Origin of the sequence: Methylophaga sp. (assembly GCF_048266885.1) — a bacterium.
In the GTDB taxonomy this organism is placed as follows: domain Bacteria; phylum Pseudomonadota; class Gammaproteobacteria; order Nitrosococcales; family Methylophagaceae; genus Methylophaga.
This window is the reverse complement of record NZ_JBLWYR010000015.1, coordinates 1-57,671: the sequence shown is the minus strand read 5'-3', so window position 1 is coordinate 57,671 and position 57,671 is coordinate 1. Positions and strand designations below refer to the sequence as shown.

The following is a 57,671-nucleotide window of genomic DNA, read 5'->3' as shown; positions in this document are numbered from 1 at the left end:
ATGTTGCCAAGCTTGGACGTTTAATCATCAAACGTCGTAAATCTTGTAAAGCAAACAAACTAGGAGTGGTAATCGCCTGATCCAGGTAAGCCCAGCCGATATTAGTATTATTTAATTGCTCGACGGCATCAGGAACCGACAATTGAACATTCACACCCGCTGCTTCTAAAACTTGGGCATGTGTGACACCAAATTTCGGCGCCATTTCATACACACCTTGTGATAATGCTGGTAACCCGCAAGATGCCATGACTGCTGGCAAAAATGCAGCAATCGGACAATGACGACTAAAACCGTTAAAAGGATCAGAAAGCAGTATCACATTTTCAACATCGAGAATTTGCTGTCCTGTCTTTTCCTGCATAGCCAAGAGTAGCCCTAGATTTTCTTCATCCGTTTCACGTTTCATTCGAAGTGCAATCAACATGACCGCCACTCGCACTGGATCAACCTCACCTGAGAGGATTTCCTGCATCGCTTCACGGCTTTCCTCAAGGCTGAGATCTTTACTCAGATGGGGGCCTGTGGCGACTTTTTTGATGGCATCCGCAACTGCACTCATTTAATTAATCCACTGTATTAGGGTCGCTTCATCGACCACATCAATCCCGAGAGATTGGGCTTTATTCAATTTGGAACCGGCATCTCTGCCAACCACCACATAATCAGTTTTGGCTGAAACGCTGCCAGCCACTTTGGCACCTAACGCCAATAATTTTTCTTTGGCTTCACTGCGTGACAAGTTTTCTAAGGTGCCAGTCAGCACGATGGTTTTGCCAGCCAATTCCGAATTGGCATACACCGGTTTTTCTTCCGGCCAGTTCACCCCGGCTTCTAACAGCCGCTGAATCACATCCAGATTGTGAGTTTGTTGGAAGAAGGTATAAATATGATGGGCAACCACTGGCCCAACATCTTCAATTTCGATTAATTCGTCTTCTTTGGCTTTGGTTAACTTGTCTAATTCGACAAAGTGCAATGCCAATGATCTCGCGGTGGCTTCACCGACTTCTCTAATACCTAATGCATATAAAAATCGCGCGAAGCGGGTATTTTTGGCCTGCTCTAATGCATTGACCAGATTTTCGGCAGATTTGTCACCCATACGTTCCAAAGCCGAAAACTGTTCTTTGTTCAGATAAAACAAATCAGCTGGATCTTTAATCAGTTCAGCATCAACCAGTTGTTCAACCAGCTTATCGCCAAGGCCATCAATGTCCAATGCTTTACGTGAAGCAAAATGTTTAATGGCTTCCTTGCGTTGTGCACCGCAGAATAAACCTCCGCTGCAACGGGCAACGGCTTCACCTTCAACCCGTTCGACTTCTGCCCCACAAACCGGGCAATGAGTGGGCATCACAAACTCAGCAGCATTCGTCAGCCGTTTGTCTTTCACCACTTGAACAACTTCCGGGATCACATCCCCTGCCCGGCGAATAATCACCGTATCACCAATGCGAACATCCTTGCGGCGAACTTCGTCCTCATTATGTAACGTGGCATTACTGACTGTGACACCGCCAACAAACACTGGTTGTAAACGTGCTACCGGAGTTAATGCACCGGTGCGACCCACCTGAATTTCAATATCCAGAACTTGGGTGGTTTCTTCTTGCGCAGGAAATTTATAGGCGATGGCCCAACGCGGTGCTCGTGAAACAAATCCCAAACGTTCCTGCAATCGACTGTCATCAACTTTGAATACCACGCCATCGATATCGTAAGGCAAACTGGCACGCCGTTCGCCAAGTTGATGCAGATAGTCCAAACATTCATCCACACCCTGCAGCTGTTTGGTATCGGGGCAAACTGCCCCACCCCATTGTTTAATAATCTGCATGGCTTCAGTGTGACTGGCCGGACGATCCATGCCCTGAATTTCGCCTAGTCCATAGCAGAACAATGACAAAGGACGGCTGGCTGTAACAGAAGAATCCAATTGCCTTAATGATCCTGCTGCTGCATTGCGTGGATTTACGAACAATTTTTCATTGTTGGCCAAACGTTGTTGATTGAGCTTTTCGAAACCTGCCTTAGGCATATAGATTTCACCTCGAATTTCAACAACTTGTGGAACGTTTTTACCTTGAAGTTTCAATGGGATATTGCGAATAGTGCGAACATTTTCAGTGACATCTTCACCTACTGCACCATCCCCACGAGTGGCCGCTTGCACCAGTAAACCATTTTCATATCGAATACTGATCGCCAAACCATCAAGCTTGGGTTCAGCGGCATAGGTAATCACAATATCGGTATTTAAACGATCCAAAACCCGTTGATTAAACGCAGTCAATTCGGCTTCATCAAACACATTATCCAGCGATAACATCGGCATCGCATGGGTAACTTGAGTGAATTTATCTAACGGTGCAGCGCCAACACGTTGTGTAGGAGAATCAGGGGTAACTAATTCAGGATAATTGGTTTCTAGCTGTTTTAATTCGGCAAACAAACGGTCATATTCCGCGTCGGTTATTTCCGGATCATCTGCGCTGTAATAGAGAAAGTTGTTACGGTTAATTAAGTTTCGAAGCTGCGCTGCTCGATCGCTGATTTCAGTTGAAATCGTCATCAGATTTATTGCCTGTCTGCAAAGATAAATTTAATTCAAAAATCCGGTTGCGTGTGGCTTCCAAATGTTTATCCGTAATCGGCTCACGCTTTTCATCGCAAAGAATACCGCCCAGATAGGCCGTGAGTTGCTGAGCGGTATCAAGCATAGAATCAAATACCGTTAAGCCATTAACTGGCCCAGGAAGACGAGCAAACATCAATAGTCCCGGTGTTTTCATTGAGATTAATTGGTCTGGCAATAAAGTGCCAGGATCCAAAATATTGGCGACACTGAATAGTGTCTGACGGCGATTATTGACGGTATAGCGATGATAAATCTGCATATCGCCAAAGTGCATTTCTTGTTGATCCAATGCTGATTTGATAGCACGGCCGGTAAACATTTGTGATTCAGGGGCCATGATGGTTAATGCCACTACCATTTCCCAATCTGGGGATTCGTCTACTTCGGCATCATCAAAATCTTCGTCAATTTCTATTTCGTCAAAATCATCATCAATGACTTTTTCATTTGAATCTAAGCGAACATTTACGCCATCTGATAAATCCACAGTATCTTGCGCAAATACCGAATCAAATCGCGCATGAAAATCGCTATTGTCAGCTTCATCAAACCGATCCAGTTCGCGCTCAAATTCTTGTGCACGCTGCTGTTGCCGCGAATGGGTATACCAGCCGCCGATCACCAGCGCCACTAAAACAACTACAGACAGGAGAATGATTTCAAACACTTAATTAAATCTACCAACTCAGGGATAATAACGGTTTTGTTCACACTTAGAGATTACCTATGTCTACGCTACCAAGCAAACAACTGGAAACCTTCGATAACGCTGTACCGGAGCGGGATTATACCATCCACATCGAAACACCTGAATTTACTTGCCTGTGCCCTAAAACCGGTCAGCCGGATTTTGCCACGATTAAGATTGATTATGTACCCGATCTGAAATGCGTTGAACTGAAATCTCTGAAATTGTACTTCTGGTCATACCGTGAAGAAGGCGGTTTTCATGAAAAACTGACCAACCAGATCCTGACCGATTTGGTCGCTGCAACTGAACCACGGTTTATGCGTGTCACTGGTATTTTTAATGTACGTGGCGGTGTTTATACCAATGTTGTTGCTGAATACCGTAAAGAAGGTTGGGTTGCTCCAACACCAGTTCATCTTCCATAAAAATGCGCGATAGCGCATGGATTGGCATTGATTTCGGCACCTCTGGGTGCCGGATGTGCGCCATAGATCAAAACGACAATATTATTGCCCAATCTCGACAGACTTTCCCCCCCGCACCTCAACCCTATCCAAGTCCCCAACAACAGTCGCAGTATCTGTTAGATACTTTACACAAACTGCTGAAACAAATTCCCGACGTAACAATTGAATCCATCAGCATTGATGCGACTTCAGGCTCAGTTATGTTATGTGACCCACAGGGAAATCCACTCAGTGATATGTTGATTTACAACGACCAGCGTGCAGCACAGACCAGTGCAGAAATCGCAAACGTTGTACCAGCTTATTCTGCAGCACAAGGCGCCAGCAGCGGCTTGGCAAAATTACTTTATTTACAAAACACGCTGGCTTTGCCAGAACACTATTATCTGACGCATCAAGTTGATTGGTTGTCGATTCAACTCGGCGCAAAACCCGGTATCAGCGACTACAACAATGCACTGAAATCGGGTTTTGATGTTGTGAAAAACCAATGGCCTGACTGGATAGCATCACTGATTCCAAAGCATGTTTTACCCGCTGTAGTTGCCCCGGGCGCCGTGATAGGTCAACTCTCAGAATCCGTCATGCAAATGATAGGTCTCACACAATCATTACCACCGCTTATCAAAGCCGGCACCACCGATAGTCTCGCCGCTTTTATCGCAACAGGGGCAAATAAGATTGGTGATGCTGTGACCTCACTGGGTTCAACGTTGGTTTTAAAGCTAATCTGTGAGAATCCGGTATTTGATGCTGATAGAGGCATTTACAGTCATAAGCTGGGAAACCGCTGGCTTTGTGGTGGAGCTTCTAATTCTGGTGGAGTAGTTTTAAGACATTTTTTTACTGATGAACAATTAATGGCGTTAAGCAAGAAAATTGATTTACACCAATCACCAGCGGTCTATTATCCACTGCTTAAACCCGGCGAACGTTTTCCTATTGCCGATCCAAATTACCCGCCACGATTGCAACCACGTCCAGCAGAAGATGAGCTTTTTTTACATGGCTTACTGGCAGGCATCGCAAAGATTGAAAAATCTGGATACGATTGTTTGCAACAATTAAGTGAGACAAAATTATGTTCTGTTCGCAGCGTTGGTGGCGGTTCAAAAAATGCTGTGTGGACACAGCTTCGTCAATCTCTGCTACACGCTGAATTTAAATCTACCGAACAAACAGAAGCTGCCTATGGTAGCGCTTTGCTAGCGAGAGATGGTCTTACATTATTTCAATAAGGCAATGATTTATGGGTGATTTTATACAAGGTTCGCGTTATTTATTAAGCGGTTTCAAACTCATTAATCAACCAGGGGTACGACGTTTTGCTTTTATACCGATCCTGATAAATACCTTGCTGTTTGCGGGCGCTATCTGGTTTGGCATCAGCCAATTTGATTATTGGATGATCCAGTTAACACCGACATGGTTACCAGAATGGTTGTCCAACGCCTTGATGTGGATCCTTTGGCCATTATTTGCCATTTTGATTGTGTTGATCGTTTTTTTCACCTTTTCCATACTCGCTAATATTGTTGCTGCCCCGTTTAATGGATTACTGGCTGAAGCGGTTGAGAAACGCCTTTCCAATCAACCACCACCCGAACAAACCTTTTGGCAATTAATTGCTGATACGCCAAGGATGATTTTTAATGAATTACGCAAATTAGCTTATTTGCTGAAATGGATGATTCCACTATTTATCTTATCGTGGATACCGGGATTGAATCTTATCGCCCCCGTGTTATGGCTATTTTTTTCTAGCTGGACTCTGGCGCTTGATTATCATGATTACCCGCTGGGAAACCACCTAATGGGTTTTGAACAACAACGTGAACTGCTGAAAACTAAACGTTCGCTGGCTTTAGGCTTTGGCATGACAACCCTGGGGGCAACAATGATCCCCATTTTGAACTTTCTGATTATCCCGGTGGCTGTTGCTGGCGCAACTGCTTTATATGTTGGGCGTCTGCAAAGCCTTACTCAAATACAATCAACTACAAGTTAGCTATCAGCCCACATACGTAACAAGTTGTGATAAATACCAGCCAAACTGATCACCTGTGGATCTTTACCACCCAATTGTTGAGTTAAGGTTTGTATAGATTGATCCAATTGATACAACATCGCCCGCTGTGCATCGTCTCGCACCATGCTTTGCATCCAGAAAAAAGAAGATATTCGTGCACCACGGGTAACCGGTGTCACATGATGCAGACTGCTTGAAGGATACAAAACCATCGATCCGGCGGAGAGTTTCACCTGCTGTGTGCCGTAGGTATCTTCAATAGTTAATACACCGCCATCATATTCTTCAGGCTCTGAAAAGAATAAAGTTGCCGACAAGTCGCTACGAATTCGAAAGTTAGTACCTCTCAATACCCGAATGGCATTGTCCACATGCGTTTGGAATTCTTGCCCTCCTGCATATCGATTAAACAAAGGTGGAAAAACTTTTAACGGTAAAGCCGCCGACATGAATAATGGATTGGCACCCAATGTATCTTGAATGAAATCACCGATTTGCCTTGCAACAGGGCTATCTTCTGGTAATTGCATATTATTTTTTGCAAGTGCTGACTGATGCCCAGAGGTGACATTACCATCCACCCATTCAGCTTTATCCAGGAGTTTTCGACATTCTTTGACCTGAGCTTTGGTTAACACATCAGCAATGCTTAATAACATCCAGACAACCTTTTTAATCTTTAAAACAAAATAGTCTCTGTGGATTCGAAACCCACAGAGACTATAACCAAATTACGCTGGTAGCAAAATGCTACCGAGTTTTTTAGTAATTGAAGTTTAATGTCAAAAACGCTGAGCGGCCAGGAGCCATAACGGCATAATGACGGAAATAAGTCGTACTAAAATAACGTTCATCTGTCAGATTCTGCACGTTCAACTGTAAGTCGAGATTTTTATTAATGTCATATTTTGCCATCGCATCCCAGCGTACATAAGATGGAATGTGGCCAGTATTGCCTGGGTTTGAATACACTTTATCCATAAAGAATGCTCCACCTCCCAGTGTTAAATCATCCAGCACACGATAGGTTGACCAGATGCTGGCACTTTGTCTGGCTACACCAGGCAATTGCTTGCCTTTGGTTCCGGCAGCCCCGAATTGGTTAAGATCATCATCTGTCCCTTCTTTGGTTTGCTTTGCATCCAGATAGGTGTAACCACCAAAGACATTCCAACGCTCCGTAATCTGCCCAGCAAAACTAAATTCAAATCCATTTACCTCGGCCTCACCAGCATTAGAGATAGTATTTCCTGTTGTCACACGAGCATTGGTTTTACGAGTATGGAAAAGGGCGGCTGTTAATTCTAGATTTTCCAATACATTCCATTTAGTACCAATTTCAAAAGTTTTACTACGTTCAGGATCTAAATCCTCAGTTTCAGAGGTTAATTGACCACCGGCATACTCAAAATCACCCAACGATAAGCCAACGGGAGAAGAGGAAGTTGCATAAGCAGCATAAACGTTTAAGTCAGGTTGAATTTTGTAGACCAGTCCAAGCTGATAATTGAAAAAGTCCTTGTCGTTTTCCAGACTTTCAGTGGTTACACCCGTTGTGGAGTTACGACGATCGTATTCAGTTTGATAATCATCATAACGAACACCCGCATTTAACAACCATTTTTCACTTAACTCCATGGTGTCAAAGACATAAACAGATCGGTTAACAGTTTCGGCTTCGGTACCAGCAAAGTTATCGCGAAGAACTGGATTAAAGGCGGCATCATTATCAGGATCATCAATTGGAGTCACATTACCTCCAACCAAACCACCACCATTAAAACCGCGGTTACGGTTTTCTTCACGGCTGATTTCAAAGCCGGTATTTAAAGAATGTTTAATAAAACCTGTTTCGAAAGCCAAGGAAAGATCGGTTAAATTTGTAATCGTTTCAGTTCTATTACCTCGATCACGCGAATTTGCTCGACTGACAACACCATCAGCAAATTGAGCACTGCTAATATTTGGACGGGTAACAAAATACTCATTGGTTGTCAGACCATAACGCGTGGTGTTGCTCAGCGTGATGCGTTCATTGAAATCATGGCTAATAGTCAAAGTCGCAATATCAGACTCAGTTTCCATAAAGTCACGGCCGTTAACACCATACCATTTGTCTTCATTACCAACAGGTGAGCCTTGCGGGAGGCCATCAGCATCTTGGATATACGGCAAACCCCAGTCAGGTGTATCGTCAGTTTCTAAGTGGTACCAACTTACCGTTGCACTGGTTGGTGAATTCAAACCCAGTGTAAGAGATGGCATCATACCCCAACGTTTAACATCTACTTCATCACGTCCAGCAACATCTGCATCATGCACCATACCGACCATGCGGAAGGCAGCGTTATCACCTAGCATCGTATTGCCATCGATAGTTGCCCGACGGTAACTATCGGTACCCACACCAACTGAGCCAGAAAGAAAATCTCCTTCTCTCGCCTGCTTCGTCACTAAATTGATGCTGCCACCTGCAGATCCACGGCCATCAAACGCACCACTTGGCCCTTTAAGGATTTCCATTTGCTCAATCGCAAAAATTTCACGGGTTTGTGAACCAATATCACGAACACCATCAACATAAATAGAGGCAAAAGCATCAAAACCACGAATAAACGGACGATCACCAATCGCAATACCACCTTCACCACCACCCAAGGTAATACCGGGGGACATGCGCAAAGCTTCAGAGAATGTTTGTGAACCACTATCCTGAATAACTTGTTCAGAGATGACTGTGACAGATTTAGGCATATCAATTAAATCAGCAGTGAATTTACGATTAGCTGATTTATCAATTTTGTAAGCACCCTCTTCCTGAGCTTGAACCTCTAGGCTTGGCAAATTGACTGATTCTTCAGCATAGGCAGCTGTTCCAAATGCCAAGGTTATCGCTGATACGATAGGTGAAAGTTTAAAGTTTCGCGATTTGCGAACGCCATCTGCCATGCTGATTTCCTCTGTATAAATTAGGAGACGTTAAGAAATGTAAAGGCGAATGTTAATGGTTCTTATTAGCGAGTCAAGAACTTTCATACGTCTAAAAGGAAAATCTCACCGCGATGCTGGGAAGAAATATGGACTCTTTATTAAAAACTGTTGAAAGAATGGAGAGTTAACAACAAATGTCGATTTTGTTGCTATTTAACAACAAGCTCATCCAATAGGGTTTCAATCTCATAATCACAAGACCCGCACCCAGAAATTGCGCCGGTTTTCCGAGAGATAGTGTCCGTATCAATCACACCCTGCTCTACTAAACTCATGATCTTACCGCGCGTGGTTCCACTGCAATCACAGATCACTTCATTAGCTCTATCCTGAATGGTATTGTTTTTTTCCACGATCCTTACCTGGTCTTAATAAATTTCGAGAAGAAATTTCAGCTTTGGTTTAGCATATTAAATAGCGTCAGATATGATTAACTCAAGTTATTGAGGCTGTTGGCTCAATCTGTAATTTTAGTTATCGATATCCCGCGTACTGTTCGACAGAACCTTCCCGAATATTATCCTACTTTTAATACCGCAATAAGGATTTAACCGCATGTTGAGTAATCATTCTCTACATCAAAAAATCGAGTCACCAAGCTCTTTAAAAACTATTTTGGGTTTGTTTACCGCTGTTTTTTTTACGTTATTTATACAATCAGGTTTCGCAGAAACCAATGAAGACAAGCCTTCTGAAGGAACTGAGTTTTCCCGTGAAACAGTTATCGAACTTGCTCGTCAGCTTGCAGATCAGCCTTTCAAAGAACCCGCTAATGCACCAGAAGAATTAAAAAAACTGGATTATTCCACTTATCGTCAAATCAACTTTCAGGAAAACGCAGCCATTTGGGGTGGAACGCCCACAAAGTTTTCTGTGCAATTATTTGCGCCAGGATTTTTGTACAAGGATTTAATCGATATTGATGTCGTTGAAAGTGGAAGATCATTTCCGCTGGAATTATCAGAAACCTCTTTTAAAGTTCCTAATGAAGCGATTGGTCAAAAATTAGTTGAAGTTGGTAAATATGCTGGCCTTCGTCTGCACTACCCATTAAACAATAATGATTACCAGGATGAATTCATTGTTTTCCAGGGCGCCAGTTACTTTCGTTTAGTCTCTAAAGGTCAGATTTATGGGATTTCTGCTCGTGGTTTAGCAATTGATGTGGCGCAGCCTAAAGGCGAAGAATTTCCTATTTTTAAACGGTTCTGGATTGAACGTCCTTCATCAAGCCAAGATGCCATCGTAGTTCATGCATTACTAGACAGTAAAAGCGTATCGGGAGCTTACCGTTTTGGTATCCACCCTGACGCACCAAGTAAAATTGATGTTGAAGCGGTGTTGTTTCCCCGAACAGATATTAAACATGTTGGCTTAGCTCCATTGACCTCTATGTTTTTATACGGAGGCATGGATCGTCCGGATAAATTGGATTACCGCCCTGCTGTGCATGATTCCGAAGGTTTACAGATGCGTAATGGTAAAGGCGAGCGACTATGGCGCCCTTTAAACAACCCGCAGACACTTCAAATTAGTGCGTTTATGGATGAAAACCCCAAAGGATTTGGTTTGATTCAAAGGCATCGAGATTTTGATTATTATCAGGATCTAGAAGCGAACTATCACCAACGCCCTTCTGCCTGGGTTCAACCAGTAGGTGATTGGGGGAAAGGCCAGGTTGAACTGGTTGAGATTCCTTCCGATTCCGAGGAAAATGACAATATTGTGGCGTATTGGAAACCTGCTGAAGGCTTAAAAAAAGGCGAACCTTATGAATACGCATATAAGTTAACCTCCCCTGATGATGTTCCAGATAATGAGACCAGTCCTCGTATCGTTCGCAGTATTTCTGGCCTTAAATTATTTGATGGAAATAAAGAAATAGTCCTTGATTACAACAACATAGATAGTAAAGATATTGAACACATTAACGTGGTAGCTCACATCAGCCAAGGCAAGATTATAGAACGTCGAATTCAAGCAAATCCGAATATTAATGGTGCTCGGGTGACCATCACGTTTGATCCTGAAGATGCAGATGTCGCTGAAATACGCGTACAGTTAAACAAAGATGATAAATATGCGGCGCCAACTTGGCTTTACAGATGGCTAAACAGGGATTGGAATAATTCTCTATGAGTGTAAATCTACGGATTGATAAAACTGACAAAAATACCGCCTTTGAACGCGCTCTGCCGGCTGAAGCCCCACTGTCAATGCCCCGCCATGGTGTATATGAACAAGGCTTGTCGATGCGACACAATCAACGGACCTTTTTTTACATATTAAGAACACTGGTATCGAGACTGTTCGTTTTGATAGTAATGTTGGGACTATCCTATTACGGTATTACTGAAATCTATGGTGTATTAAGTACCACTAATAATGTCACATACTTACAGTGGTTATTTTTAATACTGTTTAGTATTAACTTTCTATGGGTATCTTTTGCTTTTGCTCAAGCTTTATTGGGATTTTTATTACATCTCAAACCACGGTTAATAAAACAGCCTGAACAAGAAGCTGAATTTACCACCGCCATTTTACTGCCCATATATAACGAAGATCCGCTTCGTATCAAAGCCGCACTTAAGCTTATGCGTGAAGACCTGCTGGCCAAAGCGCCCGGTAAGTACGCATTTTTTATCCTCAGTGACACCAATAAAGCAGATGCCTGGGTTGCTGAAGAACAAGCGTTTTTGGATTTAGTTAATAAAGACGAAAAAGGTTGCCCGGTATATTACCGTCGTCGCCAAAATAATCACGAACGCAAAGCAGGTAATATCGGCGATTGGGTGAAACGTTGGGGCGCATCTTATGAAGCGATGATAGTGCTGGATGCAGACAGTATTATGAGCGCCGAATGCATGTTGACCTTATCTCGTCGTTTGGCGGCTTCACCAGGCGTAGGATTAATCCAAACCCTTCCGACCATTGTGCGAGCTAACACACTTTATGGCCGCTTACAGCAATTTGCGAATCACTGTTTTGGTCCTATTTATGCGGAAGGATTGTCTGCTTGGCATGGCTTGTCATCTAATTTTTGGGGACATAACGCGATTATCCGTACCCGTGCGTTTGCTGAATCTTCTCATTTACCGATTTTGCCTGGCAAACCGCCGTTTGGTGGGCATGTATTAAGCCATGACTTTATTGAAGCTGCACTCTTACGGCGTGCTGGTTGGGGCGTCAGATTTGATACCGATATTCAGGCTACCTTTGAAGAGTCACCCCCCTCATTAATTGATGTCATGATTCGTGATCGGCGTTGGTGCCAGGGTAATCTGCAACACACCCCATTTATGTTTGCTCAGGGTTTTGTACTGCCTACCCGCTTACATATATTTTCGGGACTCATGTCTTATTTGAGCGCGGTATTCTGGCTGTCTTTAATCGTAGTAGGCTTGGCCATTGCGGTACAAGCACGGTATGTGCGACCTGAGTATTTTGCGAATCCGTCGTTATTTCCAACCTGGCCTGTATTTGACTCGGAGCGTGCCCTCACGTTGTTTTTTGTCTCCATGGCTATCGTCATTGCGCCGAAGATATTTGGCTGGTTTGCAGCCTTGATTAATATTCCTCGCTGTATGAAGTTTGGCGGGCCAATTCTGCTTACCCTAAGCACATTTATGGAAATGATAATGTCAGCCTTATACGCACCGATATTGATGGTGCATCAATTTGGTGTAGTCGTTAATATATTTCGTGGTAAAGACAGTGGTTGGATGCCTCAATCGCGTGACGATGGAGCATTGAGCTGGTCAGCCGTCGCAAGGGCTCATGTCGGTCATACGGTATTTGGGATTATTCTTGCCATCATATCGCTACTGCTCAGTAAAGAAATGTTTTACTGGTTATTACCGATTACTGGAGGATTGATGTTATCAATCCCCTTATCCTGGTTAAGTGGTGGCGCTCGTCGCACTAAACTTATTAAATGGTTAGGTCTACTGCGTGCTCCAGAGGAAAAGTTTCCCGCGCCGATTCTAGTCGCTTTAGAAGAGCAACTTTCCCACATAGAACCTCAACACGAACAGCATGCTTTTGTGAGATTGCTTCATGATCCTCAGCTCTGTGAGTGGCACATAGCTCAATTACCAGACAACACGGGAAATCCTCCAGAATTTCATCCCCCTCGCATTCTGGCTGAATGGAAAGTCAAGCATGCAAACAGCTTTCAGCAGCTTGAATCCTGGCTTGAACCATCAGAATCACTGGCTTTTTTAAGTCAGCGTGATTGTTTGCAACAATTGAAGAGTTTGGAGAAGCATTTCCGCTAAACAAGTAGTTTAGGCCTTGCTATCACATCAACATACTGAGCTTTACGGTTAGGTAAAGTGACGTTCTATTGGGCAGTTTCTATAAGTGTTCATTGTCTATTAATGTTGAAATCTAAATTGTTATCACCATCTGTTTAAGAGGCAGTCGACCTTTTTGGCTGCCTTTTCATCTCTTCTCAAATGAGAATATCAAAGGAGAAATTCTATGATGCGAGTGAAAGATGTGATGACTAAACACCCTTTTTACCTTGATGCAGGTGTGAGTATTCAAGAGGTTTGTCAAACCATGCGGGATAAAGATGTAGGGTTTGTGCCATTGAGCAAAGATAATCGAATTGTCGGTGTGATAACCGACAGAGATATTGCTCTGAGAGTGGTTGCTGAGGCTAAAGATCCGCATCAAAAAGCCCGAAACATTTCCACTGAACGTGTTTTATATACTTATGAAGATAAGCCTGTAGAGGAAGTCATTCAAAATATGGCTGATCAACAGGTTCAACGGTTTTTAGTGTTAAATAATGCTAAAAACGAAGAACTGGTAGGCGTTATTTCCTTAGGCGACATTGCCAATCACTGTACAGACGAAGCCCTGTCGAAAAAAGTGATTCAAGCGGCAAAACAGTATCATTAATTCTTAGCTGAAAAGACAACTCGTAATCATTAGGTTCGACTCAAATTCTGCGAGTTATTTGAGTCGAACCTAACGGGGAGTTAGTCACAAACTGCATCTTGTTTCTGCACGATAAGATAGAGATGTAATTCTGGGTATTGATCATACTCAAGATGTCGGCACACCGCTCCGGCCTTATCAATTAGCCTCAGGGTTTCAGGGATACCCAACACACTGTAGTACATTGGTGGTCCCATAGCAGCATCGTTTTTTTCAGAAGCCGTATCCATAGCACCAGTGGTAAAAATCAGTACACCACCCGGAGTTAAAGCATCAATCAACTTGTTCAAAACTGGTTGCTGCTGATTTAACGGCAAATGCCAAATGCTATCCCAAGCTGAAATAAAATCGTATTGCTGAGGAAACTGCCATTCACAAATATCGGCATGATAAAAGGTGTGGTTTGGATGTCGTTTGCGAGCAAATTTCAGCATCTTTTCTGATAAATCCAGCCCTTGCACATCAAAACCGTAACTGATCAACAAATCGATAATGCGTCCACTGGCTCCACAGCCAATGTCTAATGCTTTAGCTTTATTTTTTACAAAAGCAATTGCCCGTTCGTGCTGTTTGATGCCATTTTCTCGATTAAATTTATCGCTGTTCCAAACTTCAGCAATTTGATCATAACTATCTGCAACTTGATGGGGTTTCATCTGTGGTATATCGCCCTATAATTTATTCAACGCAATATGAATTCGTTCAACGGCCTCAATTAGGCGTTTTTCATCGGTGGTATAAGCAAACCGCACATGTTGAATGGCACGATGTAAACCAAAATCGTTGCCTGGCGTAATCGCGACTCCGGCCTCACTCAGCAAATATTTAGATAGCGCCATACCGTCGGGGATTCTGTCATTCAATAATTTGCTACAGTCTGCATAAATGTAAAACGCACCTTGTGGTTTGACTGGAATGGAAAAGCCTAATGCTTGCAATTCTGGTAACAAGATATCCCGGCGTTTTTCAAAAGCTACTCGTCGTTGTTCAAGAATAGCTAGGTTCTCAGAATCAAATGCCGCCAAGGCAGCGTGTTGTGCTGTAGTGGGTGCTGCCAGAAAAAGATTCTGCGCCAAACGATCCATTACAGGTTCAAGATTTTCTGGTACTACTAACCAACCCAAGCGCCAACCGGTCATGCCAAAGAATTTAGAAAAACTATTGATGACGATCGCTTCATCATCGACTTCCAGGATAGAAGGCAAATGCACACCATCGTAATTCAGTCCATGATAAATCTCATCAACAACTAGTCGTCCTTGTTTTGCTTTAACGGCCTCTGAGAGGGCTTTTAAGCCGTCTTTATCAATAATGGTTCCGGTAGGGTTAGACGGTGTGGCAACCAGGGCCATTTGGGTATCCTGATTCCAGTATTTTTCAATATGTTCAGGTGATAATTGATAGGCCGTTTCGGCAGCCACAGGAACTGAAACGGCAGAAGCTTCAACAAAACGGGCGAAATGCCGATTACAGGGATATCCTGGATCAGTCATTAACAAATGTTTGCCTGCTTCTAACAATGCCCCCATAACTAATAATAAGGCGCCTGATGCTCCGGGCGTAATGACAATTCGTCGCGGTGAAATCGTAATGCCGTATTGTTGTTGATACCAATCAGCAATTTTTTCCCGTAACGGCATCAAGCCTAGTGATGGTGTATAAAACGTATCGCCATTTTGTAAAGAAGCAATTGCTGCATCAATAACCGGCTGAGGGGTTTTAAAATCGGGTTCACCGATTTCCAGATGAATAATATCCCTGCCCTCAGCCTGCAGGACTTTCCCCTGCGACAAAATATCCATCACCTGAAACGGTTTTATATCCAACGCGCGTTGTGCAATGTTAAATGGCTTGTGCATGGAGATCCTGAATTGACTGAGCAGTGATATAACTCGAGTTGATAGGTGAGCCAGCAATGACTTTACAGGGTGAGTCTGGTTCACCCAGTTGATCAACAACACATATTGCCTGCAGGAAATCTTCATCCGCTGTGTAAGCATTGACCGTTACCAAGGTATTTACTCCAGCACTATGAGCAGATAACAATCCATTAGCGGAGTCTTCAATCGCCAGGCACTCATCAGCTGTTAACTGCAATTGGTCTAGGCAGTAATTATAAATATCTGGCGCAGGTTTTTTGGTGGGCACTACATCTCCTGCCGCGATGGCGTCGAACCAGGCCAGAGCTTCTTCACCTAAAGTAGTTTTAATTAATGCCATGACATTTTCTGGTGTAGTCGTGGTAGCGATAGCCAATCTTATACCGGCAGATCGTAATTCTGCTATTAGCCTTTTTACTCCGGGGCGTAACTGAATCACTTGATTCTCTAGCAGCTCAACATAATGTCGGGTTTTATCGGCGTGTAATTTGGCGATCATTTCACCGTAATCGCCAGCAAAACCACACTGAAGATGGAAGTTTTCCAAGTAATACTGGATGCGTTCTTTGCCTCCGGTTACAGCCAATAATTTTCCGTAAAGTTGATCATCCCAATGCCAGTCCAGACCGGCTTCGGCGAATGCGCGATTGAATGCGATACGGTGCCCATCACGCTCGGTTTCGGCAAGGGTTCCATCCACGTCAAATATAACGGCTTTTAAATGTTTCATGTGTCTCTTAATCTTTAAAAATGAGTTAAAATAGGTCAATTATTTTGCACATGCCGGAAGCTTCTGGTATAGATGCGCCCTTGTTTTTAGAAAGTATGAGGTTTGCCAACAATGGACCCGAACCAAGATGATGTAAGTTTCACCCCGTATCAACCGGGTAGTGATGAAGAATACATGAGCAAAGATATGGTAAAGCATTTTCGGGGGATTCTCGAAAAATGGCGCTCGCAACTTATGGAAGAAGTTGACCGCACTGTTCACCATATGCAGGATGAAGCAGCAAACTTCCCAGATCCTAATGACCGTGCAACCCAGGAAGAAGAATTTACTCTGGAGCTACGCACCCGGGATCGTGAACGTAAACTGATCAAAAAAATCGAAGAATCACTGATTGATATGGACAAAGGTGATTACGGTTACTGTGAGTCATGTGGCGTTGACATCGGCATCCGCCGTTTGGAAGCACGTCCAACAGCAACACTTTGTATCGATTGCAAAACTCTGGATGAAATCCGCGAAAAGAACCGCGCCTGATTTCACCTAAGACTCACCTCATACTTGATTGAAAGGTAGGTCCTAAAAGCCCTGTGTTACACAGGGCTTTTTTTATCGTTCGTATATATACAGCAAGTCCACACCACTATTTGTTCCCGATTCAGCCTGTAGCGTCCAGATCTTCGTTAATGTGTAACGTAACTGGACTGTACTCACCGGCTCAAAGATACCAATGCCATATCCCAGATAAAGTTTGGGAGATAGATATTTGCCAATTTGTACTGCCGCATTATCTGGACTTTCCCCAGTAAACTCGACAGAATCAAGACCAAAGGTGCTGGCAATCTTTTCACTGACCGCATTGCCATTCGAAATACCCAGATTAGTCGCTGCTGACGCCAGCATCGCTGCATCAGTCGCACTGGCTTGTCCTAATGGCCGTCCCAATACAATATAAGACAGAATGTCTTCCTGACTCATTGATGGCACCGAAAACAAGGTTGCTTGCGGATTGTTAGCCGGTCCGGTGATATGAATGCCCGCCTGATAATCCGTGCCTTTGCGAATAGCTTTTATATCTAAATCAGGATTGTCGATCGCTGTACCCACAAAACGTACTTTGCCATTATCAATTTTTAATTCACGACCATAAGCTGCATACATGCCGTCATGGACAGTGATTTCACCATCACCCAATAACAACTCCCCGGCTTCACCATAAATTCGCAAATTACCTGCTAGACGGCCATTAAATCCCAATGCACGAATCAGTACTTTTTCACCCAATTCCACAGTTACATCGACATCTGTAGCCAAACGCATTTTCTCATCTGACGTTTCTTCGCCAATCACCACGACATCCTGACTGGCTGAAACAGTGGTATTGAAATCCATTGGTGCCAGATCGGCAGTGGGTATTTTTACCTTTCCACTTATTTTGGCTGTTTCAGGGGTGACTCTTAATGTTAAATCCGGTGAAGCAATCACATAAGCTTCAGGCAAATTCATCAGTTCTAATTTATCACCCTTAATCGTGGCATCCAGCAGCCAATCAGCATCGGTCATTGTAAAATCACCGGCTACTTCCAACTGACCCTCCGCTGACTGGGCCTGAAGTAGCATTTTTAAACCGGATAACGGATCACCATTAACATCGGCATTAATCGCCGTCAGGGTGATGCCCATATCTACCAAAAATATCTGTCCATCACGCAAACTGATTGCAGTCGTTAATTCGGGTTGATTAGCTGTTCCCTGCATATCGACATGCAGTTCCAAGTGACCAGCTAACTCATCAAACGCCAACGTTTCCAACTTTAATGCCGCAAGATCCTCAACCGAGGTCTGCAATTGTAATGTGAGCGGTGTATCCATCGGCGCGGCCATTAATGTTTTGGCAGCAGCAGTCTGCAATCTCGCTTCTATTGGCTGCACGCCGGCTACATCAGGTGCAATGGTAATAGCTACCATGCTCTCTTCAGCACTGAGCTGATAACGTAAATCAACCTTGTCAAAGGCGATAGGTTGTTGCTGGCTGAGACCTTCTGACTGGAGTTTTAGACTTGCTTCGTTAAGCGATAAATTACCTGTGCCGGTGATATCGCCCTCAGTTTCCATCGCCAGTTGTAATTTTCCGGAGATATACCCCGTCAATTTGGCGTATTCCTCAATCCATGGTTTGACGATTTCTACTGAGAGTTGATTAATATCTACTAGCACTTGTGCGCCATCTGCCGAGTTTTCGCCTTGTAAACAAAATCGTGCTTGCTCTGCAGATTGCCAACAATGTTGTGACATTATCTGTTTATCCGCAGATAACTGAATGTCACCCGCCTCATTTAGCAGCCAGTTGCCAGCTACGTCATTTTCAATGGTCATGGACTGTAACTGCCCAAACCACTGATTGTCTTTGTTTAGGCTGCCTTGTAAAAGGCTTGAGAAAGTCACGATTTCAGACTGTATCTCGAGTCCAAGCTGATGCTGTTCACGCTTACCCGTTAGGCTCAAATCAACTGAATCTATGACCTGTTCCGCCACTACAATCGCTGTCGACTGCACATTGAGTTTGCTTTGTTGATTATCGGTAAGGTCAATTCGAGCATCAGCATTAATCGATCCAATACTCAGCTCATCAGCCCACTGAATAGCTGAACCGTCTAGATTTGCATTAAGTTTTAATTTTGCCAACTCGCCATATAATTGACCTTGCCCGTTAAGGGTTCCTGCAAGTTCTGGATGGAAATCCTGTAAGTTTGGTGAAGATAATGTCCACTTTAAATCCAGTTGTTTCTCAACTTTACCCTGCAAGGATAATTGCGAATCACCTAATTTAAGCTGCAAATCTTCAATGTTCACATCGGTATTAAGTGCTTGCAGGTTACTGTCCAGAGAGAAATTGCGTTCGCGTAACATGCCATTTAAATGTAACGCCTGCACACTGGCCTGATACACCCCCTCGCCTTTATCTTCAAATTTTACTTGCGCCTGACCACTTACCAGGCCTGGCCAATCAGTTGCAAATACGGCCGGGTCAAGCTGTCTCAATGTCAGCTTTCCATCGACACGTAAATTCTCTTTCCAATTAATACGACCGCTAAACCCGGCGCCACCATCAGCAATCTTGGTGTCTGCCCGGATATCAGTTATACCCGCTTCTGGACTAGTGGCTAACAGATTAAGAATGAGGGGTATTTCATCGACAATAAAGTCAGAATCTACTTTTAAATCAAAAAGATCCTTTTCACCCTTAAGGTTAAATATCCCTGTGTAACTTTCAACATCCACACCGCTTAAACTGGCGGGGATTTGCAGGTTTTTCCATTCGCCATCCAACTGATAATTTAACAATGGATCCCAGGCAACATCGCCATTGACGGCCAAATCAACTAAGGCAGACTTTACTTCCAGTGAATTAATCGTCGCTTGTTGCAAATCTCCACGCAAATAGCTGTCAATAGTCCAGGTTTGCTCTAAAGCTTCCAGAGAGCTGCTCAATATCAAACGATAATCCTGCAGACTTCCATCTAAAGTCAGCTCACCTGAAGCGGCATCCACTAACAACGCTGAATCTTCTTGCCAAGGCCATTGCAGCTGAGACCAACTGCCTTCAATGGCAAAGTCACTTGCCATGGGATCTTCAGCAACTTTAATATCGCCATGTAGTTCTGCAAAACTGTTCTGACTGATTGCAGCCATCAGATCAACACGCCAGTTTTTTAAATCACTGGAATTCAAGCTCACACTGGCGGATAGCGGTGGATGCACGGTTTCAAATTCTTGTAACTCAAAATCCAGTTCCAGCTTGGCACTTTCCAGCGAGCCTTTTGCATCTAAATTAATTGCTGTGATGTCACCGACATCCTTTTTAAGAATGCGGGCTAATGGGAGTGTTTCACTTTCTATATTTAGACGCCAATCTAGGTCTTCAAGAAGATTTCGCACCATCAAGGTTTGTTCTGAAGCAAAAGGTTCGCCCAACTGCTGCCGTACTGTCATTTGCTTGAGATCACCCGTAATGGTGCCCGTAGCAGAAATTAACCCCCATTCAGGATCATTTAATTTGGCACCATAATTTAAATTGGTTGCGTAGGGCTCACTTAAATCGACATTACCTAACAATGTGAAGGCGAATACGTCTCGGTTTAAACGCAAAGAAGAGACAATTAATCGGTCATAATTTAGCCTCAACGAAGTATCAAAACGATCGAATAAAGGGACTTCAATGCCTTGATTATTAATGAGATTTGCTTGTGTAATTCGTAGTGACCTGAGGTGTATAGCTATTGGTAAACTAAATTGAGGAAGCGTAAATGCTGCATCTTCTTCGGGCACATCAACCGTTTTTGTCTGATTGATTTGCACCTTATCGATATGAATTTGATTGATAATAAAACGGCTGGAGAGCAGTGACCACAATTGCCAACGAGCATCAATGCTGTCTATGTATATTGCATCAGCATCTTCGGGTTCATAAGCCACACCCTGTAGATAAATGCCATCGTATAGTCGTCCCCTAGCGTCGTTAATAGTAAGGCCGGGGAGTGTTTTCTGGGTAAAATTAAGTGCAGTGTTAAAGCCCGACTGAGTCATTAACAACCAATATAATGCTGCCGGTATGATCAGCAGCAGTGCAATTGCGATTATCCATAATACGCGCTTTATCACAAATCAGGCCCTATCACGATATGCAAACCAATAGGTTTGTCTTCATCTGAAATACCGCTGGCGACATCAACCCGAATTAAGCCAACCGGAGAACGCCAACGAATCCCTATGCCAACACTATACTCTAATGGATCCGACCAACTGTTTAATGCATTACCAAAATCAGTAAAAATTGCTCCACCCCAATTTTGAACAAACATATGTTCATACTCAATACTACCGACAGCTAAGTAGCGGCCACCAATAACCTCATCTAAATCGTTTTCTGGTCCCAATGATTCATAGTCAAAACCACGAATACTATTATCACCGCCGGCAAAAAAACGTAATGAACTGGGTAACTTGGAAAAATCGCTGACTTCGGTCGCACCGACACTCGCGCGGGTGATGATTCGACTCGACTCGCCAAAAGCTTGAATATATTTGCCCCGCAAAACTATTTGGGTAAAGCTGATATCAGAAAGGATACCCTCAGCTGCCCCACTCAGCTCCATACTTACTCTTCCGCCATGACGGGTATAAAGCGTGTCATCAGCCCAAGTTCTGGCATAGGCAATGCCGGGAATCAATAACGAAGTTGAAGCGGAATCATCTGAGACATCGAAACTTTCGTTTAAAAACTTGATACTGCCCGTTTCTTCCCATCCCCAACGCATTCGATTGTAATAGCTTCCCACAGCAATCGAACTGCTCTCACTGGTATCGGTATCTTCTTGTAAGTATTGGGTATTAAAGCCAACTGCATCAATATTTTCGCTCCAAAAGGGCATCTTATAATCTGCACCTATACGATTGGAGATTTGCGATAAACGGCTTTCCACCGAAATTGTATGCCCTCGATCATTCACATAGCGGTTTTGCCACCCCAAACTCATTCTGGCACCGGTATCTGTGCCATAACCCAAACCTGCGCTGTAGCGGTGCTTCAAATTTTCATCTAAAGCAACATTTATGGGTACGCGATCATTTTCGCGATCAGAGGTCATGGCTTGAGCTGACACGGAGGCAAAATAGCCACTTTCTTGTAAATTACTTCGTAATGTCAGTAACTTATTTGCATTAAAAGGTTCGCCTGCTTCGATGGGTGACATCGCATCAAGTAATTGCTCATTTACTACCGTGTCAGGAAAGCTAACTTCGCCAAATCGGTAGCGCTGCTTCGCATCGTAAACTAAGCAAATATCAGCCACATTGGCGTCAATATCGACACTTACTTGGTTACAGGTAAATGCACCGTCAAAATAACCGCGTTCGGCAGCGACTCTGAGAAAAGACTTTTTGGCATTTTCATATGTTTGATGGTCAAAATGTTCGCCCTTTTTAAGTGGCAATTTGGAGACCATCTTAGTGAAGACCGAATCAGTTTTTGCATCGCCTTCTACGGCAATATTGGTTTTTCGAATAGTTACCGGGTCACCCAACTCGATTTTATAGCGGGCTTGCCAGTTGTTCTCGTCAGTTTCAATTAACTCGGCGGTAATATCAGGAGAATAATAACCATACACAGTGAGCATATGCTTCAACTCATCAATCGCTTGATTATGCAGGCGCGTTACACTGCGTGAATCCAGTCGTGGACTTTGTTTTTGCCTATTTATACTCAAACCATTCAGCAAGGTTTCACTTAAATCTTTCTCTAAACCGGTTATCTCTATATCGATATTTTTTTCCGTGTCGGCCCAAACTGTATAAGTTGGGAATAAACACAAAAATACGAGAAATATCCTGCTGTAAAAGTAGTTTTGGCATAACGGCATAGAGGAATTGTCATTACTAAAAAAGAGATGGCCAACAGAAATGAATTCATTTCTGTTGGCACAATTATGACAGCATCAGACTCTCGGCGTTCTTAACTTAGATTATTAATTTGTTTGATCCGGCTGATTTTCTTTGCGGAAAGCGCTGGGTGAACAGCCAAAAAAATGGCTGAAACGACGACTAAAATGACTTAAGTCATTGAAACCATATCCATAGCAGGCTTCGGTAATACTCTGCCCACTTCTGATGGCTTCAGCTGCGGATTTAAGCCGAAGCTGTTGATGAAACTCCCCTGGTGTACACCCTAGCTGTTTCTTAAATTCAACATACAAACGGCTACGGCTCATACAAGCTTGACGGGATAATTGATCCACATCTAATGGTTCGCTGAGATTTTGTTCCAGGGTATGAATTACAGCAGTAATTCCGCTGGTATCGGGTGCGCGTTTGCAATAACTCAATAATACTTCACGACCTTGTTCGCGTAGCAACCGAATCACCAGTTCAGATACACCCAAATCTACCATCAGCTCTTTATCGGGATCATTGTGTATGTAAAATGAAACCATCTTTTCCAGCAATTGCTGGGTATCGCGGGTGTGGTGTTTATGAATGATTCGAGGCTGATATTCCCAACTATGATCCGGTACATCAATTTTCACCAAGTCTTGCATTCGATTCGATATGGCTTGAATCCGTTCTCTGGAAATTTCGATAGTCAGACAGGTAGTTGGCTGCTGCTCATTGGCATCTGGGAAATCAATTTCAACATGTTCACCCGGTGGCATCACATACGATTCATGTGGCACAAATAATTCGCCAGATGCATTGTTATGGTCATGCATCACTTTACGGCCGCTTACCATCCCGCAATACAATAAATGATCTGCATTCAGCGCCACACCAGTTGAGTTTCGATAAGTATCGTAAATACTCAATTCGGTTTCCGGTCCGTTAAACGTCACTTTATTTTCAATTAGTAACTGACGATTTTCTCGGCGACCAGTGGATGGGAGTATATTCAGGCTCATAATATAACCTTAATGAACAATAGTTGATTTTGTGTCTGTTCTCGACATGAAGTCAAGAAAATGAAAATAATATTGGTGAAAATTATCCGGGAAGCAGATATGAAATTTTCATACATCAACATAGCAACCATTACGAACGATGTGTTAACTTTTTTGTCACTTCTGGACTGTGAGTCAAATTATTGGGATTATCAGTCAAGTAATTTATCCACTGATGGATTTATGCTGAGCATTTAAACCATAACAACATACAAAAGAGAGAGATTTATGATTTACGCAAAACCAGGTACACCAGAGTCGGTTATCTCATTCAAAGCACGTTATGAAAACTTTATTGGTGGTGAATGGGTTGCTCCCGTCAAAGGCGAATACTTTAATAACATTACCCCCGTGACAGGCGAAGTCATTTGTGAAATTCCGCGTTCAGGTGAAGCTGACATTGAATTAGCGCTAGATGCGGCCCACAAAGCACGCGAAGCATGGGGTAAAACATCAGTCCAAGATCGCAGCAATATCATGTTGAAAATTGCCGATCGTATTGAAGCTAATCTTGAAATGCTTGCTGTAGCTGAAACCTGGGATAACGGTAAAGCTGTACGTGAAACATTGAATGCTGATATCCCGCTGGCTGCCGATCATTTTCGATACTTCGCAGGTTGCCTACGTGCTCAAGAAGGCACCATGGGTGAAATTGATGAAAATACAGTGGCCTATCACTTCCACGAGCCGCTCGGCGTTGTCGGTCAAATCATCCCTTGGAACTTCCCGTTACTGATGGCAGCATGGAAACTTGCTCCGGCACTCGCCGCAGGCAACTGCGTGGTGATGAAACCAGCAGAACAAACTCCTGTATCCATCTTGATTCTTGCTGAACTCATTGCCGATCTACTTCCTGCGGGCACATTAAACATCGTTAATGGCTTTGGTCGTGAAGCCGGTCAAGCATTAGGTACTAGCAAACGCATTGCCAAAATTGCATTTACTGGCTCGACTCCGGTTGGCTCATTGATCATGAAGTACGCAGCCGAAAACATCATTCCTTCAACAGTTGAACTTGGTGGTAAATCACCTAACGTTTTCTTTGAAGACATCATGCAGCAAGAGCAGGATTACATTAATAAATGTGCTGAAGGCATGGTGCTGGCCTTCTTTAATCAAGGTGAAGTGTGTACCTGCCCTTCCCGCGCCGTTATTCAAGAAAGCATCTATGACGAGTTCATTGCTGTCGTAATGGAACGCGCCAAAATGATTAAACGTGGCAATCCTCTGGATACCGAAACTCAGGTTGGTGCTCAGGCTTCACAGGAACAGTTCGACAAAATCCTCAGCTACGTGGAAATTGGTAAACAAGAAGGTGCTCAATTATTAATGGGCGGTGGTATTGCCCAGCTTGGTGACGAATTCAATAAAGGTTTCTATATCGAACCGACATTGATGAAAGGTAATAACAAAATGCGTATCTTCCAAGAAGAAATTTTTGGACCAGTGGTGTCGGTAACCACCTTCAAAGATGAAGCCGAAGCGCTGGAAATCGCCAATGATACTGAATTTGGTCTGGGTGCTGGTTTATGGACCCGTGACATGAACCTTGCCTATCGTATGGGCCGTGCTATTCAGGCCGGCCGGGTTTGGACCAACTGTTACCATAGTTATCCTGCTCATGCGGCTTTTGGTGGGTATAAAAAATCCGGTGTTGGCCGTGAAACGCATAAAATTGCCCTGGAACACTACCAACAAACTAAAAACTTGTTGGTTAGCTACAGCACCAGCCCACTCGGTTTTTTCTAAAGCACAGCATTAATTAAACTAGCTCTCCCCTAAGCACAGCTTTCGGGAGAGTTTTTTTTATTGGCTGTTGACTACATTTAACGTTGGCAGCGGGCTATACTCAAAAAAAAGAGAATTAAGGTAAGGTATTTATGGCTCAGAATAATATTGAATCAACCCTACATGAAAATCGGCACTTCCCCCCATGTGAAGATTTTTACAAAACCTCTGCGCTGACTCCTCAAAAACTTGATGCACTTTACGCTAAGGCGGCTGAAGATCATGAAGCTTTTTGGGGCGATTTAGCCAAACAAGAACTCGACTGGATTAAACCCTTCAGCAAAACGCTGGATGATAGTAATGCCCCGTTTTATAAATGGTTTGCCGATGGTCAAATAAACGTTTCTTATAACTGCCTGGATAGACAATTAAAGAAAAACGCTGAAAAGACTGCCATCATTTTTGAAGGTGAACCTGGTGACGTACAACATATTACCTACCGTATGTTGCACCAAAAAGTCTGTGTATTTGCTAATGCATTAAAAAACCAAGGTATCCAAAAAGGCGATCGGGTCATCATTTATATGCCGATGATCACAGAAGCGGTTGTGGCCATGCAAGCATGTGCCCGCATTGGCGCCATTCATTCGGTGGTGTTTGGTGGCTTCTCTGCTGAAGCATTAAAAGATCGTGTTGAAGATACACAAGCCAAACTGGTAATTACTGCTGATGGTGGTCACCGAGGTGGCAAAATTATTGGACTTAAAAACACGGCAGATCAGGCGTTAAGCAAAGGCTGTGAAAGCGTCGAAACAGTTATTGTGTTTAAACGCTGTGGCAATGACATCAACATGCAGGATGGGCGTGATATTTGGTGGCACGATGCTGAACAAGATCAATCAGCTGAATGCGCTCCAGAACCGATGAATGCCTGCGATCCACTATTTTTGCTCTACACCTCTGGTTCGACGGGTAAACCTAAAGGTATTCAACATTCATCAGCAGGTTACCTACTTAATGCCATAACCACCATGCGTTGGGTGTTTGATATTCAGGAAAAAGATGTGTTCTGGTGTACTGCCGATGTGGGCTGGATTACCGGGCATACCTATGTGGCTTATGGTCCGCTAGCAGTTGGCGCAACGATGATTATTTATGAAGGTGTGCCCACTGTTCCTGATGCTGGACGTTTTTGGGATATCTGTGCTCGTCATCATGTGACTATTTTCTACACCGCTCCAACGGCTATTCGAGCGTTAATGAAAGTCGGAGATGAAATTCCGCAACGCTATGATTTATCGAGTCTTCGATTATTAGGAACCGTCGGTGAACCGATTAATCCTGAAGCCTGGATGTGGTATCACCGCGTTATTGGGCAGGAACGTTGCCCGATAGTCGACACCTGGTGGCAAACTGAAACTGGTGCCCATATGATTGCGCCCGTTCCCGCTGTCACTGTCACAAAGCCAGGTTCCTGTACGCGTGCCCTGCCCGGCATTGATGCAGCGGTGGTGAACGAACAAGGTGAAGCGATCGGCGAAAATCAAGGTGGCTTTTTGGTTATTCGCAAACCTTGGCCCGCTATGATTCAAACCATTTGGGGTGATGACCAACGCTATAAAGATACGTATTGGCCGTATTTCGATGGCAAGTATTATCTGGCTGGTGACAGTGCCCGTCAGGATGAAGAAGGTTACTTCTGGATCATGGGTCGCATTGATGATGTGCTCAATGTTTCCGGACATCGACTGGGTACCATGGAAATTGAATCAGCTTTAGTCGCACATGAAGCGGTAGCTGAAGCCGCTGTTGTCGGTAAACCACACGATGTTAAGGGCGAATCCGTATTTGCCTATGTCGTTTTAAAAGGCAACCGTCCAGAAGGCGGCGTTGATGAAGAAATGACCAACGTATTACGTGCCTGGGTGGCTGAGCAGATTGGGCCAATAGCCAAGCCTGATGAAATTCGTTATTCCGATAATCTGCCTAAAACACGTAGCGGTAAAATCATGCGTCGTTTACTACGTACCATTGCTAAAGGCGAAGAAATCACTCAAGACACGTCGACGTTAGAAAACGAAGGCATTTTATTGCAATTACAAGGTAAGGCTTAATGGCGAAAGCCGAAATCGAAAGTCAGGAAAATCAACGACTGGACAAATGGCTTTGGGCTGCGCGGTTTTATAAAACCCGCAGCCTGGCTGTTGAAGCCATTAATGGCGGCAAAGTCCATGCAAATGGACAGCGAGCAAAACCCAGCCGCACTATTCGCCCCGGTGATCAATTAGCTATATCGCTGCCACCGTATGAATACGTTATTGATGTATTAGGCCTGCAAAAACAACGTCGGCCTGCCAGTGAAGCGCAATTGCTCTATCAGGAAACACCTGAAAGTCGCGAAAAACGCGAATTATTACGTGAACAAATCAAAAACGAGCCATTAGGATTTCGTGATCAAAAAGGTCGGCCAAGTAAGCGTGATCGGCGGCATATTATTAAATTTACCCGTGGCGACTAATGGATAAACCTTCCCTACTTAATGCTGCAGATAATCAGCTTCCATCACTTCGTTATGCAGTCGAATTGCAAAAAACGGCTGCCAGTGTGGGATTTGACTGGCCGCATATTGATGGGGTAATTGCCAAAATTCACGAAGAACTGGATGAAGTGGCTGCAGAACTTGATGATGCGGATTCAAGCAAATTACAAGAAGAGATTGGTGATTTGTTATTTGCCATTACCAATCTTGCCAGACACTTAGACGTCGATCCTGAACAAGCCATTCAGCAATGCAATCAAAAATTTCGCCGCCGCTTTCAGTACATTGAAACGCAAATATTCAAGCAGGATAAATCATTACAAACGGCCTCCTTAGAGGAGCTTGATGCATTGTGGGATGAAGCAAAATTGAGTGAGAAAAAGAATTAGATTACGAATTTAAGTTTTTGTTATTAAACATCTAAAAATAAACGATATGCCATCATTGATGATTCCGTAAACCCGTGTTGCTCATAGAATCGATGCGCGGATTCATTATCGTTATCTGTCAGTAACGTAATACGTTTGCAGCCTTTTTGTTTGGCAAAATCAATCGCATGTTTCAATAACGCTGAGCCGACACCTAGCCCACGATGTTGTGGTGCGATAACCATATCCTCCAGAATCGCCACCCTACTTCCTAATGCCGTTGATACGGTATAAAGCAAATTCACCATACCGATAATCTGCCCAGATTGTTTTGCCACTAGAATATCGCCGATGCCATCACCATCAATTATTGCCCCCAACCCCAGCGCTTGTAATTCGCTGTCCGGTTTAAATTCAGTTTCCTGACTGAATAATGTATCGAGCAATAAACATAATTGTGGAATATCCGTGCTAACAGCTGTCTGAATTTCCATGGATTACCCTGCAGAACTTAATGCGTTTTCTGTTTGAAACTGCTCCTGGCCGGTATAAACCAGAAAGTGTTTACCTTTCGCTCTGGCAACCATGCCAATACCAATACTCTGGGCGATGCTGAGTCCCATCTCGGTCACACCACTTCGGGATAACAGCAGCGGAACTTGCATCTGAGCAACTTTGATGACCATCTCGGAGGTCAGACGGCCGGTGGTGTAAAACACTTTGTCATTGCCTTTAATATCGTTAAGCCACATCCAGCCGGAAATCGCATCAACAGCATTATGCCGGCCAACATCTTCAACGAAAAACAACACATCATTCTGCTGACACAATGCACAGCCATGCACCGCACCAGCTTGTTTATACATTTCGTTATATTCATTTAATGCATGCAATACGTCATAAATAGACTGGGCACTAAACGCAGGACACTGCAGTTTCATTTCAGACAGTGAATCCATCACATGACCAAACATGGTGCCCTGACCGCAGCCACTTGTGGCAATACGTCTGGACATAAGCGAATCGAGATTGTTTTTCTGCTGGTGGGTAGTGACGGCTACAGCATCTACATCCCAATCCACCTGAATAGATTTGATATGAATCAGCTCATCAACCAGTCCCTGATTTCGCAAATAACCAAGTGTCAATAACTCTGGTTGCCCACCAAGCGTCATCAAAGTGACAATCTCACGATTATCCAGATAAATAGTCAGTGGCCGTTCGCCGGTTAATGACACTTCACGGGCTTCGCCAAACTCATCTAATACGGTGGTGGTATGCAGGCAATTAATGCCTTGATTGGTCATTTCTGGCTGATAATTAGCCACCAGTGACACTCATATGACGGAAGATAATCGGTTGTTCTTTGATATTAAAGTCATGGCCTTTCGGTTTGATATCCATCGACTTGATAATGGCCTGTTTGAGTTGTTCGATATCGCCTGGATGACGGCGAATAATATCGCGCAAATCCATCGAGTGTTCCTGCCCCAGACATAACAGTAAACGCCCTTCTGTTGTCACTCTGACCCGGTTACAACTTTCACAGAAATTATGACTATGTGGTGAGATAAAACCGATTTTGCTTTTGCTACCAGCCACTTGGTAATAACGCGATGGTCCACCAGTATTGGCAATACTGCTTTGCAAATCAAAATGCTTTTGCAATGTGGCCAGTACTTCATCACTACTACAATAGCTTTCATTACGACTATGCGTCACTTGGCCTAATGGCATCTCTTCGATATAAGAAATATCCAGCTGGTTATCAATGGCAAATTGCGCCAGATCGACAATCTCATCATCGTTACGGCCTTTCATAATCACCGCATTCAATTTGATGCGTTTAAAGCCAGCTTGTTTAGCAGCATCTATACCGGCTAATACTTGAGTTAATTCGCCAGTGCGGGTTAATTCACGGAAACGATCAGCATTCAACGAGTCCAGACTGATATTAATGCGATCCATACCCGCTGCAGCGAGCTTCTCAGCGTATTTGGGTAACTGGGAGCCGTTGGTGGTTAAGTTCAGTTCTTTAAGCGACGTAGTGTGCTTCAACGCGCCAATTTGCTCTATCAACCAATCAACGTTGCGACGTACTAACGGTTCACCACCGGTGATACGGACTTTTTCCACGCCTAATTCACAAAAGGCTCTCACTAGAAAAGCAATCTCTTCCAACGTCAGCAACCGTTCACGCGGCATGAACGTCATTTCTTCATCCATGCAATACACACAACGAAAATCACAACGATCCGTAATCGATATGCGCACATAGTTCACACGTCGTCCGAAGTTATCAATCAATTGTGTTTGGTTATCTGTCATGTTGTTTATTATGCGCTAGCTTCGCTCTTTATGAGAAATATCACAGGATTTATTTGCGGTGGAAAAACCAAACAAGGCATAACCACCACAACGACCGCTTAAACCGTTAATCAGTAGTCCCAACCCCAGCAAGGCCCACCAACTTTGGAAATACAATGCAATCGCTATTATAAACAGACCGATTATGATGCGTAACGTTCTATCAATATTGCCTAGATTCTTTTTCATTGCATTGCTCCAGATACAAACAAGCCCCTTTGCAGGGGCTTGAATGAATCAATATGTCTTGCTTGTTAAATCAATCGTCGCCAGAGAAAGCGCCAATCAAATGCAACAGGCTAGTAAACAGATTGTAGATACTGACATACAAGGTCACAGTCGCCATGATGTAGTTTGTTTCGCCGCCGTGAATGATGTTGCTGGTTTCATACAAAATCAGACCAGACATCAACAACACAAACATCGCAGAAACAGCCAGTGACAGACCAGGCATGTTAAAGAAGAACGCTGCCAGACCAGCCAGGAAAGCGACCAAGATACCGACAAACAGGAAGCCACCCATAAAGCTGAAATCTTTTTCAGATTTAATCGCGTAAGCAGATAAGGCTAAAAAGACAATCCCGGTTGCGCCCAGAGCCTGCATAACAATCTGCGGGCCATTAGGTAATCCCAGGTAAGCATTAACGATTGGCCCCAGTGTCAAACCCATAAAACCTGTCAGCGCAAATACAGAGGCGATACCCCATACGCTGTTGCGCAATTTAGCAGTGAGGAACAACAAACCAAAGTAACCAATTAACGTAATAATGATGCCTGGATGAGGCAGGTTAAGAACCATTGACACCCCTGCGGTAACAGCACTGAAACCAAGTGTCATAGCCAGCAGTACATAAGTGTTACGCAATAACTTGTTGGTCTGCAGCGCAGACTCGCGCGAACGTACAACTGTTGATTGTGTATCGTAGTTCATCAGTTTATTTCTCCATTACTCAGTAAAGTATTGATGTTAGGTAACTCACCCAATGGACATCATCCTACCGGATAAGTTCTAAATGGCAATAGCTATATAAATTTTGCATTCACTGTTGTCAGATCATGTCATTCCTAGTAATATGCCGCGTCTTGGAGGGATGGCAGAGCGGTTGAATGCACCGGTCTTGAAAACCGGCGTGGGTTTATAGCCTACCCAGGGTTCGAATCCCTGTCCCTCCGCCAAAACAAACTAACGGACTTCGGTCCGTTTTTTTGTATCTGGGGTTTGGTAATTGCGATTTTAGCTGTTCTGTATTTAGAAATTATTTCAGGCTATATCGTCGTATGATGTAGTATTTAATACTGTTGATTCTGCTCAGGCACCGCACGCGTATCCCGGTAAATCTTTTCAGTCATACAGGCATATCATTCTTGATTTAGACGCATCTCCGTCTACCTTTATGTTTCTTCGGATCGTTGGGCGGCTTTAAGTGCGTTGGAACCAAATTGTATGGACTCGTTTGGGGGCCCGCCGCATTCCGCAGAGTCCTGTCGAAGAGTCTCCGAGTTTCCGACGTCCAGTCCAACCTAGTATTTATTAGTATTTCGGGTGATGTTTGCTTTCACCTAGGCTGGTAGCAACACATACCAACCGCTTCATATGAACGCTTCTAGCATAATTGAAATGGCATTCCATACATCTGGCGGTAACAAAGTTGCAGCTGCAAAAGGAGCTGATGGCGCAAACAAGGCGGCGAACTACGCGCCATAATTTTTGCTTCCAATTGTTATTCAGGCACTGCGTTAAAATTCCCTCACCAACCACCACGATATCCATTTGTAGCACACGAGGAAATAAAGAAAATAATTGGAATTAGCCAAGAAAATCTAATAAAGCTTTTTGATAACATTTTTTCCATGGAATATTCATGGCGCTCCACAAAGAGGCCGGGCTTGCATATATTTGCTGGAACAATCCCCGGTGTAACTATAACCGCTGCTTATCATGCAGCGTTGAACTTCGAACTCAAGTCGGGTGCGGAAAGTATCATTACTTTCGTCTGGAAATTGCTTTTTTCGATCCAATCCAAAAGTACCGTCAGACAGTCCACCACAATTTTCCCAATCCTTTAACCGGCTCTCCTCCGTCATTCCCGGTTTCTCCCAATAGGCGATGTAGGGTTTGATGGATTTTAGGTAATCGTCACGACCAGTCGTGAGTCCCGGCCCAGCCTGGAACATAAGTTCACAACCTGTAAGTAGAATGCATATCGAGCTTAGTTTGAGCCAGTGTGTAAAATTGCGACTCATTTTGCTGCTCCCAACATAATCGAAATAGCTTTCAATACCTCGGGCGGTAACAATGTTGCAGCTGCAAATGGAGCCGAGGTAACAAGGGCGACACTTAATACTTATATTGCTGCCTTAATTAGGACTAGCAGCAGATCAAAGTTTTGGTTTAAGGGTACTGACATCGCTCGTCGCAATATTCTAAATAGACATACCCCCTATCTCGCATACATTCAGCCCATTCTTTGGTGAGTCGCCCCATCGCTTTTATGTCATTAGGATCCTCAGGTTTTTTAGCGGCCTGGATTTTATCCTCAGAGAAAAGTACATATTCTGTTCTTCCGCTTCCGCATGCTGTCGTATCATCTAACCTGCTTTCTTTCGTCATTCCTTCCTTTATCCAGTGAGCGCCGTATGGTTTGGGGTATTTCAGTCTTTCGTAAGCTTCTTTATCGCAATGAGCTGCTGGTGTTTGTGGACCACAAATACGGCCATTACCAATGGTACAAGCCGACAATAGGCAACTCGCATATAGAGTAAAGAATAGCTTTATCCGTAAATTCATTTTACATTCCTTAAAAAAATGGAAATTGCTTGCCATACTTCGGGCGGCAACAATTCCGACATTGCAAATGGCGCAGAAGGAACAATAGCTACGGCACTCCAAGTGTCATGGGCTGTAATTAATGCTTCTGATCTACCTCGTGTTGCATTACCTTGTTCGTCATACAGCCCCGAGAGCTGGCCCCCAATTACGTCATGCGTACCAGCAAAAGATTCAATAAGCTTGTCCTGCCAGCTACCCGCTTTATATGGAGTTCCAAACAACGTACCTTTATAACCCTGAATACCTCCTGTTGGACCAGCCATCTTTTTGCCTTCTGGATGTTCAGTAATGAAATAGTCAAAGCTCATAAGGGAATTATCATCTTTCTTTGCCGTGAACATGATCTGCCCTTCTTTGAGCGCTAATTTTGGTATGCCATTCTGATCAAGAATTGGAGTATCATCTGGATTTTTCTGAATTGCACATCGCTCATTCATCGTTCCACACAATAAATCCAGGTCTACCCGGGTACCGCCCGCTCCAATCCCGTCGCCACGCACGCCTTCACTTTTGCCATCAAGCAGGTTATTCAGCTTATTACCATAAGCATCCACCGCACCTGTAAACTTCTGAGAGTTTTCAATGGTGATGCGTCGCATCTCTTCAGCTGCCGCTGACAACGCTTCCTTGGTGAGTGCAGTTCCTCCAAGCCCGGTCACCGCCCCGATCAACACATTCATCACATGTTCTTCGATACGTAACTCTTTTAGCTGTGCTTGGATGGAGGCTTTTGCTTCTTCAGTTTCAGCACTTTTGAGCTGTTCATTTAACATTTGTCTCTTGTTCTGCACGTAATCACCTACAGCTTTATTGGCTTGTTGGCCAAATTCCTTGGTAATCTGTACCTGCGCTTCAATTTCCTTGACGACTTTTTCCGCATCAAATATAGGGGCTATGGTATTAGCGGTTGAATTTCCTTGGCTATCGACTGCCTCTCCTTGCTCATTAATATGTACATCCCGATTGAGCACGGCTACCGTGGTGGTGGCATCCTCACCGGTGAGGTTTTGTTGGCTATCGCTATCGGTAATGCTCAATGTACCTTGACTGATAGCACTGACCGTTACGCTCTGTGCTTTATCGCTATCTTTTCCTATACCGGCCCCTGAAAGTTGAGGTAAGCCTGCCTGAATACCACCGCCGATAGTCGCCGAGGTGGCCTTTGCATCATATTCTGCTTTGTTGCTGATATCCGATACGATGAGCGTTTCTGTAGTCAGGGTATTCTTGTTGTCAAAAATGGCTTGCTCCGTAGAGGCGATGACTGCCCCTTTGAGGTTGGTATTGCCTGCCACGTTGACTTGAAAGCCTTCATCCCCAGCGAATATACCCGCTTGTTCATTGACGCTGGCGTAATCACTTTTGATTTTGCTTTGACTTGAGCTGATTGAACCGCCAGCCATGCCCGCTCCTATTGGAATGCTGACACTGATACCCGCACTTTTCTGTTTGCTATCGTAGGTGCTGGTATCTTGCAAACTCTGGATATTTAGATTGCCCTCTCCCGAGTTGCCGACATCGGCCACTACTTGATTACCCCTCACTTGTGCACCGATAAGGTTGGTGTCGCTGCCGCTTTCCAGGCTGACCTTATTGCCCGCCTCTACCATGGTTTCCGTCCAGCTAACATCAGTGCCATTGGCTTTACCTTTACCTTGTGATGCACTGGCTGTAATGGCAAGCCCATTGGTGCCAATACTGATGCCCACACTGGCACTGCTGTTTTTATTTTTGCTGTTGAGTGTGTCGGTGTTTTTAGCAGCAATCAGATTGACTTGATCATCAGCTTTGATTGATACGTTTCCTCCCGCATTGATATTACTGCCGATCACATTGACATCGGAATATTGATCGGCTCCTGTGGCGGTGATAGTGACATCTCCCCCAGCCATCACTTGACTACCTTGAACTTTGGTACTGGTTTGCGTGGAGGTGCTGCTGCTTTTTGAGGAGCCGATGGAAAGGCTGAGGTTAATGCCTCCGGCTTGGTTGGCAGCATCGGTCACGTCATTGCCTGTAGGTGCCGCAGATAATGCTTGTTGAGTGGAGTCATAGGCATTCTTAGCTGCTAGTGCCGTAGCGCCTGCCGCCAAGGCCTTCATACGTCCATCCGAGGTATCACTGGCAGCTTCAGTCATTTGTTGTGCTGTTTGAATAGCAGAGATAACTGGACTGGTAATGGCAAGTGTTAAGCCACTTTGTTTGAATTTAGTTTCATGGGTGGTATTACGAGTATTTTGCCCGGCAACGATATTGACCTGCTCGGCACGGATATCGATATTGCCTTGTGGGGCTAGTACATCACTAGCTTTTTGGGTGTAACGCTTGCCTGCTTCAATTGCCACATCACCTTCAACACTTCCCACGGTGCTGCCAGTTTGCTTTGTACTATTGTGAGTCTGGGTTGTATTGAGTGAGCTGGAACCCAGAGTGACACTGGCACCACTTGTACTTAGGCCACTCGTTTTGGTTTTACGCATATGAAATTCGTAAGCTGTATCCTCCGCAGCAGTGATATTCACGTTATCCCCAGCGTTTAATACGGTGCCGTTATCACTGATGATATTGCTGCCACGAATGTTCAGATCGTTCCCAGCTTCTAACATTACGGTATCACCACTAATGGTGCTACTAATGCTGTTGTCTGCTTTAAACACATCCCGTTGAATCTTGGTTTTACTGCTGAAGGTGCTGCTTCGTTTTACCTTACGTGCCGTATCGAAGTTGCTGGTTTCACGGCCTTCAATGATGTTGATATCTTGCGTAGCGTTGACATTGATTGCACCAGATTCACTGGTGATGCTAGCGGCTTTTGCATTAAAGTCTTTGCCTGCATTTAATGAAATATCGCCAGTTGCTTCGATGACGCTGCCAATCTCTTGTGTGCCACCATGTTTGACATAGTTTTTAGCGTTGCGGATGCTGTTGTTCTGTTCGGCAATCTGCACTGTGCCAAGGTTGATATTTTCTTCAGCAGTGATTTGTGTGAAGCCACCTTCACCCTGATTAACGATACTGGCAGCCATCAAGTTAACGTCATTACCTGCTGAGGCAATGAGAATCGCATCGGGATGACTGAGATACAATCCGGCAACACGATCTATATTAGTAAGACTAAAACTGCTGCCTCCTTCACTTTGTTTGCTGCTTTGTGTTGTGCTTCGAAGGTTAATGTCATTGCCAGCCTCCAACAACATGGCATCTCTGGCAATGACTTGGCCACCGATGTTGTTGATATCGTTATTGGCTTTTAATAACGTCGAATCAGCCACTATTTGACCGCCCAGGTTATTAATATTGTCAGCATTCAACTCCACTATCTCGCGACCAGCAATTGTTCCTTCATTAATAACATCCGAAGTGAGGTTCATGGTGACCGTATTGCCTGCCATCATGCCTGTAGTCGACTGCATATCCTCTATCTGAGGTCTGATATAAACTTTAGGAACCAATGCCTGGGTGACTGAGCCATCAGGCAGCGTAACCGTTTGTTCAACCAGCCAGACAATATCGCTGGTGAGTTGTGCCATCTGCTCGGCTGAAAGTGCCACACCTGGGATAAGCTGTAAATCATTGACCTGTGTGAGAGCAGAGGTCATCAAAACCTGATATTGCACCTCATCACTGGCATAACCATCAAGGAATCTTCGGCCCGTTAATTGGGCAATTTGTTCACGCACTAAACGTTGTTCATAGAAGCCATCGCCCAAACGTTTTTGAGTCGTCGCGGGGTCGAATGTCAGTTGCTGCAACATGTAGTCAGAACTTAACCAAGAGCGATAGTTGGCAAAGCGTGGATTGGTTTCGATCAGATAATCTGCTGCGACATCAGGTGTGGATTGAAATAAGTTGCTGGTGACAATGGGTAATGCCGCCGAGTTAACTGTAGTGCCGCTGCCCGCTGGAACGGTATTGCCATCCAATTGTGTAGTGGCGAGGTTATAGGTCACAACTTGGTTGGCTGGATTGTAAGGACCAATAACATCAACATCGTAATCATTGTCGTTGCCATCCCAGTCGTAATAATAGGCTGTGCCACTATAACTTGTGGTGGTCCGGCCTTCTGAATTTAGGTTTTGTACTGAGGCGCCAGTAACATCAAGGTTGCCACCCGCGATGATTTGGCTATCACTATTAAGCACGGAGCCGTTGATAAGCATATCGCCACCCGAGAGAATCTGACCGGGATCTGATGAGACGATTTGTGTTTCGTAGAATTTTTTTGTGCCTAAATAACGTGTGTATTCGCGGAATGAGTATGACCCTGCTGAACGCCATTCAATATCAACGTTACCAATATGGGCTCCAGGATAATCAGCGGTTTCATAGATAACTCCCGTTCCGCCTGGAGTAAATCGATCAAAACTACCGCTTCCAGATTGAACAACTTCGGTAATAAGTTCGGCATTCAGGTTTTGTAGAGCATTAACGGATAAGGTTGCATTACCCAATGCCTCAATAGTCGAGCCATCATTGATAAGTGAATCTGCTGTTCCAGTAGCTTGATTAGCTCCATCGAGACTACCGGCAATCGTCAGGTCTCCTGAACTAAATATCAAACCATCACTTCGATTTTCAATGTTTCCGGCTCCAATATCGAGTCGATCCCGAGCAGCAATCACAGCACCTGCATCATTGCCAAGCTGGGCAACTTGAATGCCGATTTGATCACCAAAGATACTACCGGTTTCACTATTGAGCAGAGTATCAGCCTTTATCAGCGTATTTACCCCATCAATCAGGCCGTGATTAGTGAGCGTATCCGCTGCCGTAATCTTAGTATTAAGGCCCGTTATCTCCGCATCGGCAGTATTGTCGATATTGTTGGCGCTAAGCTGTAAAGACTGGCTGGCGAGAATAGTCGAGTAATTGGTGATATTGCCACTGGTTTGTAAATCAAGGTTACCACCAGCCTGCAGCTCGCCAGTGTGATGGTAATCAGAGGTCAGATTGATCGTAATATCAGCCTCTGCTCCAACACTGCCATCACTTTCCAGCCCTGTGGTAGTCAACTGGATATTGGTTTTAGCATTGATAGTGCCGGTATTTTGTAGCATCCCGTCGGCAGTAATAGTCACAGCACCAACACTTGCACCAATATCACTAGCATTTCTTACACCCAAACCAGCCTCAGTTCCAACCATGTGAATTTTACTTGCGTACATGCCACCCAAAGCTGCAACATCCACAGCAAAAGCTGGTGCAGAATCTCCTGCATCAGCAACGATTGGATTTACACTGGTTTTATTGCCGTTGCTGTCGACATTGACTTGGTTAGTCCCTGTGGTGATGCTGAGCTCATTCGCCCAAATACCAGCGTTCACATTGACTGCACGAGCAATCACATCGGTGAAGTTAGTTTGAGACGTATCCATTCCATTGCCCAGAAAGTTAATACTACCGCCGCCTACACGGTAACCCAGCAAATTGCCGTTATTCATAATCGGTTTGCCAGTCGTCAACGTGGCGCGATTGGCATTAATAAAACCACAACCGCTACAACTAATACCTGCCGGGTTGGCGATCACTACCTGTGCTTTGCTGCCAGCGACTTCGAGATAGCCATTCAGTAAACTGGGATTGTGACTGTTGACTTCATTTAGAATTACTTTGGCGGTGCTACCTGCAAGGTATGGATTGCCCTGAACCCAGCCGCCGAGTTGAGTTTGTACATTCGTGTTGCTGTTATTGAGAATGGCCCCTTGAGTCTCAACGTCGAACTTTTGATACGTATTACGTGAAACACCTGCTGCGCTAGGCGTCTGAATATTGACCAGTGGCAGGCCATTTGCAGTTTCATTAACAATGGGTCGCTGATTTGCAGGTGCGCTAGGGTCGGCAATGATATCGGCCTTGGCAGTGCTGAACATCATAATCAGACTGCTCATAATCAGAATGGAAATACGCACAGGACATAGCGTAGTAATTATTGCCTGGCAGAATGTTGTTGAAACACTTTGCGTGCTTTTAGATGAATAACTTCCAACATTTTCAGCAACAACCATCATCAAACCACGTGCTTTGTTAAAAACAACTCTGAATTTATCTTTGTTCATCTTTATTAATCCCTTATTGCAGATGATTCAGCCACATTAATCAGAAGGTCAGATTTAAATTGAACCCTGCTGTGGTACTTGCTGTTTCAAAACCTCGGGGCTTTTTAAGTGCTTTACCGACAAAGACGTCATAGCTAAAACCACTGAAGCCACCTCTTAATCCCAAGACAATCCCTGCCAGTTGCCTACCTAATAAACGATCGCTGGATTGACCACTGACTTCCCCATAATCAAGTCCCAAATAAACGGCTTGTCCCGTGTTACCGAGCAACGCACTCAAGTCATTTCGCAAGAACCAGCCGTTATCCGCACTTAAAGATAATTGGCCGTCAAAACCCCGAACGGTGTAACGATTACCAATGGAAAAGCGATCCTGAGGCGTTAACGGTGTGAAATTGTATTGCCCACGAAATTGAGTTGAGTACCGTAAAGCCTGTTCACCCCACGGAGATTCAATAGAAATTGGCAGATGAAAACCTATATCCGCCGTAAGAATTTCCATACGAGAAGTCCCTTCATCAAAGAACTCTTCCGGTGCTTTTAGGGCATCTTTTGCACCCGTCCCTCGCTTGTAAGCGAGGCTGTAATCAAGCAGCGATTGCCCTAAATACCAGGTTTGACTGAAGCCAAGCTCCCACCCTGCTGTGCGCCGTCTTTGCACTTCAATCTCTGTATCGTTGATATAGTTTGATGACTTTCTGAAAAAGCCTCGCAGAGACAGGTAGGTTTTATTGATGGCATTACGGAAAATTAGCCGACTGACCTTGATATCGGAATTCTCGCTACGACCACTGTAGGTATATGTTTGATTAACTCCTGATACTGCCTGATAGTAGTCATAGCTTGATGTGGTAAAACCAAATAACCAATATCCAAACGGCAGCGAATAATGAATAGTTTGGCCGTCCGATCCCCTTTTACCCGATTCGCCACCACCCAGATCATGGTTGTAATTGACGTAGAACAAATCGTTAAGCATTAGCAGATTGTCGCCAGACAACGTAATGCCACCCTGATATTTTCCGGTAGACTCAAATCCGGCATCATCGGCGCTGAGGGTCAGCCGGAATGGAAAACGCTGTTGATATTGAATCACTACATCGCTTTCTCCGGGCAATGCATTTTCTCCTTCAGCTGGCTTTATCTGGATATCGACTTCTGCAGTTGGGATGCGTTTGAGATTTTCCAGTCCCTGCTCTATATCTCGCAGGTTTAGAATGTCTCCCTGTTTGATCGGAACAGCATTCCATTTGGTCGCCCTAAAGCTCACACCCTCTTCAAACTGAACCTTTCTGACTTTGCCGGGGATGACGGTGAGCTCCAACACGCCAGAATGAAGATCTTGCGGCGCTGCCAAAATGCGGGTGGTGACAAATCCCCTGTCAATAATGGCGTTTTGAATACGGCTCATTGCGACATTAATGCCTTGGGCGCCAAGGCACCGTCCTATGGCTGGATCTTCACCATCCGTTACGGTCGATAAAGCAAACTGAAATTTTTCAGCAGTTTCGCCAATTAGCGTAATACTGGAAATAGTGAAACAGGGTGATTCGTTGTCAGGATAAACGAGGAGTTCTGGTGGCGATGTTTGATTGAGTAAACGAACATCAGGGGAGATTTCCTGCTGCTCGCGAAGCTGACGCTCGCGCTCTTGTTGCAATAGTTGCTCTTGTGCTGCTCGATCAATAACTGCAGCACCGGCATAGGTTGCTACTGAAAATAAACTCCATATACTAAACACCCACAACCGAAGATAGGGTGCTCGTCTTCCGTGACGGTTATCCATTTTATTCTTCTTGAATTCCTTTCAATTACGAGAAATAGTAATTCAGGAACAAAGATACGGGCAACGCTCATTCGAAGCAGAATGACAAAAGTGTGCGCTAGTTAAAATTTCTGATGAATGAACAATTAACTTTGGTACAGACTAATTTCAAAAACCCGCTGATGATCGACTTCAGGGAAATAGGCGGGTCGTTGATGCATGAGCACTATTAACATTTTGTTCTGCCAGAGTGGATATACACGCTGCCAGATGCGTTCTGCCATGTCTACATCAATTCCATTAAACGGTTCATCCAGCAGGATCAGTTTCGGGTTTCTTAATAACAGCCGTGCCAGACAGATCCTTCTGGCTTGCCCTCCAGATAGTTGACTGCCGGTATCGCCCAACCAGCTGTGTAATCCCTTTGGTCGTTGTTTGGCCCAATCATCCAGCTCGACTAAAGTTAGTGCGTGCCAAAGCTGTTGTTCGTCGATTTCATCCAGCCCCAGTGTCAGATTGCTATATAACGTCGCGGCGATGATGCTGTTTTGCTGAGTCAGATAGCCAATCTGCTTATGCCACGCTTGTGTTTGATCGATTCGCAATGGAATGCTATTTATCAACAACTGATAAGGCGTTATAAATGATTCCGGTATTTCCAGCCCAGCGATTATATTGGCTATTGTTGACTTGCCGCTTCCGGATCGGCCAGTTATTAACAGACATTCAGATGGTTTAAGTTCAAAAGCAAAAGCGGTATCTATGCTGCTGATAACTTTGGGGTGATCTGCCAGCATCATTGACAGCCGTTCAAGCTCTGCCAGCGTCGATTTCTCTGATGATGCATGCTCTGCCAGGGGTTGCAGCCGCTCAGCGGCATAGCGTGTTCTGCCCCACTGCCCTAGCTGACCTGGCAAGTTTAAAAGTAACTCACCAAATCCAAACACGGCCAAAAACAACATGACGGCAACCGGTCCACTAACAAACTGATTCTGGTAAGCAAATAACGCCGCAATGGCCACGGCGATAACCAACAGCCCATGGCAGATATTCACTATTAACTGTGCGTTGGCGATATGTCGATTCAGTTTTAGCTGTGACTGACCAATCTCACTCAGCGAACTGACCAATCTTGCTTGGTCCGCTTGTTGCAGATGTGCTGCCTGAAGTTCCAGCTGTCCTTGAAGATGCTCTATGGTTTGTGAGCGAGCCTGATTAATCTGCCGGGCATAATCACTACTTATCTGTGATGTTCTCCGAGTGAAAAAGCTGAAATAAATACTCCCCAACAACAGCGTGATAATCCCGAAAGTAACCCCCAGCGTTAACCAGAAAAAACTGATAAAGACAGCGAGCAAAACCACGCTGGATATCACAACAACAGGAGGTAACAGTAACTTTAATAACAGGCTGTCTAGATTATCCAGATCGGCGGTTAACCGGCTCAGCCATTCACTATCCTCAGTGTTTCGCAGTTGCTGAACCGGCAGGTCCATTAGGCCGGTAAACAGGGTTATTCGAAATCCGGCAATCACTCTTAATACCATGTCGTGACTATGCAGCCGTTCAAAATACCGCCCCACTGTTCGACTTAATGCAAAAAACCGAATGCCGCCACCTGGTCGGTAGATATCCAATAACACCGCAGTGCCAGCGGTTATCGCCAGCCCGGTGATTGCCGTGGCCGTTATCAGCCAGCCAGACAACGCTAATAACCCCATTGCGGAAATAGCCGTTAACAAGGCCAGCAGTAAAGAGATGATTAATCGTTTTTTCTGATTTTGCAGTACTTTGATTAACCAGAACTTCATTGGCGCAAAACTATTTTGAGAATGGCTAGACATCGTTAGTCACTCTCCCGACTGGCAAACTGCAGCTGTTGGTCGGCTAGTGCAAGTACGTCAGCATCATGACTGGAAATCACTAAAACACACTGCGGTTTTAATGCAGCAAGCGCCGCCAGAACGTATTGACGGCTTTCGGCATCCAGGCTAGCAGTCGGCTCATCAAGCAATACTAATGGTGCCGGTGAAAGTAACACTCTTGCCAGCGCCAGACGTTGTAATTGCCCTCCTGACAGGCCTTCACCATGTTCATTAAGTTTGCTATCTAGGCCTTTGTTTCTGTTTATAATTAAACCTTCCAAACCTAGCTGACTTAATACCTTCTGCATTTCCTTTTCGGTTGCATCTGGTGCCAGTACGGCAAGGTTCTCCTTCCAGCTGCCATTAATGATCCAAGGTTTTTGAGGCAGATAACGAATCGCTTCCTTTCCCATCGGCTGGTTGTTTAAAAGTACTTTGCCGGATAAGGGAGGCAGATAACCGGCCAAGGTATGCAATAGCGTGGTTTTGCCGCAGCCGGATGGTCCGTTAATCACCAAGCACTGCCCTCTGCTCAACTTAAGATTGATAGGGTCTTGAAGAACTTCACCAGGCTGATAACCGATACCCAGATTGGTGACATTTAAAATTGATGAGGAATCGTCTGCCGTTAGCTCAAAAATATCCTCTGCTGGAGAGTTTGTATCCTCATCTGGTAGATGCGAAGCAATATGTGAAGCGGCTGCCACTGCTGCGGCACGGTCATGATAAAACTGGGATAGATTTCGTAAAGGCTGAAAAAACTCGGGGGCCAGCAACAGAATAAATAAACCGCTGAATAACGTGATATCTGCCGCCGGGCCCCAGGTTATGGAGCCAAACAGGGCAAAACCAATATAGATGGCAATACTGGCAATCGCTACGCTGGTAAAAAATTCCAGTACGGCTGATGAAAGAAATGCCAGTTTCAGGGTTTTCATCACTACCTGACGATAATCCTGACTCCTCTCTTCGACTTCTGTTAAAGCCTCAGTCTCTGCAGCAAACAGTTTTAACGTCGTGAGATGTTTGACGCGATCCAGAAAATGTCCGGCCAGACGTTGGCGTTGGTAAAAAAAGCGCTGATTGACTGCTTCTGCTCCCCAGCCTATCAGCATCATAAATAAGGGAATTAACGGTGCTGCAGCCAGTAAAAACAATGCAGCCAGCCAGTTGTAATAAAACACTACGATCAGAATCAACAGCGGTGCCAGCACTGCAAGCATTTGTTGTGGCCAGAATCTGGCGAAGTAGCCATCCATTGACTCAACATCTTCAATCAACTGGCTGGCCGCTGCACCAGGCGAGCGTTGACTATGGATTAACGCACTGGTTTGTCGCCAACCACTGAGAACCTGCTCCCGTAAATGCTCTCTTGCATACAAGCTGGCCAGTTGGGAGTGATGTTCCTGAGCTCTTATCAGTACCGAGCGTAAAATAAGGCTCAGCACCATTAGCAAAATCAATATGGATTGTTCAGCAAGCGGTTGCTTCTGAATGATTAACTCATAAGTTAGTTGTGCCAGAGCATACCATTGCACAATCATTGCAATTGTCGACAACACGCCCATAAAAACAGCCTGATGCAATCGGCTTCGCTGCTTTTGGGTGAGTTGTTTGAGTAATAAACGTCCGGCTTTATTCATGGCCTGTTGATCTTTCATAGCCGCCTAGTCAGTAACTGAAAATACGCCTGATTAAGGCGTGTGCGCATATGTCTTCGAACGCTAATTTACAGATGCATTCCGCAGGGATCGGAGACCAACTACCTCCAATAAAATTGATACCTGCTGACGTAGAGTAACTAACTTTCAGCTTTTGCGAGGTGTTGGAGGCAAATTGTCTCAGCGGAATTGGCTATGAATTAGTGGTAACCACCTTTCACTTTGCCACGGAAAATATAATATGACCAAGTGATATAGCCCAGCACAAACGGAATAACAAACAGGAAACCTAACAACAAAAACAGTTGTGATTCATAGGCCGAGGCCGCATCCCATAGTGTGTAATCTGGTGGCACCAGATAAGGCCACTTGCTGGCGAGCAGACCGAGGTAGGTGAATAAAAACAATCCCATCGTGGCCACAAACGGCATGCCTTCTTGTTGTTTTTTTACAGAACGAAACACCAGAAAAGCACAGTACAGCGCGAGCACAGGCAATAACCAAATGATCGATACACCATTGAACCATCTGTTTAATACGCCTTGATCAACAAACGGGGTGTACAAGCTGACAATACCAAATACCACTAATACAGCTATAAGCAAAATTGGCGTAATTTTATACGCCCACTGTTGCAGTTCACCTTCTGTTTTCATAATCAGCCAAGTACTGCCCAACAAGGCATAACCAGCTACCAGTCCAAACCCCGTAATAATAGTAAAGGGAGTTAACCAGTCAAACGCGCCGCCTACATAGACGAAATTACTGGTTTCAAAGCCCTGTACATAGGCCCCGACCACAGCGCCTTGAGCAAATGCAGCAACAAATGAACCACCGGCAAATGCCCAATCCCATAAGTATTTAGTTGTGTTCGCCTTAAAGCGAAATTCAAACGCAACACCACGGAAAATTAAGCCTGCCAACATCAAAAACACACCTATATATAAAGCAGGCAGAAACACCGAATAAACCAACGGAAAAGCAGCCAGTAATCCCGCACCACCTAATACCAGCCAGGTTTCATTCCCATCCCATATCGGTGCCACTGAGTTCATCATAATGTCGCGTGAATGATCATCCGGGGCAAATGGATACAAAATGCCCTGCCCCAAATCAAAACCATCCATCAATACATACATCATGACAGCGAAGCCAATAATCCCGGCCCAGATAACCACTAAATCAAATGGCTGTTCCATCACAGACCTCCGTCTAAATTAGCATTGGCAGCAGAGATAGGCCGTTGGGCTTTTTCCACATCCGAATCCAGATGATCAGCATTAGCTGTTTCCAGACCACCACGGAATACACTCATCAAATAAAACACCCCGGCACTGAAGACCATGCCATATACCAGGATATAACCAATCAACGTAAACAAAGCCATGCCCCCTGTTAAAGATGGCGTTAAACCTTGTGCATGTGTCATCTGTTCATAAATTAACCACGGTGCTCTGCCCGTTTCTGTAACGATCCACCCTGCTAATACCGCAATAAACGGTGAAAGACTCATGACTCGTAAACCGTTGAGGAAAGGTTTACATTCAAGATAGCGTTGCTTTCTGCGTAACCAGAGTCCGGCTAAACCAAACAACACCATCAGCATGCCCATCGCGACCATTACTCGGAATGCCCAGAACACAATAAATACTGGCGGTTGTTCTTCAGGTGCCACTTCTTTTAACCCTGGCACTTCGCCATTCCAATCATGCGTCAGAATAAAGCTCGCCAATTTGGGAATCTTGATTTCAAAATGGTTTTCCTGAGCCTCTTTATCCGGCCAAGCAAATAACAATAACGGTACACCGGTTCCTGTTTCCCAGTTGCCTTCCATCGCGGCGACTTTAGTAGGTTGGTGTTCGAGAGTGTTTAAGCCATGAAAGTCGCCAATCACTACTTGAGCAGGTGCCAAAATCAAAATGAGCCATAAAGCAATCGACAGCGCTTTTTTATTCGCCTCCATCTCCCGTTTTTGCATCACAAACCAGGCTGTCACCCCAGCTACGACGAAGGAAGCTGTCAAGAATGACGCTACGCCCATATGCATGAAGCGATAAAAGAATGAAGGATTGAAAATAGCATCAGACCAAGAACTGACGTAATACATGCCATCACGCATTACCAGTCCATCGGGAGTATGTAACAGGGAATTGGCCGCTAAAATCCAAAATGATGAGATAAATGTACCGACGGCGACCATCAATGCTGCAAAGAAATGTACCCCTTGCGGCACTTTATCGCGGCCAAATAACAAGACGCCTAGAAAGCCTGCTTCCAAGAAAAAGGCGGTGACAACTTCATAACTGAGAACCGGCCCGAGAAAATTGGCCGTCGCATAGGAAAAATTACTCCAGTTAGTACCAAACTGGAATGACATGACAATACCGGAAACAACCCCCATACCAAACACGACAGCAAATACTTGGATCCAGAACTTCGAGAGCCTCTGCCATACCGGATTTCCGGTCTTTAACGACAAGGCTTCTAAAACGGCGACAAAGCTCGCCAAGCCAATGGTAAAAACAGGAAAGATGGCATGAAAACACACTACGAATGCAAACTGAATTCGTGACAGTATGAGCGGATCGAGTTCCATGGTGACTCCAGTTTTGGCAGTACTACGATTGGGCTAGCCACTCGCAGAAATTAACATATATTTACAATCTGTTTTACAGACTATAAATACCACAATAAGTGCTACACAAATTTGATAAGGATCAATTTTTTTTCAGGGCGATAAATAAATAGCATTTCAACATAGGTTAAGCATCAGGCGTAATGAATTGTTTAAGCTAGGTGCTGTCATCTTTAATAATAAGATGTTGTTATGAACAGCATCTGCTGTTATCACACTGCGAAAACTTTATTAATTCAGATAACAACGTTAACCTGAATAAAATTCACCGAATGAATAATGTTTACGTATATCAGGAGGAACGAATATGGAAGTAGATATCCAAGACGAAAAACACACTGGCCGTGTAGCGGCGGTCTATGCCAGTGAGGGAGCAGCGAAGGCTGCCAAACAAAAACTTATCGATAATGGCATTTCACCCGGCATCATTAATATTGTTCGGCCTGATGACAAAAACATCAGTAAAAAAATAGAACCTGAGAGCCATGGCATCGCCAAGACCATTGTTAAATCTCATGGTTGGCTAGGTTTAATCGGAATGATTGTGGGTATTCTTATCGCGACGTTTTTAGTCTCTAGTGGTCCTGAAATGACCCAGTCCAGTCCGTTGTTTACCTATTTAGTATTTATCTTTTTCGGTTTAATTTTCGGTATGATGCTGGCCGGTTTGATTTCGATTCGTCCGGATCATGATCCGCTGATAACCAAAACCATTGAAACCAGTCAGGAACATCGTTGGACAGTTGTTGTGCAAACAGACGATCAAGATGATATCGATTTGGTTAAAGAATTATTGGACATTTCTGCCGACTCAACCAGCGAAACGCTCTAACTTTTTGCTAATGACATCTCCCAACGAGCCAATTTTTTCCGGCTCGTTGAGGAGAATAAGCACAAGTTGTGGTTACACTCCTGCTCAAACAAAAAATAATTTTTTTCTTCACCAAAATGGATCAATTTCGGTGATCGCGCATGGCGTCTCAGTTACCGCCTGATCACCCTAAAGTTATCCACATCTAATGCACAATTTATGTGCAACTTATCCCCTTGCTAAGACTTCAAAAACACATTATCTTGTGGTTCAATCATGTTGCGACCACAATTTGTTGTGGTTTGCCGTTTTTTAAGTCTTACCACACAATGCAGGGAAAATCACTATGGCGAGCGAAGCAGAACACTACATCCAACCCTCCTCTGAAACCGGCTACAAAGTTATTCGACGTAACGGCAAAGTTACCGAATTTAACAGCAGTAAAATTGCTGTTGCTTTGACCAAAGCCTTCTTAGCTGTCGAAGGTCAAGCAGCAAAAGATAGCCGTCGTATCCACGAAACGGTTGCCGAACTTACCAGCCAGGTCAGCGAAAATCTGCTGCGTCGTCTGGATGATGGTGGCACAGTACATATTGAGGATATTCAGGATCAAGTTGAACTTGCTTTGATGCGTGCCGGTGAATATAAAGTCGCCCGCTCGTATGTGGTTTACCGTGAACAACAATCACAAAAACGTGCTGAAGAAGAACGCAAGCACCCACAACCTGCCAATGAAAGCACTCTGCATGTCACCTTAAACGACGGCACTCGCCAGCCGTTAGACATCGAACGCCTGCGCAACCTGATTGATGAAGCCTGCTCTGGACTTGCCCAAGTAGATAATGCCGCCATCCTGCGTGATACCCAACGTAATATTTTCGACGGTGTTTCTGAAAAAGACGTCGAAAAAGCATTGGTCATGTCAGCCCGTACTTTTATCGAAAAAGATCCTGCCTACAGCACCCTGGCTGCTCGCCTGCTGATGGACAGCATCCGTCGTGAAGCACTGAGCTTTGTCTACAAAACACCTCGCCAAGCATCACAAGGCGAAATGGCAGATCAATATAAAGACTATTTCAAAACCTACGTTCGCACCGCCATTGAAAACGAACTGATTGATTCAGAACTTGGGCTGTATGATCTTGAACGTATGGGTGCAGCACTGAAACCGGAAAACGATTTCAGCTTTACCTACCTCGGTTTGCAAACATTGTATGACCGTTACTTCATTCACTTTGACGGCACCCGTTTTGAATTACCACAAGCCTTTTATATGCGTGTGGCAATGGGTCTGGCCATCAATGAAATCGATCGTGAAGCCCGCGCGATTGAGTTCTACAACCTGCTGTCGTCTTTCGACTTTATGAGCTCAACTCCAACATTGTTTAATGCCGGTACCTTGCGTCCACAATTATCATCTTGCTACCTGACAACAGTACCTGACGACTTGAGCGGTATTTACAGCGCGATGCGTGATAACGCTCTGCTGTCTAAATATGCTGGTGGTCTGGGTAATGACTGGACTCGCGTTCGTGGTCTGGGTGCTCATATCAAAGGTACCAACGGTAAATCACAAGGTGTTGTACCTTTCCTGAAAGTCGCTAACGACACAGCTGTTGCGGTGAACCAAGGTGGTAAACGTAAAGGTGCGGTTTGTGCGTATCTGGAAACCTGGCACATCGACGTTGAAGAATTCCTGGATCTGCGCAAAAACACTGGTGATGATCGTCGTCGTACCCACGATATGAACACCGCCAACTGGATTCCTGATTTATTCATGAAACGTGTTGCCGAAGAAGGTCAATGGACGTTGTTCTCCCCAGAAGAAGTGCCAGATCTGCATGATCTGACCGGTCTGGGTTTTGAAAAAGCCTATGCTGAATACGAAGAAAAAGCGGCACGCGGTGAAATCCGTAACTTCAAAACCATGCCAGCCACTGACTTGTGGCGCAAAATGCTCGGCATGTTATTTGAAACCGGTCACCCTTGGATTACTTTTAAAGATCCTTGCAACCTGCGTAGCCCACAACAACATATTGGCGTTGTTCACAGCTCAAACCTGTGTACCGAAATTACCCTGAACACGTCTGATCAAGAAATCGCGGTATGTAACCTCGGTTCGGTCAACATGGTTCAGCACATTGATGCCAACGGCAAACTGGATAAAGAAAAACTCAACCGTACTATTAAAACAGCCATGCGTATGCTGGATAACGTTATTGAGTACAACTATTACAGTGTGCCGCAAGCGCGTCATTCCAATCTGCTGCACCGCCCTGTTGGTCTGGGCATCATGGGCTTCCAGGATGCGTTATATAAACTGCGTATTCCTTACAGCACCGAAGAAGCCGTGAAATTTGCTGATGAATCAATGGAAGCAGTCAGCTACTACGCGATTGATGCGTCTTCTGATTTGGCTGCAGAACGTGGCAAATACAAATCTTACGAAGGCAGCTTGTGGAGCAAAGGCATTCTGCCGATTGATTCCATCAAGATCCTTAAAGAAGCACGTGGCGAGTACCTGCAACAAGACGAAAGCAAAACCATGGATTGGGATGCACTGCGTGACAAAGTCAAACGTCAAGGCATGCGTAACTCAAACACCATGGCGATTGCACCGACAGCAACGATTTCAAATATCTGTGGTGTCAGCCAGTCGATTGAGCCGACTTACCAAAACTTGTTCGTGAAATCGAACCTGTCTGGCGAATTCACTGTCATCAACCCATACATGGTTGAAGATTTGAAACAACGTGGTTTGTGGGATGACGTCATGATCAATGACCTCAAATACTATGATGGTAGCTTGCAAGCGATTGACCGTGTACCAGCGGAATTGAAAGCCCTGTACACCACCGCATTTGAAATGGATGCACGTTGGTTGATCGAAGCCGCGTCACGTCGTCAAAAATGGCTGGATCAGGCACAAAGCTTGAACCTGTACATGGCGGAACCATCCGGTAAGAAAATGGACAATCTGTACAAGTTGGCGTGGGTACGTGGTCTCAAAACCACTTATTACCTGCGTTCAATGGGCGCAACCGGTGCCGAGAAAACCAGCACCGCGCCAACTACAGCAACAACTGCTAAACCGACTGCACCACCCGTGTTAAAGCCGGTTGCCAAACAAGAAGATGACTTTATTTCAGGCGAAGGTATCGACGCACCGAAAGCCTGTTCAATCTTGGAACCAGACTGCGAGGCTTGCCAATAATGTTTAACTGGGACGATCCACTTGCCGAGAAACCGGCAACTGACGAAGTCGATAACGCACTGCTGCCACCTATGCAACAAGCAGCCAACGAACTCGACACACCTGAACCAACTGCAGCCAGTGTTAGTGCATTGCCATTAAATGCCAAAGCGATTAATGCCGATGACAAACGTGTGGTCAATGGACAAGCTGATATCAATCAGCTTGCTCCATTCAAATATCCGTGGGCGTGGAATTACTTCTTAAACGCCAACAAAAACCACTGGACGCCGCTCGATATCAACATGGCACAGGACGTTCACGACTACCGTCATAAACTGACGCTGGAAGAACGTCATGTTTATGAAAACGTGCTGTCATACCTGACCACCTCCGATATTCTCGCCATGCGTAATATCGGTCTGGCGGTAATGGAAAAAATGACCGCTCCGGAATTGCAGATTTATCAAGCTCGTCAGGTTTATGAAGAAGCATTGCATACCTGGACCTACCAGCACTGCATCGAAACCATTGGTCTGGATCAAAGTGAAATTTATAACCGCTACCGCGTAGTACCGGAGATTTACCAAAAGATCCAACTCGCCAATAAGCGTCTTGATACCGTTATGCGTAGCGATATCGACCTGCGTGATAAAGACGAACTGGAAAACTTCGTTATGTCCTATGCGTTCTTCGCGGGCATTTTCGAAGGCAGCTGGTTCTATAACGGCTTCTCACCGATCTTTGCCCTGCAACGTCGTGGCCTGATGAAAGGTACTGGCGAACAGCTGCAATACATCATGCGTGATGAAGTTATGCACGCCTCATTCGGTATTCGTGTTTGCAAACAAATCATCAAAGAAGAAAACGTCAAACTAGATCCAAAGAAAATCCAAGAGATGTTTGAAGAAGCTGATGCCGCTGAAGCAACTTACGGTGGTTACATCCTGCGTGACCCGATTCTGGGTTACTCAAAAGAAGCCCACCATGGCCAGTTCCGCTACACCGCTAATCGCCGTGCCAAACAACTAGGCTTCGAAGAACCCTTCCCCGGCGCCGAAGCCACCCTGCCCTGGCTGGATGAACAAGCCAATATGAGGAAGGAGAAAAACTTCTTTGAAACCAAGGTCACCGAATATCAAACCGGTGGCGGTTTGAAATGGGATTGATTGTTTGAATCTGTCCTTAACAATAAATATGAGTTGTTAACATTATTCATGATAAAAAATATCATTTAAGATGAGAAATCAAGTTTTTGGATTTCTGGATAATAACTTACACTCATGAACTGCTAAGTAGTATCTATGGGTGACCCTGAGAATAATTCTTATTCACCTTTAGATAATATACAAGGAAAATCATGGACGCTTGGGAATTAGCGCTAAATAGTAGGGATGACTTAGCAAAGTATGGTGATAATGATCTACTTCTGTTTGCTTTGGAACTCAATCAAGAAATAGATGACATCGAATTGATTGCTAACGATGCATTAACAGATGGTCCAGATGATAAGAAATCTGATTTGATTTACGTCAACAGAGAAACTGGAAAAGTCATAATCGCTCAAGCATACAAAAAAAATGGTAAAACAGACTGTACTGCTCCCTCAAATAAAGCGAGTGACCTGAATACTGCTGCTACTTGGATATTCCAATCAACTACAACTTCCATACCCGAAATCATCAGAGCTGCAGCTGAGCAAGTTCATCTTGCTCTGAATGATGACCAAATAACTTCGGTAGAGTTTTGGTATGTACATAATTGCAATGAATCTTCAAATGTACAAAATGAACTTCATAGAGTTGCCAGTACAGCTGATAGTCTGATCAAAAGATTTTTTCCATCTGCTGAAGTGGATTCAGTCCACTCTATTGAAGTTGGCAAATCTATTCTAGAAGAATGGTACAGAGCCACGCAGGCACCAATCTTAGTTGGAGATACTTTTGAATTTGTTACTCGCGGAGGATTTTCTTCTGCCGGTAAAAACTGGACAGCTTACTCAACCTCTGTATCTGCTCAATGGCTACATCAAATGTTTAGAGAGCATGGAAAAAGTCTGTTTTCAGCAAATGTTAGGGACTACTTAGGGAGTCGACGCAGTGACAAAAATATAAACCACAATATAAAACAAACCGCATCCAGCAGACCCGATATGTTTTGGGTATTTAATAATGGGATAACTGCATTAGTAAATGACTTTGAATCTATATCTGAAGATGATTTCGGATTATTCAAAATATCCGGCATTGCAATAGTTAATGGGGCTCAAACTACTGGAGCACTTGGTAGCTTAGATGAAATCGATCTTTCTAATGCATATGTACCGGCAAGATTCGTTAAGTGCTCAGACCAGTCAACAATAACGGACATAATAAGATTTAATAATAGTCAAAACAAAATTGAGCCTGCAGATTTCCGTAGTAATGATGCTATACAATCCAGACTTCGAAATGAATTCACTGAAATACCTGAAGTTGAATACTTTGGAGGAAGAAGAGGTGGTTCAGATGACGTCATGAGAAGATCAAGAAATATAATCTCATCATATTCTGTTGGCCAAGCATTAATGGCTTTCCATGGTGACCCAGGCACAGCTTATAATCAACGTAGTCAAATTTGGCAATCAGACGCTTTATACTCACATATTTTTAATGATTACTTAACAGCCGTCCATGCCTTGTGTGCATATTCATTATTGAAGGCTGTGGATGCCGCTAAAGCGAATTTAAAAGCAATACCTGATGATCAGAGGACTGGACCGCAAACAAGATACAATGAAATTTTAAGACAACGTGGGGCAACATTTTTATTAACATCGGCTATCGCTTCTGGTCTTGAGACTATCTTAAGTCGACCAATTAACTCTAAATTCAAAGTTCATTTTTCTAAGAACATTTCAGTTAGAGAAGCAATAATTGCATGGCAACCCGTTGTTGATGTGGTCATGCCATGCGTAGCACAGCTTTCAGGAGCTTTTTCCGGTGGTAATATCGCTAATAAAGAAAATGTTAAATCAGCAATTATCATATTTGTAGACATGCTGGAGGCTACAAAAGTAGCTAATAATCAAATATTCACTACTTTATCGGAAAAGATTTGTTTAGATTAAATTTATCTTTTTGCAGTGAATAACTCATATTACAAGCTGGATTCTCTGTAATGAAACACGGATCAATTTCATTACACAGATTCATTCATTTCGTTTCTTTATATGATTCCAAGCTAAGCTGGCTTCGCTCTGGTTTGACTACGCAGTGCCTCAACCGCTTGATAAATAGCCTCAGCATTGGAAGACTTACTACCCCATTCCTTCCAGAACTCTCGCGTCGCACTGTCAGGTGTGATGAAAGGCTTATCCAATCGAATTCGTGAAGGCAACAGCACAGCGTCACCAAGCAGGAGTGCTTCACCTGTATCAAGAAGAGGAAGGATGCTTGTGAGTCCGGCTAATGAATCAGGCATCAACCGATTGATGACTGCCTGATCGGAATCATTGGTCAAACGCAAGGAGAGAAAATTATTGCACTGACTTAAGATGGTTCTACTGACGTCAGATGGGCGCTGGCTAACGACCAAGAGTGAGAAACCATACTTTCGCCCTTCTTTGGCAACCCGTTCGAAAGCTCCTAAGGCCTGCTTTTGCACGGCATCTGCATCGTCTCGGACTGGAAGGTACAGGTGGGCTTCGTCGCAAAGCAATGTGACAGGAGTTCGTTTATCAGGGTCAGTCCAAAACTGCACGGCATAGAGCAGACGGGCAAGTGTACCTGTCACAACAGGAAGTACATCCGAAGGAACTTCTGAAAAATCAATTATCTTGATACCTTCTCCCCCATTAGACGCTAATAGACGCCCTACTAGAGATGCCAGCCACCCGTATGCATTTGCCTTGGCTGGTGGTGTAAACATAAAGCCATATCGACGGTCATCGAGCTTAGCCTCAAGGCGGGAGATAAAGCGCGTGAGCTTATCCTCCCACTCACCCTTGACTGGTCCGCCGCTTTTCCCAATACCTTTTGTTTTGTTGTCGGTTTGAAGCAACTCGACCAAATCCTTAATCGAATAGGGCACGGGCGAATCCACGGTAAAAGTCTTGAGCACGCTATCTTTCTTTTCAGACTCAAGTGTCTTTTGTTTCATAGCGCGAACATGAAGCGTGAAACGAGATGCTTGGTTTGGTGCATTTTGATCACTACGATCCAAGATCATCGACAACATTTCGTCTCGATTCAACAACCAGTACGGGAGAAAAAGGGCATCATCCGCAGGATCTTCTTTTAGATCTCCAGGCCCCGCCACGCGGAAGCGTGTCGCAAAGCCGCCTTTCTCCGTATTTGCCAGAGGCGCGTATTCGCCATGCATGTCGAATACTATAATATTGGGATGTTTCAGTTTAGACGCGCGCTCCAAAATAAGTGCCACCGCGTAGCTTTTTCCCGAACCTGTACTACCAAGTATTGCAGCATGACGTTGAAAGAATTTATCTCCGCTTATGATTGCTTCCGCACTTCGATCTGCGACGAAGGTGCCTAGCTTCAGTCGCTCATTCTCTGGGTAATCAGCGCCGAGTATCCCCATGAATCGCTGCAAATTAGCAGAATCTATTACATAGCATTGGCGATCAATCTGCGGAAATGAATCTGCGCCACGCTTGAAGGTATTCTTCTTTTCTCCATCCACAGTGCGGAAGGTTCCAATTAAAGCACCACGAACCAAATCGGTTGGCGTTGACACAAGCACTGCGTTCTCTCCATCCTCCGGCAGCGCCTCAGCAATCCCATCGCGCATACTGCGCGTCACTCGCTCCGTGACTGCGATCAAATACTCTCGCTCCGTACTGCCACGCACAGCAATGAGATTCCCGATTCCCAAGCGGGTCAAGAGCACAGAGTTTGAGACATCAATAGTGACTCGACTGGTATCGACGGCAACAACCTTACCAAGGCATTCTGTATCAGTAAATTGAAGGGTTGCAGGTTTGTCGTTCATGGTTCGAGAACCTCGTCAATAAATTTATGGACATCCCACAACTCTAAAAGTGGGATGAACTGCTGTTTTTTATTTATGGTTAATAGCGTACCTGCCACGTCATTTTCACTATGGCTCTCAAGGGCGGTCACACTCGCCTGCTCTAATGCCAGTTTTGTAGCATTTGGTGTTAATGAATGAGCCAGCATAAGTGTTGGTTTGCCACCTTTTATAGCTGGAGATAGATGGGTTTCCAAATGATCATCATTGAAACCATAACCAAGGATCAAGAATCGACTTGCTCGATCAATCGATTCATTAGCTTTATTACGATGATGATCGAATGGGCTTTCGTAGCCATTTCTGAATTTGTTTTGGCCTGGCGTGATGATAAGTCGAGAGACCTCATCCAATTCACCAGGGTAAGCCACAGGCTTCCCGTCACGCAAATACCAATCTAAACTTCCATGTGGCTTACAAATCAAGGCTCTCGGCCTATAGTGATAAGTGATATTAGGTTTTCTGTATGTAACGTTTCGGCAGAAACTTAGTTTACTTTCACGCTCATTAAGAGAGGCAGCGAATCTCCCAACGAACATAGTATCGGCACCAATACCTGCCTCTTCAACAGCAATCTCAACAAGTCTGTCATAGTTCGTTGTGACAATAGGCAGGGCAGACGAAGGCTTTAGAAGGTGTGCGAGCAGCCGAGTCAATCGTAATTTTCGCTTTCCATTGAAGACATCTGCGATTACTTGTCGTTCTCGATGAGCGACAAAGGAAGCAGTTGATAATGAGATGGCTGCTTCCAAGGTGGCTGTCGGCGCTTTGGAAAGTAATGAAGCCTCCAGACCATTCGCTAATAATAGTGGCTTGATCTCTTCCCATAAAGCAGCATCTTCATCGGAGAGTTTTTCTCCAATCTCAGAGAAAAGATTCTGAGCCAACTCTCCCATACTAGGAAGCCCTTCAGCGCATGACAATCCGGACCCAACAATCGTAACGAGACCATGGCTGAG

42 protein-coding genes and 1 tRNA gene (1 of these 43 running past the window's edge) are annotated in these 57,671 nt (G+C 44.4%); 16 read left to right on the top strand and 27 right to left on the bottom strand.

Annotated elements, in window-relative coordinates; translation table 11 throughout:
* The 3 genes in view from ACN0V2_RS08925 to ACN0V2_RS08915 are tightly spaced (each overlapping or abutting the next) and all read right to left on the bottom strand, a layout consistent with a single transcriptional unit that may run on beyond the window.
* A protein-coding gene (locus tag ACN0V2_RS08925) for an anthranilate phosphoribosyltransferase (RefSeq protein WP_417550461.1) crosses the window boundary here: on the bottom strand, nt 1–562 show its 5' portion. Its footprint begins 485 nt before the window's first position; only the first 562 of its 1,047 coding nucleotides appear in the window; it begins with the start codon at nt 560–562; its stop codon lies off the left edge, out of view.
* Entirely contained in the window at nt 563–2,575 is a 2,013-nt protein-coding gene (ligA, locus tag ACN0V2_RS08920) for an NAD-dependent DNA ligase LigA (RefSeq protein ID WP_417550460.1), read from the bottom strand. It lies immediately after the preceding gene.
* A complete protein-coding gene (locus ACN0V2_RS08915; RefSeq protein ID WP_417550459.1) occupies nt 2,559–3,308 on the bottom strand; it encodes a cell division protein ZipA C-terminal FtsZ-binding domain-containing protein in 750 nt (249 codons plus the stop codon). The genes ligA and ACN0V2_RS08915 overlap by 17 nt, the downstream gene beginning before the upstream one ends.
* A 59-nt stretch (nt 3,309–3,367) precedes the next feature.
* On the opposite strand from ACN0V2_RS08915, the gene queF reads away from it, so the two are divergent.
* The 3 genes from queF to cysZ are packed head-to-tail and all read left to right on the top strand — an operon-like array spanning nt 3,368 to nt 5,807.
* On the top strand, nt 3,368–3,757 hold the full coding sequence (gene queF, locus ACN0V2_RS08910; RefSeq protein ID WP_014707089.1) for a preQ(1) synthase: 390 nt from the start codon (nt 3,368–3,370) through the stop codon (nt 3,755–3,757).
* 2 nt (nt 3,758–3,759) lie between these two features.
* Entirely contained in the window at nt 3,760–5,037 is a 1,278-nt protein-coding gene (locus ACN0V2_RS08905; RefSeq protein WP_417550458.1) for an FGGY-family carbohydrate kinase, read from the top strand.
* 11 nt (nt 5,038–5,048) lie between these two features.
* Nucleotides 5,049–5,807 (top strand): sulfate transporter CysZ, encoded by a 759-nt coding sequence (gene cysZ / locus ACN0V2_RS08900; RefSeq protein WP_417550457.1) that lies wholly within the window; start codon nt 5,049–5,051, stop codon nt 5,805–5,807.
* Here cysZ and ACN0V2_RS08895 read toward each other — a convergent pair.
* The 3 genes from ACN0V2_RS08895 to ACN0V2_RS08885 form a co-directional block, all read right to left on the bottom strand.
* Nucleotides 5,804–6,487 (bottom strand): Fe2+-dependent dioxygenase, encoded by a 684-nt coding sequence (locus ACN0V2_RS08895; RefSeq protein ID WP_417550456.1) that lies wholly within the window; start codon nt 6,485–6,487, stop codon nt 5,804–5,806. The genes cysZ and ACN0V2_RS08895 overlap by 4 nt on opposite strands.
* 103 nt (nt 6,488–6,590) lie before the next feature.
* Complete coding sequence (locus ACN0V2_RS08890; RefSeq protein ID WP_417550455.1) at nt 6,591–8,777, bottom strand: TonB-dependent receptor; 2,187 nt, start codon at nt 8,775–8,777, stop codon at nt 6,591–6,593.
* A gap of 191 nt (nt 8,778–8,968) precedes the next feature.
* Nucleotides 8,969–9,172, bottom strand: coding sequence for a (2Fe-2S)-binding protein (locus ACN0V2_RS08885; protein ID WP_417550454.1), 204 nt, complete (start codon nt 9,170–9,172; stop codon nt 8,969–8,971).
* A gap of 202 nt (nt 9,173–9,374) precedes the next feature.
* On the opposite strand from ACN0V2_RS08885, the gene ACN0V2_RS08880 reads away from it, so the two are divergent.
* From ACN0V2_RS08880 to ACN0V2_RS08870, 3 genes are all read left to right on the top strand, one after another.
* Nucleotides 9,375–10,958, top strand: coding sequence for a glucan biosynthesis protein G (locus ACN0V2_RS08880; protein WP_417550453.1), 1,584 nt, complete (start codon nt 9,375–9,377; stop codon nt 10,956–10,958).
* Entirely contained in the window at nt 10,955–13,099 is a 2,145-nt protein-coding gene (gene mdoH / locus ACN0V2_RS08875; protein WP_417550452.1) for a glucans biosynthesis glucosyltransferase MdoH, read from the top strand. Before ACN0V2_RS08880 ends, mdoH begins: the two co-directional genes overlap by 4 nt.
* Nucleotides 13,100–13,304: 205 nt before the next feature.
* A complete protein-coding gene (locus ACN0V2_RS08870; RefSeq protein ID WP_417550451.1) occupies nt 13,305–13,730 on the top strand; it encodes a CBS domain-containing protein in 426 nt (141 codons plus the stop codon).
* Between the two features lie 80 nt (nt 13,731–13,810).
* Here the strand turns inward: ACN0V2_RS08870 and ACN0V2_RS08865 are convergent, their stop codons facing one another.
* From ACN0V2_RS08865 to ACN0V2_RS08855, 3 genes are read right to left on the bottom strand one after another with little or no spacing between them, the layout of a single operon-like run.
* Nucleotides 13,811–14,425, bottom strand: a complete 615-nt coding sequence (locus ACN0V2_RS08865; RefSeq protein ID WP_417550450.1) for a class I SAM-dependent methyltransferase — start codon at nt 14,423–14,425, stop codon at nt 13,811–13,813.
* 15 nt (nt 14,426–14,440) lie between these two features.
* Nucleotides 14,441–15,628 (bottom strand): pyridoxal phosphate-dependent aminotransferase, encoded by a 1,188-nt coding sequence (locus tag ACN0V2_RS08860; protein ID WP_417550449.1) that lies wholly within the window; start codon nt 15,626–15,628, stop codon nt 14,441–14,443.
* Entirely contained in the window at nt 15,612–16,379 is a 768-nt protein-coding gene (locus tag ACN0V2_RS08855) for an HAD family hydrolase (RefSeq protein WP_417550448.1), read from the bottom strand. The genes ACN0V2_RS08860 and ACN0V2_RS08855 overlap by 17 nt, the downstream gene beginning before the upstream one ends.
* A 111-nt stretch (nt 16,380–16,490) precedes the next feature.
* Between ACN0V2_RS08855 and dksA the strand changes: the two genes are divergently transcribed.
* Nucleotides 16,491–16,913, top strand: a complete 423-nt coding sequence (gene dksA, locus ACN0V2_RS08850; RefSeq protein ID WP_069295949.1) for an RNA polymerase-binding protein DksA — start codon at nt 16,491–16,493, stop codon at nt 16,911–16,913.
* Nucleotides 16,914–16,985: 72 nt separating this feature from the next.
* Here dksA and ACN0V2_RS08845 read toward each other — a convergent pair whose 3' ends face one another.
* From ACN0V2_RS08845 to ACN0V2_RS08835, 3 genes are all read right to left on the bottom strand, one after another.
* Nucleotides 16,986–21,038 carry a translocation/assembly module TamB domain-containing protein gene (locus ACN0V2_RS08845; protein WP_417550447.1) on the bottom strand — a complete coding sequence of 1,351 codons (4,053 nt, stop codon included), beginning with the start codon at nt 21,036–21,038 and terminating at the stop codon, nt 16,986–16,988.
* Entirely contained in the window at nt 21,035–22,747 is a 1,713-nt protein-coding gene (locus ACN0V2_RS08840; protein WP_417550446.1) for an autotransporter assembly complex protein TamA, read from the bottom strand. Before ACN0V2_RS08840 ends, ACN0V2_RS08845 begins: the two co-directional genes overlap by 4 nt.
* A 153-nt stretch (nt 22,748–22,900) precedes the next feature.
* Nucleotides 22,901–23,827, bottom strand: coding sequence for a helix-turn-helix domain-containing protein (locus tag ACN0V2_RS08835; protein ID WP_417550445.1), 927 nt, complete (start codon nt 23,825–23,827; stop codon nt 22,901–22,903).
* A 267-nt stretch (nt 23,828–24,094) separates the two neighbouring features.
* On the opposite strand from ACN0V2_RS08835, the gene ACN0V2_RS08830 reads away from it, so the two are divergent.
* The 4 genes from ACN0V2_RS08830 to ACN0V2_RS08815 all read left to right on the top strand — a co-directional run bounded on the left by ACN0V2_RS08830 (nt 24,095) and on the right by ACN0V2_RS08815 (nt 28,522).
* Nucleotides 24,095–25,615, top strand: a complete 1,521-nt coding sequence (locus ACN0V2_RS08830) for an aldehyde dehydrogenase family protein (RefSeq protein ID WP_417550444.1) — start codon at nt 24,095–24,097, stop codon at nt 25,613–25,615.
* 131 nt (nt 25,616–25,746) lie between these two features.
* Nucleotides 25,747–27,708: an acetate--CoA ligase gene (gene acs / locus ACN0V2_RS08825; RefSeq protein ID WP_417550443.1), complete on the top strand. Its 1,962-nt coding sequence runs from the start codon at nt 25,747–25,749 to the stop codon at nt 27,706–27,708.
* Entirely contained in the window at nt 27,708–28,112 is a 405-nt protein-coding gene (locus tag ACN0V2_RS08820) for an RNA-binding S4 domain-containing protein (RefSeq protein ID WP_417550442.1), read from the top strand. The genes acs and ACN0V2_RS08820 overlap by 1 nt, the downstream gene beginning before the upstream one ends.
* Nucleotides 28,112–28,522 carry a MazG nucleotide pyrophosphohydrolase domain-containing protein gene (locus tag ACN0V2_RS08815; protein WP_417550441.1) on the top strand — a complete coding sequence of 137 codons (411 nt, stop codon included), beginning with the start codon at nt 28,112–28,114 and terminating at the stop codon, nt 28,520–28,522. The genes ACN0V2_RS08820 and ACN0V2_RS08815 overlap by 1 nt, the downstream gene beginning before the upstream one ends.
* Before the next feature lie 23 nt (nt 28,523–28,545).
* Here the strand turns inward: ACN0V2_RS08815 and ACN0V2_RS08810 are convergent, their stop codons facing one another.
* The 5 genes from ACN0V2_RS08810 to ACN0V2_RS08790 all read right to left on the bottom strand — a co-directional run bounded on the left by ACN0V2_RS08810 (nt 28,546) and on the right by ACN0V2_RS08790 (nt 31,799).
* On the bottom strand, nt 28,546–28,995 hold the full coding sequence (locus ACN0V2_RS08810; RefSeq protein WP_417550440.1) for a GNAT family N-acetyltransferase: 450 nt from the start codon (nt 28,993–28,995) through the stop codon (nt 28,546–28,548).
* Between the two features lie 3 nt (nt 28,996–28,998).
* Nucleotides 28,999–29,829: a formate dehydrogenase accessory sulfurtransferase FdhD gene (locus ACN0V2_RS08805; protein WP_417550439.1), complete on the bottom strand. Its 831-nt coding sequence runs from the start codon at nt 29,827–29,829 to the stop codon at nt 28,999–29,001.
* Entirely contained in the window at nt 29,822–30,829 is a 1,008-nt protein-coding gene (gene moaA, locus ACN0V2_RS08800) for a GTP 3',8-cyclase MoaA (protein WP_417550438.1), read from the bottom strand. The genes ACN0V2_RS08805 and moaA overlap by 8 nt, the downstream gene beginning before the upstream one ends.
* A 15-nt stretch (nt 30,830–30,844) precedes the next feature.
* Nucleotides 30,845–31,057, bottom strand: a complete 213-nt coding sequence (locus tag ACN0V2_RS08795) for a YgaP-like transmembrane domain (protein ID WP_417550437.1) — start codon at nt 31,055–31,057, stop codon at nt 30,845–30,847.
* Nucleotides 31,058–31,127: 70 nt separating this feature from the next.
* Nucleotides 31,128–31,799, bottom strand: coding sequence for a Bax inhibitor-1/YccA family protein (locus ACN0V2_RS08790; RefSeq protein ID WP_417550436.1), 672 nt, complete (start codon nt 31,797–31,799; stop codon nt 31,128–31,130).
* Between the two features lie 154 nt (nt 31,800–31,953).
* Here ACN0V2_RS08790 and ACN0V2_RS08785 point away from each other — a divergent pair.
* A tRNA-Ser gene (locus ACN0V2_RS08785) sits at nt 31,954–32,044 on the top strand.
* A 684-nt stretch (nt 32,045–32,728) separates the two neighbouring features.
* On the opposite strand, the gene ACN0V2_RS08780 is transcribed toward ACN0V2_RS08785, so the two are convergent.
* The 8 genes from ACN0V2_RS08780 to ACN0V2_RS08745 all read right to left on the bottom strand — a co-directional run bounded on the left by ACN0V2_RS08780 (nt 32,729) and on the right by ACN0V2_RS08745 (nt 47,641).
* Entirely contained in the window at nt 32,729–33,112 is a 384-nt protein-coding gene (locus tag ACN0V2_RS08780) for a hypothetical protein (protein ID WP_417550435.1), read from the bottom strand.
* Nucleotides 33,113–33,260: 148 nt separating this feature from the next.
* Nucleotides 33,261–33,656 carry a hypothetical protein gene (locus tag ACN0V2_RS08775; RefSeq protein ID WP_417550434.1) on the bottom strand — a complete coding sequence of 132 codons (396 nt, stop codon included), beginning with the start codon at nt 33,654–33,656 and terminating at the stop codon, nt 33,261–33,263.
* Complete coding sequence (locus ACN0V2_RS08770) at nt 33,653–39,754, bottom strand: hemagglutinin repeat-containing protein (protein WP_417550433.1); 6,102 nt, start codon at nt 39,752–39,754, stop codon at nt 33,653–33,655. The genes ACN0V2_RS08775 and ACN0V2_RS08770 overlap by 4 nt, the downstream gene beginning before the upstream one ends.
* A gap of 40 nt (nt 39,755–39,794) precedes the next feature.
* Nucleotides 39,795–41,540 carry a ShlB/FhaC/HecB family hemolysin secretion/activation protein gene (locus ACN0V2_RS08765; protein ID WP_417550432.1) on the bottom strand — a complete coding sequence of 582 codons (1,746 nt, stop codon included), beginning with the start codon at nt 41,538–41,540 and terminating at the stop codon, nt 39,795–39,797.
* Between the two features lie 125 nt (nt 41,541–41,665).
* A complete protein-coding gene (locus ACN0V2_RS08760; RefSeq protein ID WP_417550431.1) occupies nt 41,666–43,363 on the bottom strand; it encodes an amino acid ABC transporter ATP-binding/permease protein in 1,698 nt (565 codons plus the stop codon).
* A gap of 2 nt (nt 43,364–43,365) precedes the next feature.
* Nucleotides 43,366–45,045 carry a thiol reductant ABC exporter subunit CydD gene (gene cydD, locus ACN0V2_RS08755; protein WP_417550430.1) on the bottom strand — a complete coding sequence of 560 codons (1,680 nt, stop codon included), beginning with the start codon at nt 45,043–45,045 and terminating at the stop codon, nt 43,366–43,368.
* Between the two features lie 200 nt (nt 45,046–45,245).
* Nucleotides 45,246–46,244 carry a cytochrome d ubiquinol oxidase subunit II gene (cydB, locus tag ACN0V2_RS08750; RefSeq protein WP_417550429.1) on the bottom strand — a complete coding sequence of 333 codons (999 nt, stop codon included), beginning with the start codon at nt 46,242–46,244 and terminating at the stop codon, nt 45,246–45,248.
* A complete protein-coding gene (locus tag ACN0V2_RS08745) occupies nt 46,244–47,641 on the bottom strand; it encodes a cytochrome ubiquinol oxidase subunit I (protein ID WP_417550428.1) in 1,398 nt (465 codons plus the stop codon). Before ACN0V2_RS08745 ends, cydB begins: the two co-directional genes overlap by 1 nt.
* A gap of 346 nt (nt 47,642–47,987) precedes the next feature.
* On the opposite strand from ACN0V2_RS08745, the gene ACN0V2_RS08740 reads away from it, so the two are divergent.
* The 4 genes from ACN0V2_RS08740 (at nt 47,988) to ACN0V2_RS08725 (ending at nt 54,793) form a co-directional block, all read left to right on the top strand.
* On the top strand, nt 47,988–48,512 hold the full coding sequence (locus ACN0V2_RS08740; protein ID WP_417550427.1) for a hypothetical protein: 525 nt from the start codon (nt 47,988–47,990) through the stop codon (nt 48,510–48,512).
* Nucleotides 48,513–48,837: 325 nt separating this feature from the next.
* Complete coding sequence (locus ACN0V2_RS08735) at nt 48,838–51,705, top strand: ribonucleoside-diphosphate reductase subunit alpha (protein ID WP_417550426.1); 2,868 nt, start codon at nt 48,838–48,840, stop codon at nt 51,703–51,705.
* A complete protein-coding gene (locus ACN0V2_RS08730) occupies nt 51,705–52,853 on the top strand; it encodes a ribonucleotide-diphosphate reductase subunit beta (protein WP_417550425.1) in 1,149 nt (382 codons plus the stop codon). The genes ACN0V2_RS08735 and ACN0V2_RS08730 overlap by 1 nt, the downstream gene beginning before the upstream one ends.
* Nucleotides 52,854–53,044: 191 nt before the next feature.
* The gene (locus tag ACN0V2_RS08725) at nt 53,045–54,793 is read left to right on the top strand and encodes an AIPR family protein (protein ID WP_417550424.1); all 1,749 of its coding nucleotides are present in this window, start codon (nt 53,045–53,047) and stop codon (nt 54,791–54,793) included.
* A 113-nt stretch (nt 54,794–54,906) separates the two neighbouring features.
* Here the strand turns inward: ACN0V2_RS08725 and ACN0V2_RS08720 are convergent, their stop codons facing one another.
* The gene (locus ACN0V2_RS08720) at nt 54,907–56,673 is read right to left on the bottom strand and encodes an ATP-binding protein (RefSeq protein WP_417550423.1); all 1,767 of its coding nucleotides are present in this window, start codon (nt 56,671–56,673) and stop codon (nt 54,907–54,909) included.
* Nucleotides 56,670–57,671: SIR2 family protein (locus ACN0V2_RS08715; RefSeq protein ID WP_417550422.1), on the bottom strand; the 1,002-nt coding region annotated here is incomplete at its 5' end. The genes ACN0V2_RS08720 and ACN0V2_RS08715, both read right to left, overlap by 4 nt.

Coding starts and splice junctions, on each gene's coding strand:
- ACN0V2_RS08795 (WP_417550437.1), bottom strand. CDS start 31,057: ATGAAAAAGAATCTAGGCAATATTGATAGAACGTTACGCATCATAATC.
- ACN0V2_RS08725 (WP_417550424.1), top strand. CDS start 53,045: ATGGACGCTTGGGAATTAGCGCTAAATAGTAGGGATGACTTAGCAAAG.
- ACN0V2_RS08745 (WP_417550428.1), bottom strand. CDS start 47,641: ATGGAACTCGATCCGCTCATACTGTCACGAATTCAGTTTGCATTCGTA.
- ACN0V2_RS08790 (WP_417550436.1), bottom strand. CDS start 31,799: ATGAACTACGATACACAATCAACAGTTGTACGTTCGCGCGAGTCTGCG.
- ACN0V2_RS08890 (WP_417550455.1), bottom strand. CDS start 8,777: ATGGCAGATGGCGTTCGCAAATCGCGAAACTTTAAACTTTCACCTATC.
- ACN0V2_RS08735 (WP_417550426.1), top strand. CDS start 48,838: ATGGCGAGCGAAGCAGAACACTACATCCAACCCTCCTCTGAAACCGGC.
- ACN0V2_RS08860 (WP_417550449.1), bottom strand. CDS start 15,628: ATGCACAAGCCATTTAACATTGCACAACGCGCGTTGGATATAAAACCG.
- ACN0V2_RS08780 (WP_417550435.1), bottom strand. CDS start 33,112: ATGAGTCGCAATTTTACACACTGGCTCAAACTAAGCTCGATATGCATT.
- ACN0V2_RS08730 (WP_417550425.1), top strand. CDS start 51,705: ATGTTTAACTGGGACGATCCACTTGCCGAGAAACCGGCAACTGACGAA.
- queF (WP_014707089.1), top strand. CDS start 3,368: ATGTCTACGCTACCAAGCAAACAACTGGAAACCTTCGATAACGCTGTA.
- ACN0V2_RS08835 (WP_417550445.1), bottom strand. CDS start 23,827: ATGAGCCTGAATATACTCCCATCCACTGGTCGCCGAGAAAATCGTCAG.
- cydB (WP_417550429.1), bottom strand. CDS start 46,244: ATGGAACAGCCATTTGATTTAGTGGTTATCTGGGCCGGGATTATTGGC.
- ACN0V2_RS08770 (WP_417550433.1), bottom strand. CDS start 39,754: ATGAACAAAGATAAATTCAGAGTTGTTTTTAACAAAGCACGTGGTTTG.
- ligA (WP_417550460.1), bottom strand. CDS start 2,575: ATGACGATTTCAACTGAAATCAGCGATCGAGCAGCGCAGCTTCGAAAC.
- ACN0V2_RS08765 (WP_417550432.1), bottom strand. CDS start 41,540: ATGGATAACCGTCACGGAAGACGAGCACCCTATCTTCGGTTGTGGGTG.
- ACN0V2_RS08880 (WP_417550453.1), top strand. CDS start 9,375: ATGTTGAGTAATCATTCTCTACATCAAAAAATCGAGTCACCAAGCTCT.
- dksA (WP_069295949.1), top strand. CDS start 16,491: ATGGACCCGAACCAAGATGATGTAAGTTTCACCCCGTATCAACCGGGT.
- ACN0V2_RS08810 (WP_417550440.1), bottom strand. CDS start 28,995: ATGGAAATTCAGACAGCTGTTAGCACGGATATTCCACAATTATGTTTA.
- mdoH (WP_417550452.1), top strand. CDS start 10,955: ATGAGTGTAAATCTACGGATTGATAAAACTGACAAAAATACCGCCTTT.
- moaA (WP_417550438.1), bottom strand. CDS start 30,829: ATGACAGATAACCAAACACAATTGATTGATAACTTCGGACGACGTGTG.
- acs (WP_417550443.1), top strand. CDS start 25,747: ATGGCTCAGAATAATATTGAATCAACCCTACATGAAAATCGGCACTTC.
- ACN0V2_RS08895 (WP_417550456.1), bottom strand. CDS start 6,487: ATGTTATTAAGCATTGCTGATGTGTTAACCAAAGCTCAGGTCAAAGAA.
- ACN0V2_RS08720 (WP_417550423.1), bottom strand. CDS start 56,673: ATGAACGACAAACCTGCAACCCTTCAATTTACTGATACAGAATGCCTT.
- ACN0V2_RS08760 (WP_417550431.1), bottom strand. CDS start 43,363: ATGTCTAGCCATTCTCAAAATAGTTTTGCGCCAATGAAGTTCTGGTTA.
- ACN0V2_RS08865 (WP_417550450.1), bottom strand. CDS start 14,425: ATGAAACCCCATCAAGTTGCAGATAGTTATGATCAAATTGCTGAAGTT.
- ACN0V2_RS08815 (WP_417550441.1), top strand. CDS start 28,112: ATGGATAAACCTTCCCTACTTAATGCTGCAGATAATCAGCTTCCATCA.
- cydD (WP_417550430.1), bottom strand. CDS start 45,045: ATGAAAGATCAACAGGCCATGAATAAAGCCGGACGTTTATTACTCAAA.
- ACN0V2_RS08775 (WP_417550434.1), bottom strand. CDS start 33,656: ATGAATTTACGGATAAAGCTATTCTTTACTCTATATGCGAGTTGCCTA.
- ACN0V2_RS08905 (WP_417550458.1), top strand. CDS start 3,760: ATGCGCGATAGCGCATGGATTGGCATTGATTTCGGCACCTCTGGGTGC.
- ACN0V2_RS08820 (WP_417550442.1), top strand. CDS start 27,708: ATGGCGAAAGCCGAAATCGAAAGTCAGGAAAATCAACGACTGGACAAA.
- ACN0V2_RS08740 (WP_417550427.1), top strand. CDS start 47,988: ATGGAAGTAGATATCCAAGACGAAAAACACACTGGCCGTGTAGCGGCG.
- ACN0V2_RS08870 (WP_417550451.1), top strand. CDS start 13,305: ATGATGCGAGTGAAAGATGTGATGACTAAACACCCTTTTTACCTTGAT.
- ACN0V2_RS08855 (WP_417550448.1), bottom strand. CDS start 16,379: ATGAAACATTTAAAAGCCGTTATATTTGACGTGGATGGAACCCTTGCC.
- ACN0V2_RS08830 (WP_417550444.1), top strand. CDS start 24,095: ATGATTTACGCAAAACCAGGTACACCAGAGTCGGTTATCTCATTCAAA.
- cysZ (WP_417550457.1), top strand. CDS start 5,049: ATGGGTGATTTTATACAAGGTTCGCGTTATTTATTAAGCGGTTTCAAA.